The 57,671-nt window shown below is 43.9% G+C and carries 56 protein-coding genes (1 of these 56 cut by a window edge); 19 read left to right on the top strand and 37 right to left on the bottom strand.

All coding sequences use genetic code 11. From position 1 onward, the window contains the following. Positions 1-498: 498 nt before the first annotated feature. Positions 499-1,233: a sulfite exporter TauE/SafE family protein gene (locus AC3EBE_RS04280; protein WP_488593766.1), complete on the bottom strand. Its 735-nt coding sequence runs from the start codon at positions 1,231-1,233 to the stop codon at positions 499-501. A gap of 170 nt (positions 1,234-1,403) precedes the next feature. Here AC3EBE_RS04280 and AC3EBE_RS04285 point away from each other — a divergent pair, with 170 nt between their 5' ends. Then, positions 1,404-2,270: an STAS domain-containing protein gene (locus AC3EBE_RS04285; RefSeq protein WP_488593767.1), complete on the top strand. Its 867-nt coding sequence runs from the start codon at positions 1,404-1,406 to the stop codon at positions 2,268-2,270. A 115-nt stretch (positions 2,271-2,385) separates the two neighbouring features. Here AC3EBE_RS04285 and AC3EBE_RS04290 read toward each other — a convergent pair whose 3' ends face one another. The 5 genes from AC3EBE_RS04290 to AC3EBE_RS04310 all read right to left on the bottom strand — a co-directional run bounded on the left by AC3EBE_RS04290 (position 2,386) and on the right by AC3EBE_RS04310 (position 5,580). Beyond that, the gene (locus tag AC3EBE_RS04290) at positions 2,386-3,015 is read right to left on the bottom strand and encodes a hypothetical protein (protein ID WP_488593768.1); all 630 of its coding nucleotides are present in this window, start codon (positions 3,013-3,015) and stop codon (positions 2,386-2,388) included. Between the two features lie 10 nt (positions 3,016-3,025). Further along, complete coding sequence (locus AC3EBE_RS04295) at positions 3,026-3,442, bottom strand: hypothetical protein (protein WP_488593769.1); 417 nt, start codon at positions 3,440-3,442, stop codon at positions 3,026-3,028. A gap of 179 nt (positions 3,443-3,621) precedes the next feature. Continuing rightward, positions 3,622-3,777 (bottom strand): hypothetical protein, encoded by a 156-nt coding sequence (locus tag AC3EBE_RS04300; RefSeq protein WP_488593770.1) that lies wholly within the window; start codon positions 3,775-3,777, stop codon positions 3,622-3,624. After that, complete coding sequence (locus AC3EBE_RS04305) at positions 3,764-4,252, bottom strand: YHYH domain-containing protein (RefSeq protein WP_488593771.1); 489 nt, start codon at positions 4,250-4,252, stop codon at positions 3,764-3,766. The genes AC3EBE_RS04300 and AC3EBE_RS04305 overlap by 14 nt, the downstream gene beginning before the upstream one ends. Before the next feature lie 233 nt (positions 4,253-4,485). After that, entirely contained in the window at positions 4,486-5,580 is a 1,095-nt protein-coding gene (locus AC3EBE_RS04310; protein WP_488593772.1) for a DUF4236 domain-containing protein, read from the bottom strand. Positions 5,581-5,781: 201 nt separating this feature from the next. Between AC3EBE_RS04310 and AC3EBE_RS04315 the strand changes: the two genes are divergently transcribed. The 5 genes from AC3EBE_RS04315 to AC3EBE_RS04335 all read left to right on the top strand — a co-directional run bounded on the left by AC3EBE_RS04315 (position 5,782) and on the right by AC3EBE_RS04335 (position 10,043). Next, entirely contained in the window at positions 5,782-6,222 is a 441-nt protein-coding gene (locus AC3EBE_RS04315; RefSeq protein WP_488593773.1) for a YtoQ family protein, read from the top strand. A gap of 325 nt (positions 6,223-6,547) precedes the next feature. Continuing rightward, positions 6,548-7,120 (top strand): RNA polymerase sigma factor, encoded by a 573-nt coding sequence (locus tag AC3EBE_RS04320; RefSeq protein ID WP_488593774.1) that lies wholly within the window; start codon positions 6,548-6,550, stop codon positions 7,118-7,120. Continuing rightward, entirely contained in the window at positions 7,107-7,862 is a 756-nt protein-coding gene (locus AC3EBE_RS04325) for an anti-sigma factor (RefSeq protein WP_488593775.1), read from the top strand. The genes AC3EBE_RS04320 and AC3EBE_RS04325 overlap by 14 nt, the downstream gene beginning before the upstream one ends. Positions 7,863-7,994: 132 nt before the next feature. Beyond that, positions 7,995-9,338 (top strand): copper amine oxidase, encoded by a 1,344-nt coding sequence (locus AC3EBE_RS04330; RefSeq protein WP_488593776.1) that lies wholly within the window; start codon positions 7,995-7,997, stop codon positions 9,336-9,338. A gap of 63 nt (positions 9,339-9,401) precedes the next feature. Then, positions 9,402-10,043, top strand: a complete 642-nt coding sequence (locus AC3EBE_RS04335) for a class F sortase (protein WP_488593777.1) — start codon at positions 9,402-9,404, stop codon at positions 10,041-10,043. Between the two features lie 245 nt (positions 10,044-10,288). Here the strand turns inward: AC3EBE_RS04335 and tatC are convergent, their stop codons facing one another. From tatC to AC3EBE_RS04360, 5 genes are all read right to left on the bottom strand, one after another. Next, positions 10,289-11,008, bottom strand: a complete 720-nt coding sequence (tatC, locus tag AC3EBE_RS04340; protein WP_488593778.1) for a twin-arginine translocase subunit TatC — start codon at positions 11,006-11,008, stop codon at positions 10,289-10,291. A gap of 61 nt (positions 11,009-11,069) precedes the next feature. After that, positions 11,070-11,261, bottom strand: a complete 192-nt coding sequence (locus tag AC3EBE_RS04345) for a twin-arginine translocase TatA/TatE family subunit (protein ID WP_488593779.1) — start codon at positions 11,259-11,261, stop codon at positions 11,070-11,072. A 32-nt stretch (positions 11,262-11,293) separates the two neighbouring features. Then, the gene (locus AC3EBE_RS04350; RefSeq protein ID WP_488593780.1) at positions 11,294-13,042 is read right to left on the bottom strand and encodes an alkaline phosphatase D family protein; all 1,749 of its coding nucleotides are present in this window, start codon (positions 13,040-13,042) and stop codon (positions 11,294-11,296) included. A 336-nt stretch (positions 13,043-13,378) separates the two neighbouring features. Further along, positions 13,379-13,879 carry a hypothetical protein gene (locus AC3EBE_RS04355; protein ID WP_488593781.1) on the bottom strand — a complete coding sequence of 167 codons (501 nt, stop codon included), beginning with the start codon at positions 13,877-13,879 and terminating at the stop codon, positions 13,379-13,381. Between the two features lie 169 nt (positions 13,880-14,048). Then, positions 14,049-14,828, bottom strand: coding sequence for an REP-associated tyrosine transposase (locus AC3EBE_RS04360; RefSeq protein ID WP_488593782.1), 780 nt, complete (start codon positions 14,826-14,828; stop codon positions 14,049-14,051). A gap of 475 nt (positions 14,829-15,303) precedes the next feature. On the opposite strand from AC3EBE_RS04360, the gene AC3EBE_RS04365 reads away from it, so the two are divergent. Genes AC3EBE_RS04365 through AC3EBE_RS04375 form a run of 3 tightly spaced genes read left to right on the top strand, consistent with a single transcriptional unit; the run spans position 15,304 to position 16,713 of the window. Beyond that, positions 15,304-15,735: a MarR family winged helix-turn-helix transcriptional regulator gene (locus AC3EBE_RS04365; protein ID WP_488593783.1), complete on the top strand. Its 432-nt coding sequence runs from the start codon at positions 15,304-15,306 to the stop codon at positions 15,733-15,735. A 23-nt stretch (positions 15,736-15,758) separates the two neighbouring features. Further along, complete coding sequence (locus AC3EBE_RS04370; RefSeq protein ID WP_488593784.1) at positions 15,759-16,394, top strand: nitroreductase family protein; 636 nt, start codon at positions 15,759-15,761, stop codon at positions 16,392-16,394. Positions 16,395-16,416: 22 nt separating this feature from the next. Further along, positions 16,417-16,713, top strand: a complete 297-nt coding sequence (locus tag AC3EBE_RS04375; protein ID WP_488593785.1) for a putative quinol monooxygenase — start codon at positions 16,417-16,419, stop codon at positions 16,711-16,713. A gap of 324 nt (positions 16,714-17,037) precedes the next feature. Here AC3EBE_RS04375 and AC3EBE_RS04380 read toward each other — a convergent pair whose 3' ends face one another. Together AC3EBE_RS04380 and AC3EBE_RS04385 are read right to left on the bottom strand one after the other, a co-directional pair. Next, complete coding sequence (locus tag AC3EBE_RS04380) at positions 17,038-19,089, bottom strand: DUF4179 domain-containing protein (RefSeq protein ID WP_488593786.1); 2,052 nt, start codon at positions 19,087-19,089, stop codon at positions 17,038-17,040. A gap of 315 nt (positions 19,090-19,404) precedes the next feature. After that, the gene (locus AC3EBE_RS04385) at positions 19,405-21,420 is read right to left on the bottom strand and encodes a sigma 54-interacting transcriptional regulator (protein ID WP_488593787.1); all 2,016 of its coding nucleotides are present in this window, start codon (positions 21,418-21,420) and stop codon (positions 19,405-19,407) included. Between the two features lie 274 nt (positions 21,421-21,694). Between AC3EBE_RS04385 and AC3EBE_RS04390 the strand changes: the two genes are divergently transcribed. The 4 genes from AC3EBE_RS04390 to AC3EBE_RS04405 are packed head-to-tail and all read left to right on the top strand — an operon-like array spanning position 21,695 to position 26,904. Beyond that, a complete protein-coding gene (locus tag AC3EBE_RS04390; RefSeq protein ID WP_488593788.1) occupies positions 21,695-23,113 on the top strand; it encodes a YfcC family protein in 1,419 nt (472 codons plus the stop codon). A gap of 37 nt (positions 23,114-23,150) precedes the next feature. Continuing rightward, positions 23,151-24,326 carry a beta-aspartyl-peptidase gene (iadA, locus tag AC3EBE_RS04395; RefSeq protein ID WP_488593789.1) on the top strand — a complete coding sequence of 392 codons (1,176 nt, stop codon included), beginning with the start codon at positions 23,151-23,153 and terminating at the stop codon, positions 24,324-24,326. A 54-nt stretch (positions 24,327-24,380) separates the two neighbouring features. Further along, on the top strand, positions 24,381-25,823 hold the full coding sequence (locus AC3EBE_RS04400) for a cyanophycinase (RefSeq protein WP_488593790.1): 1,443 nt from the start codon (positions 24,381-24,383) through the stop codon (positions 25,821-25,823). After that, positions 25,756-26,904: a cyanophycinase gene (locus AC3EBE_RS04405; protein ID WP_488593791.1), complete on the top strand. Its 1,149-nt coding sequence runs from the start codon at positions 25,756-25,758 to the stop codon at positions 26,902-26,904. Before AC3EBE_RS04400 ends, AC3EBE_RS04405 begins: the two co-directional genes overlap by 68 nt. Before the next feature lie 421 nt (positions 26,905-27,325). On the opposite strand, the gene AC3EBE_RS04410 is transcribed toward AC3EBE_RS04405, so the two are convergent. The 4 genes from AC3EBE_RS04410 to AC3EBE_RS04425 form a co-directional block, all read right to left on the bottom strand. Beyond that, entirely contained in the window at positions 27,326-27,469 is a 144-nt protein-coding gene (locus tag AC3EBE_RS04410) for a hypothetical protein (protein WP_488593792.1), read from the bottom strand. Between the two features lie 211 nt (positions 27,470-27,680). After that, positions 27,681-28,523: a GNAT family N-acetyltransferase gene (locus AC3EBE_RS04415; protein ID WP_488593793.1), complete on the bottom strand. Its 843-nt coding sequence runs from the start codon at positions 28,521-28,523 to the stop codon at positions 27,681-27,683. Between the two features lie 36 nt (positions 28,524-28,559). Further along, a complete protein-coding gene (locus tag AC3EBE_RS04420; protein ID WP_488593794.1) occupies positions 28,560-29,465 on the bottom strand; it encodes a GNAT family N-acetyltransferase in 906 nt (301 codons plus the stop codon). 92 nt (positions 29,466-29,557) lie between these two features. After that, positions 29,558-30,502 (bottom strand): S41 family peptidase, encoded by a 945-nt coding sequence (locus AC3EBE_RS04425; protein WP_488593795.1) that lies wholly within the window; start codon positions 30,500-30,502, stop codon positions 29,558-29,560. A gap of 336 nt (positions 30,503-30,838) precedes the next feature. On the opposite strand from AC3EBE_RS04425, the gene AC3EBE_RS04430 reads away from it, so the two are divergent. Then, positions 30,839-32,059 carry a DUF438 domain-containing protein gene (locus tag AC3EBE_RS04430; RefSeq protein WP_488593796.1) on the top strand — a complete coding sequence of 407 codons (1,221 nt, stop codon included), beginning with the start codon at positions 30,839-30,841 and terminating at the stop codon, positions 32,057-32,059. A gap of 179 nt (positions 32,060-32,238) precedes the next feature. On the opposite strand, the gene AC3EBE_RS04435 is transcribed toward AC3EBE_RS04430, so the two are convergent. Continuing rightward, on the bottom strand, positions 32,239-32,793 hold the full coding sequence (locus AC3EBE_RS04435) for a cysteine hydrolase family protein (RefSeq protein ID WP_488593797.1): 555 nt from the start codon (positions 32,791-32,793) through the stop codon (positions 32,239-32,241). Then, a complete protein-coding gene (locus AC3EBE_RS04440) occupies positions 32,765-33,019 on the bottom strand; it encodes a DUF1272 domain-containing protein (RefSeq protein WP_488593798.1) in 255 nt (84 codons plus the stop codon). The genes AC3EBE_RS04435 and AC3EBE_RS04440 overlap by 29 nt, the downstream gene beginning before the upstream one ends. Positions 33,020-33,181: 162 nt before the next feature. On the opposite strand from AC3EBE_RS04440, the gene AC3EBE_RS04445 reads away from it, so the two are divergent. Continuing rightward, positions 33,182-33,607 (top strand): Lrp/AsnC family transcriptional regulator, encoded by a 426-nt coding sequence (locus AC3EBE_RS04445; RefSeq protein ID WP_488593799.1) that lies wholly within the window; start codon positions 33,182-33,184, stop codon positions 33,605-33,607. A 118-nt stretch (positions 33,608-33,725) separates the two neighbouring features. Here AC3EBE_RS04445 and AC3EBE_RS04450 read toward each other — a convergent pair whose 3' ends face one another. From AC3EBE_RS04450 to AC3EBE_RS04460, 3 genes are all read right to left on the bottom strand, one after another. After that, entirely contained in the window at positions 33,726-34,712 is a 987-nt protein-coding gene (locus AC3EBE_RS04450; RefSeq protein ID WP_488593800.1) for a Gfo/Idh/MocA family protein, read from the bottom strand. A gap of 132 nt (positions 34,713-34,844) precedes the next feature. Then, positions 34,845-35,372, bottom strand: coding sequence for a hypothetical protein (locus AC3EBE_RS04455; protein ID WP_488593801.1), 528 nt, complete (start codon positions 35,370-35,372; stop codon positions 34,845-34,847). Positions 35,373-35,531: 159 nt separating this feature from the next. Then, on the bottom strand, positions 35,532-36,320 hold the full coding sequence (locus AC3EBE_RS04460; protein WP_488593802.1) for an SGNH/GDSL hydrolase family protein: 789 nt from the start codon (positions 36,318-36,320) through the stop codon (positions 35,532-35,534). A 280-nt stretch (positions 36,321-36,600) separates the two neighbouring features. Between AC3EBE_RS04460 and AC3EBE_RS04465 the strand changes: the two genes are divergently transcribed. Continuing rightward, positions 36,601-37,452, top strand: a complete 852-nt coding sequence (locus AC3EBE_RS04465) for a TVP38/TMEM64 family protein (protein ID WP_488593803.1) — start codon at positions 36,601-36,603, stop codon at positions 37,450-37,452. A gap of 53 nt (positions 37,453-37,505) precedes the next feature. Here the strand turns inward: AC3EBE_RS04465 and AC3EBE_RS04470 are convergent, their stop codons facing one another. Beyond that, on the bottom strand, positions 37,506-38,483 hold the full coding sequence (locus AC3EBE_RS04470) for an aldo/keto reductase (protein ID WP_488593804.1): 978 nt from the start codon (positions 38,481-38,483) through the stop codon (positions 37,506-37,508). Between the two features lie 302 nt (positions 38,484-38,785). Then, positions 38,786-38,953: a hypothetical protein gene (locus tag AC3EBE_RS04475; protein WP_488593805.1), complete on the bottom strand. Its 168-nt coding sequence runs from the start codon at positions 38,951-38,953 to the stop codon at positions 38,786-38,788. 218 nt (positions 38,954-39,171) lie between these two features. Here AC3EBE_RS04475 and AC3EBE_RS04480 point away from each other — a divergent pair, with 218 nt between their 5' ends. Next, the gene (locus AC3EBE_RS04480) at positions 39,172-39,579 is read left to right on the top strand and encodes a hypothetical protein (RefSeq protein WP_488593806.1); all 408 of its coding nucleotides are present in this window, start codon (positions 39,172-39,174) and stop codon (positions 39,577-39,579) included. Between the two features lie 108 nt (positions 39,580-39,687). On the opposite strand, the gene AC3EBE_RS04485 is transcribed toward AC3EBE_RS04480, so the two are convergent. From AC3EBE_RS04485 to AC3EBE_RS04525, 9 genes are all read right to left on the bottom strand, one after another. Beyond that, positions 39,688-41,307, bottom strand: a complete 1,620-nt coding sequence (locus AC3EBE_RS04485; protein WP_488593807.1) for a glycoside hydrolase family 13 protein — start codon at positions 41,305-41,307, stop codon at positions 39,688-39,690. A gap of 117 nt (positions 41,308-41,424) precedes the next feature. Then, the gene (gene gtfA / locus AC3EBE_RS04490) at positions 41,425-42,894 is read right to left on the bottom strand and encodes a sucrose phosphorylase (RefSeq protein WP_488593808.1); all 1,470 of its coding nucleotides are present in this window, start codon (positions 42,892-42,894) and stop codon (positions 41,425-41,427) included. Further along, positions 42,878-43,867: a carbohydrate kinase family protein gene (locus tag AC3EBE_RS04495; protein ID WP_488593917.1), complete on the bottom strand. Its 990-nt coding sequence runs from the start codon at positions 43,865-43,867 to the stop codon at positions 42,878-42,880. The genes gtfA and AC3EBE_RS04495 overlap by 17 nt, the downstream gene beginning before the upstream one ends. A gap of 87 nt (positions 43,868-43,954) precedes the next feature. Further along, entirely contained in the window at positions 43,955-44,977 is a 1,023-nt protein-coding gene (locus AC3EBE_RS04500) for a LacI family DNA-binding transcriptional regulator (protein WP_488593809.1), read from the bottom strand. A 66-nt stretch (positions 44,978-45,043) separates the two neighbouring features. Next, positions 45,044-45,721, bottom strand: coding sequence for a beta-phosphoglucomutase (gene pgmB / locus AC3EBE_RS04505; protein ID WP_488593810.1), 678 nt, complete (start codon positions 45,719-45,721; stop codon positions 45,044-45,046). Positions 45,722-45,742: 21 nt separating this feature from the next. Beyond that, on the bottom strand, positions 45,743-46,573 hold the full coding sequence (locus AC3EBE_RS04510; RefSeq protein WP_488593811.1) for a carbohydrate ABC transporter permease: 831 nt from the start codon (positions 46,571-46,573) through the stop codon (positions 45,743-45,745). Then, positions 46,573-47,454, bottom strand: a complete 882-nt coding sequence (locus AC3EBE_RS04515) for a carbohydrate ABC transporter permease (RefSeq protein WP_488593812.1) — start codon at positions 47,452-47,454, stop codon at positions 46,573-46,575. The genes AC3EBE_RS04510 and AC3EBE_RS04515 overlap by 1 nt, the downstream gene beginning before the upstream one ends. 268 nt (positions 47,455-47,722) lie before the next feature. After that, positions 47,723-48,973 carry an ABC transporter substrate-binding protein gene (locus AC3EBE_RS04520; RefSeq protein WP_488593813.1) on the bottom strand — a complete coding sequence of 417 codons (1,251 nt, stop codon included), beginning with the start codon at positions 48,971-48,973 and terminating at the stop codon, positions 47,723-47,725. 4 nt (positions 48,974-48,977) lie between these two features. After that, complete coding sequence (locus AC3EBE_RS04525) at positions 48,978-51,338, bottom strand: glycoside hydrolase family 65 protein (protein WP_488593814.1); 2,361 nt, start codon at positions 51,336-51,338, stop codon at positions 48,978-48,980. Positions 51,339-52,059: 721 nt separating this feature from the next. Between AC3EBE_RS04525 and cypC the strand changes: the two genes are divergently transcribed. Next, positions 52,060-53,325 carry a CYP152 family fatty-acid peroxygenase CypC gene (gene cypC / locus AC3EBE_RS04530; protein WP_488593815.1) on the top strand — a complete coding sequence of 422 codons (1,266 nt, stop codon included), beginning with the start codon at positions 52,060-52,062 and terminating at the stop codon, positions 53,323-53,325. 149 nt (positions 53,326-53,474) lie between these two features. Here the strand turns inward: cypC and AC3EBE_RS04535 are convergent, their stop codons facing one another. From AC3EBE_RS04535 to AC3EBE_RS04545, 3 genes are all read right to left on the bottom strand, one after another. Beyond that, on the bottom strand, positions 53,475-53,972 hold the full coding sequence (locus AC3EBE_RS04535) for a hypothetical protein (protein ID WP_488593816.1): 498 nt from the start codon (positions 53,970-53,972) through the stop codon (positions 53,475-53,477). Between the two features lie 155 nt (positions 53,973-54,127). Next, positions 54,128-54,760, bottom strand: a complete 633-nt coding sequence (locus AC3EBE_RS04540) for a YczE/YyaS/YitT family protein (protein ID WP_488593817.1) — start codon at positions 54,758-54,760, stop codon at positions 54,128-54,130. 78 nt (positions 54,761-54,838) lie between these two features. After that, positions 54,839-56,074 (bottom strand): YecA family protein, encoded by a 1,236-nt coding sequence (locus AC3EBE_RS04545; protein ID WP_488593818.1) that lies wholly within the window; start codon positions 56,072-56,074, stop codon positions 54,839-54,841. A gap of 318 nt (positions 56,075-56,392) precedes the next feature. On the opposite strand from AC3EBE_RS04545, the gene AC3EBE_RS04550 reads away from it, so the two are divergent. After that, a complete protein-coding gene (locus AC3EBE_RS04550) occupies positions 56,393-56,944 on the top strand; it encodes a 2'-5' RNA ligase family protein (RefSeq protein ID WP_488593819.1) in 552 nt (183 codons plus the stop codon). Positions 56,945-57,176: 232 nt separating this feature from the next. Here AC3EBE_RS04550 and AC3EBE_RS04555 read toward each other — a convergent pair whose 3' ends face one another. Then, on the bottom strand, positions 57,177-57,671 hold the 3' portion of the coding sequence (locus AC3EBE_RS04555; protein WP_488593820.1) for a YczE/YyaS/YitT family protein. Its footprint extends 141 nt past the window's final position; only the last 495 of its 636 coding nucleotides appear in the window; its start codon lies off the right edge, out of view; it ends in the stop codon at positions 57,177-57,179.

Here is a 57,671-nt window from a genome sequence, read left to right on the forward strand (position 1 = left end):
AAACCGATTAATTAAAGCAATACTACCCACCGTTATTACGAGTATATTCTCCTTTTTCGGCTTGGTGATGCCTGTAGCCTTTGCGGGTGCTGTGGTTTATTCGATAATTGTAGATACCATTCCCAGTCATAGTAAGAAACCAACAGTCTTAACGTACTTTTTCCATTGTATCCTATATTTTCTTTCTGGCATTTTAGGATGGGAGCTCTATCTCTTCATAATGTATGGTGATTTAGATTTTTCAAACCTTTTAATATGTGGCTTTTTTTCACTCTTGTACTACCATATACTGCTCTTAATCAATCAATATAGAGATTAATAACCTGTTCAATTGCTTTTCTTGCTAAAAAAGGAATTTGATGGAGTTTTGGAAGCGTCACTTTTGAAGCATGGGGACGTACCCTGTGCTTCTCTTTCATCGCTAGAATGGAAGCAGTAGATACGTCCCCCTGCTTCTCTAACAGCTAGAATGGAAGCAGCAGAAACGTCCCCGTGTTTCTACAGAACATTTTCGAAGAAGATTTGTACGATGATGGCGACGGTGGTGATTCGTAAGATTGGTTTTACATAGTTTGGCTTCAGCTTTCCGGCTATCCGAACGCCGATTTGTGCTCCTGTTAGGGAACCCAGCATTAAGGCGATGGTTACTGGCCAAATGACGGCACCGGTGGAGATATAGGTAATGGCGGCTCCCAAACAGCTTGAAAACGTGGCGAGCCGGACATATCCGACCGCTCGTATGTAAGCGATGTTCAGGTAGCCAAATAAGTAAAACATCAATGTCCCCTGCCCTGGCCCAAAAAGTCCATCATAAATCCCGATTGCGTATAAACCTGTGACACCTTTCCCGGAAACCTTCAAAGCTCCATCCCCTGAGAAATTCCCCTTGCCAAGAAAAGACGCAAAAAATGCAAACACAAGCAGGCAGAGCGCAACAATGTACATGTTTTCACCTGAAATATTTGACGCGATGAAGCCGCCGCTCACCCCGCCAATCATACTGACAGGAATAATCCAGAACGATTCTTTTAGAGTTATTTTCTTTTCTTTATATAAATGGTAAAAACTCGAGAGGGAACTGAACGTATTCGAAACCTTATTCGCAGCGATCGCCGAATGAACCGGGACTCCCAGGACAAGCATCGCCGGGAGATTAATCAAGCCCCCGCCTCCTACAAGTGTCCCAATTGCCGTCGCACAAACTCCAATGAAAAAAAGAAAGATATATTCCACTATTTAACACCTCCTAACAATATTATATTCCCGGCCACACCATAAGAATATTTAATGTTTCTAATTAAAAAGGATAAGAAAAAGTTATCAAAGCGCTGAGCTAAAAATTGATTTTAAATCTTCCATTCTTTATATTTAACTTAATAAAGCATTAGGGCCGAGGTGGAAAAATGAATTCATCAAATAATAATAAACTCTATGATTTTATCACTGAAGATCCATCAATCCTCACTAATAAATGGTTAAGTAAGAGAGCAAACAGACCCTCAAGTGTTTACTCCTGTGATAATCATCAAGCTGAAGCCCGGTTAAGGGAGCAAAATGCCCTTTTTATAAAAACAGTAGCCAAAGTCCTCGTTGCAGATGATGAAGCAGTAAATCAAGAGATTAAGAAATGGGCGCAAACCGTTGCATTGGACCGGGTGGAAACAAGGACTCCCATTCATGAAGTGATTCACCAGTTCAAGGTGTTTAGAGGCATCTTTTGGGAACATATTGGCCAGTTTGTCATGGAGAATAAAGGGGAAATCTCCGATTCAGAAATTTTTCAATGGAGTTCTCTGATCCATTCCACATTCGATACAATAATTGAAACGTTCGCTGAACAATATTTTACCTACTACAATGGCAGGCTTTCTGTTCAAAGTGAATTGATCAATGAATTGAGCGCACCGATCATCCCGCTTTCTGATTCCATAGGGGTATTGCCGCTTGTGGGAGAAATTGATACTCAACGTGCGAAATACATAACAGAATCTGTTCTAATGCAAAGCAAAGAATACCGTTTGACCCATCTGTTCATTGATTTATCAGGGGTTTCCATTATAGATACCATGGTAGCCAACCAGCTATTCCAAATCATAGACATCTTGAAACTAATTGGAGTGACTGTGCATATTAGCGGAATCCGCCCAGAAATAGCACAAACAGCCGTGCAATTAGGGATCAACTTTAACAAAGTTCCCACCCAGGCAAACCTAAAACAAGCCTTAAAAGCCAATAACATTCTAATATCAGATATCCACAGGAAAAGCTAAGCACAGGGACGTACCCTGTGCTTCTTCTTTCATCCATCGTTACCCTGCAGACCCTAGTGAAATATAAGAATAAAAACACCTGGATTCACTCGTGGAACCCAGGTGTTTTCCTCTTTTAAACTACTCTTCCAGCTGCTCTCTTCAAAATCTGGTTCCCGACTTTTTTCATTTGTTCCTGGTCGAACATTTCGTCGAACTCAATCTTTCGGTTCCCGTAGTGAATGTGCATTCCTTTTTCAAGAACGCCATCTTTAAACCAGCTTAAATTGTTGACAATCTGATACCTGAATTTATCCATGTAAGCAAGGTCTTTGGATAGAAATAACACTCTCTTGTTGGTAGAAATTAAATATCCTTGGATTTCTTTTTTGCTCGGTTTATCACATTCACAGAAAATAAATGCTGTTGCTTTTTCATCTATTTCGTATACTCTTTCCACCAAGCCGACAAAGAATTCCTTATTGTTCTTTATTGCATTGAATTCATATTGTGAAGTGCCATTCTCCATTACCCTGGAAATCAAGGCCTCCACTTCTTTTCTTTCCTGCTCTTCTTTTACTTTCCGCTGCCGTTCCAGCTCAGTTCGTTTCTTTTCCTTTTCTGCCTTCTTGGCCTCAAGCTTCTGGTCCGCTTCAGTTCTGTATTTAGCAACCTTTTCTCTAACAATCTCGGGATTCTGGCTGCCTGCTAACATTTTCACGAAAACGTCCTCCACTTTTCGGCTCACTGTCCGGTAAATGCCCATAACTGCCTCCTTAACTAATCATTTTCTTTGCGACATAAAATCTTCTACCTAACCAAGCAAGTGCAGCTGCTCCCAATCCGCCAGCTGTTGTTTGTCTGGTCTCGCGCTGTTCTTCTTCGTATTCCTTGAAGCCTTGCTCATAGTAAAACTTGAAGATTGTCTCGCCTTTTTTATAATCTTTCGGAATAGAAAGGTCTGCTCCCTCCTGCCCTAGTGCAAGAGCTTCCTTACTGATCTTTTCTACTTCCTCATTAGACTCAAAGCCTTCTTTATACCAATCTATGAACTTTTCATTATCCAAAGCTGGCTTTTTATATTCCAACATCGTAAAAGCAGCCTCGTAACCCTGCTCCCTATACGTTTCTTTTAATTCCTTCTGCCCTGCTTCATATCCTTCTTGATAGGCAGTGATGTACAATTGCTCCACGTTTTTAGGAGTATCCTGGACATCCTTTTTCCCATCTCCAAGTCCTAGAGCATAGAATTCTTTTTTCTTTGCTTCCTGGCGTTCAGTTACTCCCTTTTTAAAGCCTTCTTCAAATGTAGCCTTTAAAATCGTATGCCCGGCGTATGACTGCGGGATGGCAATCTGATTCTGCTTTTTTCCTAAAGCATATCCAGCATCACTGGCTTTCCCTTTTTCAGCATCAAGCTTCGTCTTTCCTTCTGCATATCCTTTGTTGTAGCCAGTCGCATAACCGCTTTGGAAGGCGTCACTCCCTCGTGCACCCGCGCTATTGCCAGCTGCTCAGATATATCCATCCTTCTGACCCTGGTTATATCCCTGCTGCTCGCCAGCTTTGCTATCCTGCTGGTCCTTGTCGTATTGGATTTGCTCCGGGCTATTGTTGATCTTTGTTTTATCGTATCCACTTGGCGCTTCACATGGGATGCCGTCATCGACTTTCCCATTGCCCCAGCCATCCAGGTTTTCCGGGTCGTATGTAGCTGAATATCCTTTTGAATTCCAATATGTAACGACTTCATCGTATGATGCAAAGTCAGAGCAATCCTTATCATTCCTCGTCGCCGCTGGCGCTGATTGAGTAGATGAAGACCCTCCTGACGACGTTCCTCCACCATTGTGATAATGGTAACCTGAGCATAGCCCTTTTGATTGAGACTTCTGACTGCAATTATGCCCGCCGCTGGAATCCGTCCTGCCCGAGTGCGCAAAAGAAGCAGTTCCAAAAATGAACGTAAATAATAATGTTAAAATGGCAATTCGTTTATACATTCTTCTCCTCCTTTTAATAACATTAGTTCCATTTTCCAGGTGCAAATGTTATTTTCCGGAATAATTTTACGTTAGTTACAACAACCTTACAATACGATTACAACGAAAAAATTTTGGGAAATTACGGTATAACGAGGACGTACCCTTTGCTTCTTTTTTCATCCAGAATGAAACCCACATAAAAGAACCAAGCCCTTAAATATGGACTTGGTTCTTTTCAACACTCTATTCACTTAGCTCAAAATCTCGCTAACCTCTTCAAACCCCTTAGTCTTCTTAAAGTTCATATGATGCTCGAAGTTAGCCAGTGCGTCTGATGGATCAAGACTGGCAAAATTCAGCTTGTCCAGAGTGGCTTTATCGTATTTCACTGAAAGGATTGCCACTTTTCCCTGGTGCCCGGTAGCTGAATTCAATTGATCCTCATAGGCATGGACAAACACATAGTCCACGGGTAAAAGCGCAATCATATCGCGCGCGATTCTCAGCGCGCAGCCGCAGACATAGTCCTGGTATAAATCATAGTAGGCCGTTTTGGACATGTTCTTCTCCGATAGCTTACGAGTCTTCGTTAAGGAGAGCGTTTTTTCAGGGATGGCCTGCTGTGCATTCACATCAAAGGAAACATGAATCAGGTAAGGGTTGTCCGTCCCAAACTCGAATCCGCTCCCGAATTCAAGCAAGTCATCAAGCGGGCCAAACTCATCAATGACCGCGAAGTAGGCATCAATATCCCTCACCAAAACCCTCTTTGCCATCGTATGCATGTACTTCCACTCTTCCATAAAGGCCACATCTTTTTGCTTCGCCTCTTGCAATTCTGCCTCGAGCTTTTGTACCTTTGCTTCCCCTTTTTTAAAAAGGCGATCGACAAAGCCCGGCTCATACGTATCTAGCGCTATTTTTGCCCTCAATTCATTCGGCCCCTCGTGCCCCTCAGGAAAAGGCGGCTCCCGGTGATATACTTCATGCCAATCAACCGGGGCATCACTTTCATGGTGAATCGAACGCATCCTTTCCAGACGATTCTCGTGAAGCTCAACCTGCAGGCGGGCATATTCCAGTTCCTGAAGCTTCTGCTGCTCCTTCTCCCGGCGCACCAGCTCATTTCTTTTTTGATAAGCTGCTGATTTATAAGAACGTGAACCTGACGTAGACGAATAGGAAAGCCCCGTGCCAGGAATCCCGACCGTGGAAGTCCGCCGGCCGCTGCTATGGACCGAATAACGGAGTCCCTTCCCGCCAACACTCATGCCGACCCCACTCTTCCCAACATTCACCCTCACACCAGGCGCAACCTTAAAACTCTTCCGAAAACGCAAACCCATAAAGAACAGCTCCTCCGGTTTCTTAGTCATCTTAGTTGTTTTTAGAATACCATAGGCCAAGTTGGAAGCACAGGGACGTACCCTCTGCTTCTTTTTTATCGATGAACAGAAGCACAAGAAACGTCCCCGTGCTTCTTCCTTTGAATTCCCAGTCAAGTTCTATATGATGGAATTATATTTGATCAACAGGAGGGTTTTACGATGGAATTAACCGTTTATTTAGCAGGACAGATTCACGATAATTGGAGAGAGGAGCTGGCGGAAAAAGCGAGGGAAAGAGGCCTGCCCCTCAACTTTGTCGGACCTCAAACCAACCATGACCGCTCCGACCAGATCGGTGAGGAAATCCTCGGACAGCAGCCAGGCAAACTGTATACGGATGATGCTGCATCCGACGTAAATAACTTCAGGACACAGGTCTTGATGCAAAAATCCGATATCGTCATCGCCCTCTTCGGTGAGAAGTACAAACAATGGAACACTGCAATGGACGCCAGCATGTCAATCGCCATGAACAAGCCAACCATTATAATCAGGCCGGAATCCCTGATTCACCCGCTGAAGGAACTGTCCAACAAGGCGAATGTAACAGTAGAGACAGTGGATCAGGCTTTGGATGTTGTAAATTACATTTTTGAATAAATCATCAGCAGAAGCAATGGGTACGTCCCTTTGCTTCTTTTTCTTTTCATAAAATGGAAGAACGGAAGCATTGGGTACGTCCCCATGCTTCAACAAGATGGAAGCGGGAGATACGTCCCCATGCTTCCGGAAGCAGTGGATACGTCCCCGTGCTTCGGAGAAGTGTCCCCGTGCTTCTATTCCCCCCTCCTCCACCTCCCCAACGCGAAAATTTTAAACTATAATGATCTTAAAGCATTCGCAGAGCGTTAGCTTATTAGCTTCCCTATCTCATTATGTTATAAATAGGTTAGGTTGAATAATATGCTTAGAAAAGGAGAAGCGGATGAGCGAACTTGATATCGAGCTTTATGCGCGTTTGCAGGAAAAAGATAAGCGCGCACTTGAACTCTTATATGAGCGTTATGAAAAATTGCTATTTTCGTTCTCATACAGGCTCACTGGCAGGCGTGATCTGTCAGAGGAAATTGTACAGGACGTTTTTCTCAAGCTTTGGACAAAACCGGGGATGTATGATCAAACAAAAGGAAAGTTCTCTTCCTGGATCCTGACGGTGACCCGTTATACCGCTATAGATTGTCTGAGGAAAAAAGATGAGAATCACGTGGAGCTTGACGACCGTGATAATCTAAAAACATCGGGCCCTTCTGTTGAAGAAGCAACCGAATGGAAGGAAAAACGAGAAGAAATAAGAGCTGCGATCAGCGAGCTGGCTGAGGAACAGCAGCAAATCGTTGAGCTTTTTTACTTCAAAGGACTGTCTCAGCAAAAAATTGCAGACACATTCCAGATCCCGCTTGGGACTGTAAAAGGACGAATACGACTCGCACTTAAGCACCTTCAAAAAACAATAGGCCGGAACAAGGAAGGGAGGGAGCATAGCTATGACAGAATCTAAGCCATGTGAAAATTTACTCGATTATTTTAATCATACTTTAACTGATGAAGAAAATGCCCAGTTCGAAGCACATCTTGCCACTTGTCCGGAATGCCGGGAAGAGCTGGAGGAATTAAATCTGTTGACTGCTGACCTTCCTTTTTCAGCCGAAATGATTGAACCAAATGAAGGAATGAAGGACAGGATTCTTGCTGAAGTATTTGAAGAGGATGAACCCGCCCCGCCAATGCTGGAAAAAACCGAAGAAGAACCTGCACAGAGTAAAGTGGTAAACCGCCCGAACTCGAGATGGCTGCAGCCTCTCCTTGCAGCATCACTCCTTCTATCCTTAGCGGGAAACGCCTACCTTTACCTCAATAAAGAGGAGCAGGACATAAGCCAGGCTCCGCGTGAGGGAACGGATCAAATCGTGAAGCAAGTCCAATTGGCCGTCTCAGAAGGATATGAAGGAACTGCCGAAGCGGCCATGATCAAGAAGGAAAAAGGAATGGCACTTGTTGTTCAGGCCAGCAACCTTAAGCCGCTGACTGGCAATGAAGCCTACCAGGTTTGGCTAATTGACGAGGCTGGTGAAAAACACAGAGCAGGGACATTCCGGACCAACTCCGAAGGCAAAGGGGCTGTCTCTTATTCAATTAAGGACAATGGTGACCATAACTGGACGACGATCGCGGTCACGCTTGAACCAACTCCGGATAGCAAACAGCCAAAAGGGAATATCGTGTTGGCTTCACAACTATAGCAATATTCAGAGTCTGAGCTTCCAAGTTCAGGCTCTTTTTTATTTTTTTCAAAAAAATTAATCCAATAGTGATCCATTTCAAAATTTCTCCCGTTAGCATAGTGAAAACCAAAACGAAGGAGAGATTTTATCATGAATTTAAAAAAAGCAGCGATTGCCGTACCACTCAGTTTATCCCTTCTATTACCTGTTGCAGCGAATTCAGCATCAGCCCATGACCACGGAACACCTACAGCATCTGATTCTGCAGTAGATTTAAGAGCCTCTCTCGATCAGCTCCTTAGCGAACATGTTTATTTAGCAGTTGAAACAATGAGAAAAGGGGTCGATGGCTCGAAGGATTTTGAACAATCCGCCGCCGCCCTTCAAGGAAATACGGAAGATTTAAGTGCAGCGATAGCCTCAGTTTATGGCGAGGAAGCAGGAATGAAATTCAAGGATATGTGGTCCGCACACATTGGATTCTTTGTGGATTATGTAAAAGGGACCGCAAGCAAGGACGAAGCAGCAAAGAAAGCAGCACTTGATGAATTAGCCCAATATAAGCAAGACTTCTCCAACTTCCTCTCCACTGCAACAGAGAAGCGCCTGGAAGCAGATGCGCTTGCTGAAGGCTTGCAAATGCATGTCGATCAGCTGGTCGGAGCGTTCAATGCCTATGTTGAAGGCGATTATGAAAAAGCATACACATACGAGCGTGAAGCGATCCACCATATGTACATGGTGAGCAAGGGGCTTTCAAACGCGATCGTGATGCAATTCCCTGATAAATTTGAAAACCATAAAGCCGTAACTCCAGCAGCAGATTTGCGTTCTGACCTGAATTACCTGCTGTCAGAGCATGCCGGCCTCGCTGTAACTGCCATGCAAAATGGGATTGATGGCTCAAAGGATTTTGAAGCGTCCGCCGCTGCCCTTTCCGCCAATACCGAAGACTTGAGCGCAGCAATTGCTTCTGTGTACGGTGACGAAGCAGGCGAGCAGTTCAAACAGATGTGGGCAACCCATATTGGGCACTTTGTCGATTATGTAAAAGCAACTGGTGCAAACGATGAAGAAGGCAAAAAAGCAGCTTTGACTGCCCTTTCCCAGTACAAAGAGTCCTTCGCGAAGTTCCTTGAAACAGCAACAGATGGCAGGCTGCCAGCCGATGCTTTGGCAGAAGGACTGCAAATGCATGTGGACCAGCTAATCACAGCATTCGATACCTATACAGCTGGGGACTATGGTAGCACCTACCCTGCCGTTCGGGAAGCTTATGGACATATGTTTGAAACGTCAAAAGGTCTGTCAGGGGCCATCGTCGATCAATTCCCTGACAAGTTCGCAGCCGAAATGCCAACCGAAATGCCAAAAACCGGCCTGGGCGGCACTGCGAATCAAGGCTTGCCACTTGAAGGGGTTATCGTTTCCATCCTGCTCGCATTAATTGCGACAGGCTTCGTAACAATGCGCCGTCTGGCTGAGAAAAAATAAGACATAGATTGAGAGAAGGCTCATTCCCTTCTCTCTTCTATTCTTTTATATGAGGTGATTGAGTTGAAAAAAATTTATACTCTGCTTCTGACGGTCCTTCTTTTTATGACGCTGTCAGCTTGCTCCACACAGTCAGGTGCGGAAACGACTAAGCAAAAAGAGCCTCCTGTTGCGAGTGAGAACAAGCAACAAGACCTCCCTCCATCCGCTACCACTACAGATTCAAAGATTGAGATTATCAAAGATCAGCGCGCAGGCCTGGTTCCTGCCACCATTGAAATTCCGGCCATCAAGGTCAAGACCGAGATTGAGCATGTAGGTACCCTGAAGGATGGCCGGATGGATGTTCCGAAGGATCCTGACAATGTCGGCTGGTACAAACCAGGAACCCTGCCAGGAGCTCCAGGCAACGCCGTCATAGCCGGCCATGTAGACGACCTCACCAGCCCAGCCGTTTTTTATGATCTTGATAAATTAAAAAAAGGAGACCAAATCATCGTAAAGGACCAGGACGGCGGAACCCTAAAATTTGAAGTGTACGACAAAAAAACATTCCCGCGACTCGACGCACCAATCGAAGACATCTTCGGCTTCTCCTACGCCAGCACCCTAAACCTGATCACCTGCAGCGGAGAATTTGACCCTGAAACAACAGAACGAGCAGAGCGAACGGTGATTTATTCAAGATTAATAGAAGAAGGTTGAAGCACGGGGACGGAAGCACGGAGACGTACCCAGTGCTTCTTTTTCCATCATAAGAGGTGCCTAGCATTGGGAGATTTCTATTTTTTCTATTTACTGTAGAGATTGGAAGCAGAAGATACATCCCCGTGCTTCCTATTTACTGTAGAGATTGGAAGCAGAAGATACGTCCCCATACTTCACAAATGGAAGCAGAAGAAGCGTCCCCGTGCTTCACAAATGGAAGCGGGAGAAGCGTCCCCGTGCTTCTACGCTGTCTGACTGCTGAACTTTTTTCGGTAAACTGTTCTGGAGAGGAACACGCTAAACTCATATAAAAGCAACAACGGGATGATAACCAGGATATCGGATAGAAAATCGGGCGGCGTGATCAGTACGGCTGTTAGCACCAAAACGAAGTATGCGTATTTCCTGATCCGCTGCAATCGGTATGGGTTCAAAACTCCAAGGCTGGTGAGGAACATGATGACTACAGGGAGTTCGAACAGGAATCCGAAGGGCAGGGTCATGTGTATAAGAAAACTGAAATATTTCTCTGTCGTAAAAAAGGTCATCATCATATCTTCTGATAAGGTCAGCAAAAACTTGAACACAATGGGAAAAATCACAAAATAGCCAAATGATAATCCAAGAATAAACAGGACAAATAATGCTGGGATATAGGCAAGTGTCACTTTGCGTTCGTCCGCTTTTAAGGCTGGTTTTACAAAGCACCAAATTTGATGGGCACCGATGGGTATGACGCCTGCTATGGCAATCACCCCCGCCAGCATAAAATAGACCCATAAAATATCACTCGGCCCCAGTATTGCCAGCTTAACTGGTAGGTCCCTGACCAGCCAGGCATAAATTTCTTCTACATAAATAAAAGACAGGATAAATAGCATCAAAAAAGTGACCATGATGATAACCAGTCTCGTCCTCAGCTCGGATAAATGGCCGACAAGGTCCATATCATGACTTTTCATTCAAACCTCTCCTTTATAAAGAAGATGCAAGCTATTGATGGCTTGCATCCTCAGAATTCATCTACATCGTTTTTTCCTTTTTCTTATCTGTTTCCAATTCCGCTTCCTCTACCAGTTCCCTCGTCGACTTTTTGAACTCTTTGATTGTGGAGCCGAAAGCCCGCCCGATTTCTGGAAGCTTCGATGGCCCAAAAATGATCAGGGCAATGACCAGAACTAGAATCAACCCGGGAATCCCGATGTTTTGGAGCATAAAGTGAACCTCCTTTTCCTCACCTAAATGAATTAGTTAGTGATTTTTTGCTTCTTTTTTTCAAGCTGCTTCTGGTGAGCCCGTCCGTGTGCCTTGTGGCGGTCGTCCTCTGTTTCACTCGAAATATGAATACCATTTGGTACGATGGTCGAGGAAACTTCTTTAATTCCCTGCTCATCCTTCTCAAGCACGAAAGAAGCTCTTGTTGAAATATCCGCACCCGGAGCAGTTACAAATGGAATCACACGATAATCTGCCTGCCATTTATCAGCAGTCACATGGCAGCGCACATAGCCGCGGTAGTTGTTAAAAAACTTGATATTAGGATTCCTTTCAAGCGTAGCTGCCGTATCAGCACGTATGTCAGAACCATCGCCTCCAGATGTGATCGAGGTGCCAACAAATTCCGCTCCCAGGATCTTCGAATTCAGGTCATTGAAATCCTCCATCAGATTCGACGCCCAGCTTGCATGCACATCACCTGTCAGGACGACAAGATTGTTGATACTGCTGCCCGCTGCAAAATCGATAATCCGGTCCCGGGCCGCCGGGTAGCCATCCCAGGAATCCATGCTGTATTTAGGTGCCGTGCTTGTCCCAAATTTTCGCTGCGCAAAGAAAATCTGCTGTGCCAGGACATTCCATTGTGATTTAGATTTGCCGAGCTTATCCAGAAGCCATTTTTCCTGTTCGTCGCCAAGTACCGTACGATTCGGATCCAATGATTCTTCCGAATGAGCCTTTGTTCCATCGCCATTCGCCTGGTCATCCCGGTATTGACGTGTATCCAATACATAAAAATTGGCCAGGTTGCCATAGGAAAAGTCACGGTAAAGCTTCATTCCATCACCATGAGGCATGGAAGAGATGCGCAGCGGCATATGTTCATAATATGCTTGATAGGCGGCCGCCCGGCGCTTGATAAACTCTTCAACAGACTGACCCTTTTCGGGGATGTTGTTGGCATAATTGTTTTCGACCTCATGATCATCCCAGGTCACGACCCATGGAAAAGCAGCATGAGCCGCTTTCAAATGCTCATCGGAACGATACTGTGCATGTCTGTTGCGATAATCGTCAAGCGTCACGATTTCCGGGCCGCTATGTGCCCGCACATTTCCAGTCGGTGATATGTATTCATTTGGACCATATTCATAAATGTAATCTCCAAGGTGGAAGACCAGATCAAGGTTTTCCCTGGCCATATGCTGGTAAGCTGTATAATAGCCGTGTTCATACTGCTGGCAAGATGCAAAAGCAAAACTCATTGCCGCCACACTTGCTCCAGGTGCTGGAAGCGTTTTTGTTTTACCAACAGGACTGAACTCATCCCCGCTTTTAAAACGGTAAAAATAAACCGTATTCGGCTGCAGTCCTGTTACTTCGGCATGGACAGAATGCGCCAATCCTGGTGTAGCGAGTTCTGTACCGCGCTTGATGATCCTGCGGAAATTCTCATCGGCTGCTATTTCCCATTTCACCGGTACCGTCTGCTGAGGCATTCCCCCTCCATTTATCGGGTCAGGTGCAAGTCTTGTCCAAAGCACGACTCCATCATGCAAAGGCTCTCCGGAAGCCACACCAAGCTTAAACGGATAGTCACTGAACATTGGCGCCGCATTCACTTCGAATCCTCCCGCCAATGATTGCGCGATCACAAATCCCAGTGAAAGCCCCGCAATCTTTCCAGCTCCTTGCAAAAAGCTGCGTCGATCCATGTTCTTTTTCAAGCTCTCCTCACTCCAGCTGCTGACCAATTCATCAAACGGTCTCTCAGTCATCGTAAAACCTTCCCCTCTTCGAAAAGAATTTATCAAACAACTAGATTATAAAATCCCTGTTTTAAGCCCGTGTAAATAAATGTAAATCACGGAAATAAAGCCGGTATGCCGTATAGTGAATTTTTAACAGGACAATTTACCAAAACAACTTGCAAGCCCGAAGTGAAAGAGGGAAACAAGACCGATAAGCAGTCCAATCTACCCAAAAACTCTTAAAAATTCCTTTAAGAAAAAATTACAAATTGAAGCATGGGGACGTTTCTTTCGCTTCTAATATTCCTTCAAAAGGGAAGCATGAGATACGTCCCCGTGCTTCACTGAGGCGTTCTCCGCGCTTCACCAATTGGCGTGGTACAGAATGTAGTGGGTATCGAAATTGAAGTTTTGGAGGAGGTCTGCCAGGATCGTTTTGGTTCGTTCGATTTCATAGAAATAATAGAAGCCGTAAGAGATATCACCGAAAAATGGCCCTGGCCTTGTTGGCAGCACATCCCAAGGCGGAGTTTCGCGAGCAAGGACTTCGAGGCACTTATTATAAAGTTCAAAAAGCTGGTTGCTGGTTACCTCATAGTGTGACATATCATCCTCCCCGCCCTGTATAGTCTCTACAAACCAATGATGAAGCCAGTTGGTCTTCCGCCAATAAGCAATGTCCGTAAACAGACTTCGCCACGACATATCGAATTCTTCGAAATGTTTGATATGGGGTTTGATTTTTTTATATACCTCACTGCCCTCTTGTTCATGCTGATTCATTCGTGCATCAGCCATCATCACTTCCTCCAAATCCATCCCCTCAATCTTCGGCAAAGAACGCAAATACATATCAAGTCCCATAATAAAGCCTCCTGATAATTGATAATTTTAGAAGCACAGGGACGTACCCTTTGCTTCTCCTTTAGACCGCTTATCCATTCTCCGGATACCGCTTTTTTGTGCTAAACTTTCTTCTTATACAGGAAAAATTGAATTAAAATTTGTAAGGGGTTTTCAAGATGAGGTGTAATTATGCTTTAAACACCAGACTTGGCGGGATTCCCAAGATTCGGGCAGCCTGGCGCTGGGATAGTCCATCGATGTTCTTAATCTCCCTCAGGATCGGGTCGCGCACGGCCTTGCGGAGACTTTTTACCTGAGCAATTTCTTTAGAACCAAGAATCTCTTTGATTTTCAGCCTTGCTGCATCATCTGGAAGCTTTCTGCGTTTAAACGGAAGATCTTCCAGACACTCATCCTCATTTCTTTGCTCATTGAATTCCTTGAATTTTTCTGCTGCGATAAAACCGTCATCTGAGAACATTCTTAAAGCCTTGGCCTGATCAAGCAAATCCCCGGGAAAGCAGGACTGGCCATAGTATCCGGCACAGCTGCTCCACTTCCACTCATTCGCCTGCTCTACCATCCCTGCCTTCAAAGGATTCTGGTGGATATAGCGAAGCACAATGAGAAAATACTCGTCATTCTCGACTGTTTCGCTGTGATATCGATTTTGAAAGAGGTGGCCGGCAGTTTGATATTTATCGTTGTAATAAGATACATAGCTCACGGCGATCCTCTTCATCGTTACACCCAGCGGTTCCTCTCCCTCTTTAATCAGCAGATGAACATGATTATTCATCAAGCACCAGGCATAAACTTCTAGCCCAAATAGCTCCTTATATTTTTTAAAAATTTCAAGGAACTTCCTGTTGTCTTCTTCATCATGAAAAACCTCCCGCTGATTACCACCGCGATACATGACATGATAAGTACCAGTAGAACTTTTCTTCCTAGCCTTACGAACCACTCACATCACCACTCGTTAAAATTTGATTGGTTTGGAAAATGAATTTTGTTACATTGCAGAATAAAAGAAGTGTTAGTACAAAAAAGAGGTAAAAAGAAGGATTAATAGCGGGTCCGATTCCATCATATAACACTCAGAATGGTTTTACTCTATTATTTAGGAAAGTTCATATAGAAGACATAATTGGAAGCACGGGGGACACTTCTGCTGCTTTGGAAGCACGGGGACGTATCCAGTGCTTCTCTTTTCCAGAATGGAAGCAGTAGGTACGTCCCCATGCTTCATTCCCTAAAATCAGAAGCATAAGATACGTCCCTGTGATTTAAGATATAGGAGAATGATTTTTATCTTCCTTCTTTTAAGGACCCTAAATTCCCCTTCCAGTCTTCCCCATTTGACTTCAAGTTCATTAAGTATTATATTAGTTGACGTATCAATAATTGACCCATCAATTATCTAAAGGCGGCGTTTGCGTATGGAGAATATCAGTATGGACAATAATGAACTCATCATTCAAATGTTGTCCGAGATTAATAAAAGGGCAATGGCGAAGTTTGACCGCTGTACTGGCATCAGCCAATCCCGGCTTGAGATTCTGAGGGAGCTGTATGAATCACAGGAAATCACCCAGAGAGCTCTTCAGAAAAAAATCAATATTGATCATGCGGCAGTGACCAGGCATCTGAAGCAGCTTGAAGAAAACGGGATGGTCCTCCGGAGGAAAAATCCTGAAGATAATCGTTTCACTTTTGTCCAGCTGACTGAAGAGGGAAAAAGGAGAGTCACCGCTTATTGCGCAGAAAAACAGCAGTTCATTTCCAGCTTCCTCAAAGGTTTTTCTGAGGAAGAAGGTTCAGCCCTTCTCCATATGCTTACACGCCTTCAAAAAAATATAGAAGACATCTAAGACAATTAAAAGGAGTGTACAACATGACTACACATAAACTTAACGACTTCAAAGAAATCATTACAGGCCGCCGCTCCATCAGGAACTATGATCCTGAAGTAAAAATCAGCAGAGAAGAAATGACGCAAATCCTCGAGGAAGCGTCTCTAGCTCCATCCTCCGTGAATCTGCAGCCATGGCGTTTTGTCGTGATTGATTCAAAAGAAGGCAAAGAAACGCTTGCCCCTCTAGCAAAATTTAACCAGAGACAAGCCGCATCTTCTGCAGCTGTGATAGCTGTGTTCGTGGACATGAAGAGTGAGGAATATCTGGAAAACATTTACAATACCGCAGTAGAAAAAGGCTTCATGCCCGCTGAAGTAAGAGACCAACAGGTTCCGGCAATAGCGGGACTTGTAAAAACCATGACACCCGAGCAGAAAAAAGAAATGTTCCTGATCGATGCAGGACTCGTATCCATGCAGCTGATGCTGGCAGCTCGCGCGCACGGCTACGATACCAACCCAATCGGCGGATACGAAAAAGACCAGATTGCTGAAGCTTTCGATTTGGACAAGGATCGTTTTTACCCTGTCATGCTCATCTCAATCGGAAAAGCCGCTGACCAGGGCTACCAGTCAGTCCGTTTGCCTGTAGATGTAATTGCACAGTGGAAATAATATAAAAGGGGAGAAATGAATCATGATTATTATTCATGCAGGTTTTCAAGTAAAAACAGAATTAGAACAGGAATTCTTAACGGAAATCAAACCATTAATCGAAGCATCAAAAGCCGAACAAGGCAATGTCTCCTATGACCTTTTAAAAGACACCGAAAAGGCTGGAGCCTACACAATGGTTGAGCTATGGAAAGACATGAATGCCGTCCAAACTCACAACAAGGCAGACCACTTCACAGCCTTCATGGCAAAAGCACCACAATACATGGCCGCGCCAACAGAAGTAAAACTATTCAACGCCGAACCAATCACAAAATAGAAACACTTAGAAGCACAGGGACGTCCCCTGTGCTTCTCTTTTTCACCCAGAATGGAAGCAGCAGATACGTCCCCAATGCTTCTGGGAGCGCGGGGACGTACCCTTTGCTTCTCTCATTCACTACAATGCATAGCACCCGCCCTAACCCAACCAGTCATAACCAAGATTACACCAAGTAACCTCCCTATCAAAATGGGAGCATAAGAAACGTCCCCATGCTTCCAAGAAACGTTCTCATGCTCCCCTCCTCCTCCAAAAAAAGAAGCACTAGGTACGTCCCCATGCTCCTGCAAAAAAATGAAGCACGAGAAGCGTCCCCATGCTTCACTCAACTGATATCTCGATGACATGATCTAAATATCTTGTTGTGCTATATCCAGTGATATCAATTCTTATTGGGATCACCTTGTTGCCTTCTAGCCTAATGGTTTGTTCGGTAACGAAATGGCGGGGCTGGTCGGTATTTTTGTAGTCGAATGGGGTTGTAGCTGGATCAAATTCGACTCCTTTCCGATCAACGAATATTCCTTCTGAATCCATACTCGTTGAGAAATGTTCATTTTCATTTTCGCCCACTATATTCACATGGAACATCTCATATTCTCGGTCCTTAACTTCATGATCGCTTAGGACGACGGTTGTCTCAAACTCTCCGATGTCAACTTTATCGATACTGATGGTACTTCCGATATATTCAAAGGTCTGCGGAAATTCCTTTGTCATGTCCAGCTCGATGCTTTTATCATCTTCAAATGCTAAACCTGCTGACTTAAAATGAACCTTTATTCCCTCTGGTTTTTCTCCATATAGCGGGTCAAATCGTGTTTGGAATGAATTCCAATTCACATCTTGATAGGAAGTTGTGAAATCACTGCCAAACAGGTCAGCTTTCAATTTTTCATTGTTCACTACCAGATCGCCAAAATTAAGAAAGTCTAGCCTTTTCTCTGGATTTCCAATATTAATACCATAATCCAAAATCGTCGTGGTTGGAGCAATGGTTATCCGATTAAAACGGACCGGTACTCCCTCTATTTCTGTTTGATCATTCAATTCATATTCGGTAGAAGGCTGCTTGGTTACTGGGACCTTGAATTCCCAATCACCTTCTTTGAATTCCGTGTTCCTGAAACTTAATCCAATCGGGTCAGAGGCATCCTGGCTCAATTTGATCAGCCTGTTAATTTTAATGTCAACTGTGCCTTTATCTTTGTTGATCGGCAGCAGTCCAATCTTCCCGTAAAATACATTCTTATTTTTTTTATTCATTTCCGCTTTTAGGTCCGGGAACTGAAATCGTGGATATGACACTTGATTCATGATTTCACTTTCGTTTTCGACAATTAGTCCATCGCCATTATTCACGTAATATTGATTGCCATCCCCGGTATCTTCTATTTTATAAAAAACAAGCGTCTGAAAATCATCCGCAACCACGCCTGTGATTTTAATTTTCACCCCGTCGTTTTCCGCTTCCAGGTCCACCCTCTGCCCCAGGTCCTTTTGCAAAAACATACGCAGTTGCTCGTCTTCCTCCGTCAAGCCATAGTACGCGTAGCTTATGGCACCCGTAAAAACACCGATCGCAATAACAACGGCAAACACACTTACAAAAAGAAGGGCCATCTTCATACGCTTTTTGTTCTTCTTCTGACTGTGTTTCTTCTTTTCCATAAGCCTCATTTTTAGGTTTTCCATGAAATGAGGAGGCACGTGCAGGTCATTCATATACTCAGCAAAACTCAATCGGGAGACGGCCACTTCTTGAAAACTGGCCAAATCCTCCTGGCAATCGCGGCAATGGTAAATATGCTTCTCAAACTCGATCTTTTCCAGGCGAGCCATCGATTTCTCCAGGTAATCCAGGTAATTCTTGCGGTACTCCTTACAGCCATTGTAGGTTAAGCCAGTCAACTGTGCTCTGACCGACTCAATTCCGGAGTATAAAAGCTCTTTCATTTTATCCATTGAAACTCGGAGAATTTGCGCCGCTTCCTCCTGAGAAAATCCTTTTACATAGATCAGGAGCATCGCTTCCTTCTGGGCAGCCTCAAGCTCATCAAGCGCTCTATAGATATCCTGATTTACCTTAGGGAGTTGCAGCCCCCCAGCATAAGAAAGCTCCCGGCAGTGATCAATGAAAACGGAAGTAACCCACATATCAAATGACATATCACTCTTAAAACGCGGCAGCTTCTTGTGCACCTTTAAAGCCGACTGGTAAAATAGCTCTTCCATTCGAGACTCATCATGAAGGTAAAACCACCCCAGTGAATAAAAAGATTCCAAATTTCGCTCAAACCAATCCACCACAGACTCAATACCCTTTTCCCGTATAGAAGCAGCAGCCACCGAATCTATTTTCGCCTGCATCATCCCCGTCCCCCCTTTATCCGCACTATCTCTCCAACTCTATTTTACCTTTAATTTACTATTTTGGAAGCACAGGGACGCTTCTTTTGCTTCCATGGAAGCACGGGGACGCTTCTTATGCTTCCATGGATCACAGAAAAGTATGGGGACGTTTTTGCATAAAACCTCTTAGTTTAGTTTTGGCATTGGAAAAACAGAAACGAGACGTGGCATTTGCTCTAGTTTTTGAACTACCTTCAGGGGAACTCTCGAAAAAGTTCAACGCGCTTGCGCTGTTGTTCCGCGAAATGTGGCAAGAATCACCACAACACAGGCTAATCAACACTTCCTGTCTACCCTCTCCAAATACCTCATCCCTGCCTCGGTGATTTTGGTTCCGCCCCGCCCTTTCCGCTTGAGGATCATGCCTTTTTTTTCCAGATCGTCAAGTCGTTTGCGAACTTGCTGGGGAGTAAGGGGGACCATCCATTCTTTTGTTTTTTCTGAAATCCAGTCTCTGCTCGCTGGTTTTCCGCCTTGGTTGCAGTCTTTTACCATCGCCAGGGTGGCGTCGTGTTCTGACTGTTCATGGCTTGCGATGTGATGTACTTGAGGTACATTAGCAGAAAACGAATGAGGCAAGTCTCTTATCGTTAAAACTGAGCCATCGGAAACTGTAATCATATAATCGACCGTATTTTTCAATTCCCTTATATTCCCGTCCCATTCAGCTGATGCCAGCTGGTCCATTAACGCTGGATCGACCTTGAGCCATTTGCCGTTTTTCGTGATGAAGTGGTGGATGAGCAGCGGAATATCCTCTTTCCTTTGCTTCAGTGATGGAATGGAGAGGTTAAGAACATTCAGCCGGTGGAATAAATCATTACGGAAGGTCTGTTCCTCCATTTGCTTTTCGATGCGTTTATTTGTGGCCGAAATGATCCGCACATCAATGGGAATGATTTTGGTTCCGCCAATTCTGCGGATTTCCTTTTCCTGGAGAACTCTCAGCAGTCTGGACTGCATCGAGAGACTTATGTCGCCGATTTCATCGAGAAAAATGGTGCCGTTATCCGCAAGCTCAAACAATCCTTTTTTCCCTCCGCGTTGCGCGCCGGTAAAAGCACCTTCCTCGTAGCCAAAAAGTTCACTCTCTAGCAGGCTTTCGGACAGGGCACTGCAGTTGACCGGCAAAAATGGTCCGTTCTTTCTCATGGAATGCTGATGAATAGCGTGTGCAAATAACTCTTTACCAGTTCCAGACTCCCCCTGTATTAATATCGGATGTTCTGAAAGAGCCAGTTTTTTCGCGATCTGCTTGAGATTTCTCATTCTCTCGTTTTCGCAAATAAGATCATCAAAGCTGTATTTGGCATAGAACCCTTTCTCACGCAGTTTTCGCTGGGCAGTCTTTTCAATTTCATGTGCCTGCCGGACACTTTTAAAAACAGCTACAGTCGTTTGTTCCAAAGCCATTGAATAGCGGAAGACAACAACTTCGACACCGTGAATACTGAACAGGCGGCTTTCTTCAATGCCATTTTGAATAAAAGAAACTACATCTTCCTGGAGGTTCGCTGCTTGTATCGGGGTGTTGATGATGTCTGCTCCATTCACCAGAAACAGCGCTTCAAGTTTTTCATTAAAAACAGTAAGTTCATTTTTGTCGTTCATGGCAAGAATGCCGTCGTCCACCGTGTTTACAACATTCTGCAGATGCTGATAAACCTCTTTTGTCTGTCTTTCTGCAGCCATCAGCTTCTGCTGCAGTGCAATCATGCTGCGGATGTACCTCTCTGAAATGTGCAGAGCCGCATTTTCGGGCAGGCTGCAGTAGTCGGCTATTTTTAAAATTGTCGTCATATCAAAAAGCCGCACACCGATATCAAGGGTAAGCGGAACATAGGAAGGGACAAGCTCGATTTCGCCGGGCGAAACAGCTGCATCAATATTTTCGTGATAGGATTGATCTTTTTTAAACGGGAGAAAACGGACATGCATAATTCCGAGCTGGTAAAGCGACCGGATCAGCTCCATCGTGACATTGTACTCATCGTTTACGACGAGAACATTAGAACCCGCTGGAATGGATAGAAGCTTGTCGAGATACTCATGATGAACGGTACGCTGACCAGTTATAAATTTTTTTGCATTTATATTCCTTATGTGGCCCAGTTCCTCTTTGAGAGCTTCAGAGGAATAAAGAATTATGTCAGCCTCCAGGCCTGAAGGAAGCCCTTCATCAGCAGAATAGCTCCTGATGGTGAGATAATCCCCCAAAAGCTGGCTGAGCTGTTGATGAAGCGTTTTCTTTGTTTTTATACCGCCTGTCAAAAGGATAAGTGATTGTTTCATAGATTCACCTCTTTTTGGTTCTATTGGTTTTATCATATCATATTAAACCGCCAATTAAGACCAAACAAAATATAAATTGTTAGAAATTTTAGATAATTTTTTCCATATGCAAAAAATTGAATACGGCCTTTTGAGGGGAATATTAGTTTGAATGAACCTTACGTAGATCAAGCAGCGAGTTTTTCACACAGGCCTTTCTCTCCTTTTTTCGTCTTGGCACAAATATTGCATTCACCTTAACAAACGCATCAAAAAATAAAGGGGAGAAAAGATTATGGCTCAGGCTGAAACCGCTTATCAACCAAACAGGAAAGAAAAGAAAGAGAGAAAGATCAATGTATTTGCCCTGCTGCTGGGTGTATTGGTTGTCGCAACTCTGTTAACCTATGTACTGCCTGCAGGAGACTACGCAAGGATCGAAGTGGACGGAAGGACTGAAATTGACCCAAACACATTCCAAAATGCTGAAAGAACCCCGGTAAATCCGTTTGAAATGGTAAAAGCCCTTCATACTGGAATGGTCGAAGCGGCAAACATTGTTTTCTTTGTGCTGATCATTGGCGGATTCTTCGGTGTATTAACCGCTACCGGCACGATTAATTTGCTGATTACCACGCTCGCGAAGAAGCTTGCTTCCAGGGAAAAGCTCTTGATTCCGGTCATGATGCTGTTTTTTGCAGTCGGCGGATCGCTTATGGGAATGGCTGAGGAGACGCTTGCTTATATTCCGCTGCTCATTCCGCTTGCACTTGCTTTAGGTTTTGATGTACTTACGGGTACGGCAGTCGTCATTCTCGGGGCAGCAGCCGGTTTTACTACAGCGGTAATGAATCCATTCACTGTCGGCGTGGCTCAGGGAATCGCAGAGCTTCCGATGTTCTCGGGAATGGGATACAGACTGATTTTATTCGTAATTGTCTATGGAGTATCGGTGATTTTCGTTTACCGTCATGCCATGAAAGTGAAGAAGGACCCGTCAAAAGGTTTCTTCGGAAAATACTCAAGAGAAGAAGCGGATGTCCTTCTTCAATCAAAGGAAAAGCTTGAAAAGAAGCATAAGCTGATCTTAGCCGCCTTCCTTCTTAACTACGTTGTGCTTGCTTTTGGAGTGATTAAATACCAATGGTATATTACGGAAATTGCCGCTCTTTTTGTTGTTTTAACGATCCTAATCGGAATTATCGGCAGACTTTCGGCAGACCAGATAGCGAAATCATTTGTCGAAGGGTCTTCCCTATTAATTGGCGGAGCATTGATTATCGGGGTGTCGAGAGCAACACTTGTCGTTTTGAATGAAGGACACATTATTGACCCCATGCTTTATGGTGTTTCCGAAACACTTAAGCATATTCCTGCTTTCTGGAGTGTGGTCGTAATGTACAATTTCCAGGCTTTCATCCATTTCATCCTGGCTTCAGGCAGCGGACACGCGATGCTCACCATGCCAATCATGACGCCGCTTGCAGATTTGCTAGATATTACGCGTCAGACAGCTGTTCTCTCCTTCTCGTTTGCAGATGGAATCGGAAATATTATCTTCCCGACAGCCGGTACGCTGATGGCTGGCCTTGCGATTGCCGGCATTCCATGGACAAAGTGGGCAAAGTGGGTGCTTCCGCTTGTTTTCATTCAATATCTGATTGGCCTCGCAGCCGTTGTGATTGCTCATTTAATCAACTATGGACCCTTTTAGAAACCCGGATCATCCCAGATAAACAGGAGGTTTACCATTGCTTACACTCATAAAAAATTCCGAAGTTTATGCGCCGCACTATTTAGGCAAAAAAGACGTTCTCCTCACGGCAGATAAAATCGGCTGCATCCAAGACAGGATTGACCTGGATCTATCATCATTGCCCGTTCAAGTGATCGATGGCACAGGGAAACTTCTTGTTCCGGGCTTCATCGATTCACACGTCCATCTAATTGGCGGAGGCGGAGAAGGCGGTTTTAAAACCCGCACCCCTGAGCTCAACTTGACAGATGCCACTAAAGCCGGTGTGACAACAGTAGTAGGAGTACTTGGAACAGATGGAACAACTAGAAGAATTGAAAGTCTGCTTGCAAAAGCTCATGCCCTGGAAGAGGAAGGCATCACAGCGTATCTGCACACAGGCTCCTACCAAATCCCTGTAAAAACGCTGACTGGAAAAATTGAAGAGGATCTTATTTTCATAGATAAAATCATCGGGGTTGGAGAGATTGCGATAGCTGATCACCGTTCCTCAGAGCCGACATTTGAAGAGCTTGCCAAAATAGCGGCTGCCGCAAGAAACGGCGGTTTGATCACCGGAAAAGCAGGCGTGCTTGAAATCCATGTCGGTGACAGCGAACGTAAACTCGACCTTCTTTTTGAAATCGCCGAGAAAACGGATATACCTGTCCATCATTTTCATCCTACTCATATTAACCGGAATCAGGAGCTGTTTGAAGAAGGCATCCGCTATGCAGAAATTGGCGGATATGTGGACCTCACCACGAGCACAATCCCCCTCTTCCTTGAAGAGGGAGAAGTGAAATGCAGCCGGGGCTTGAGACTGATGCTGGAAAAAGGGGTACCTGTTACTCAAATCACCTTTTCATCAGACGGTCAGGCAAGCCTTCCCTATTTTGATGAAAACGGGGATTTTGCCGGGCTGCAGGTCGGAAAAGTGTCTTCCCTATATGAGGAGGTAAGATCGGCTGTTCTTGATGAAGGAGTGGATTTGGAGACAGCACTGCAGGTCATTACCTCAAACCCCGCCCGGATTCTAAAGCTGAAGAAAAAAGGCGAAATCCGTGAACAGCTTGATGCAGATCTTGTCCTGCTTGATAAGGAATCTCTTGCGATTGACACGGTCATTGCCAAAGGAAGAGTGATGGTTGAAAAAGGAGTCCCTCTTATTAAGGGCACCTTTGAAACATAAAATGTAAGTCGGCCTGTCTTGAAAAGAACGATCAACTTTAAAGGAGGAATAGGAGTGAAGAAACGTATCAGTATGCTTGCAGCTGTCTGTCTTCTGGCGTCAAGCTTCAGTATTCCGGCTGAAGCCGGCAAGGAGGAGATCAGCGGAAGTCTTGTCATTGCCGGAGGATCTTTAGGAAGCAGCAACAAAGCCGTTTATGATGCTTTTATTGAACGTGCGGGTGGTGCAAAAAACGCTAAAATTGGAATCATACCTGCAGCAAGCGGAAAATTAAAATCATCGAATGAATTTAAAGCAGACCTTGTCAAATACGGTGTAAATCCAGAAAATGTTGAAATTCTCCCCATCTCTAACCATGATTTCAGCGACACAGACTTTAATGAAGAGAAGTGGAAGGCAAATGTAAATAAAAAAGCCGTTGCCGCTCAAATTAAAGATCTATCGGCCATTTGGTTTGTCGGCGGAGATCAGCTCAAGATCACCAGCACTCTTTATCAAGGACATGGAAAACGGACAAAAGCACTTGAGGCCATCTGGGATATCTATAAAGAGGGTGCAGTCATCGGAGGGACAAGCGCCGGCGCTGCCATCATGAGTGATGTCATGATTACAGGCGGCGACAGCCTTGGCGGCCTCAGAGGTGAATTCACAACGAAAGACGAAACTGACCCAGATCAAGAATATGCACCTGTTTACATTGAAAAAGGACTTGGATTTTTTCAATTCGGCATCGTTGACCAGCACTTCGACGAGCGCGCAAGACTGGGACGTCTGGCAGCAGCTGCAGTGAAATATGAAAAACAAAAGGAAGCAAATTATTCATACGGAATTGACGAAGATACAGCGTTAATCGTAGACAATCAGGCAAAAACAGCAGAAATTGCCGGCCGCGGGGGCGTAACGGTTGTTGATACAAGCAAGGCAAAGCCGGCGGGCAAGAATCTGCATCCGGTGAACCATGTAGAGCTCAGCTTTTTGTCACCCGGTGATCAGATTGATTTAACAACAAGAGCTTTTACCTTCAGAAGTGACAAGCTGGATACAAAAGGCTACGAATATTATTCATTTAAACCGCTTGATGCTACAGGTGTTTTAACGTCCTATGGAAGACTCAAACCATATCTTTCCTACTCCCTCGTTGACAATGAATCAACTGATTCAGTGAAAAGCTACTTATATGACAGCGAAGGCAAAGGTTTTGCTTTAACCTTCAGCAAAACGGATGGAACGAATGGCTACTGGGGCTATCAGGACGGGCAAAAGGATGACTATTCAATCGTGAAGGTCAGAATGGATGTCTCACCAGTGAGTGTCGATTTTACGAAGGACGATCAGGCATTCAAAGACTATAAACCTTCTAATTTTGCTGTTCCAACAAGGCAGGATCATGAGGACATCAAAGGGAATCTGGTCATTGCCGGCGGTGCTCTTGGATCAACAAACGCGTCGGTTTACCAATCGTTCATTGACCTGGCAAAAGGAAAAAACGGATGCTGAATTCGGAATTGTCCCGGCAGCGAGCGGATCGTTAAGCTCATCCAATCTGTTTAAAAAGGATCTGATCCGTTATGGAGTCAAAGAAGAAAATATTCATATCCTGCCAATCACCGTTTCAAATTACAAAGATACTCCCCAAAATGATGCAGCACAATGGGAAGCACTGAAAAACACAGATGAAACATATGCACGAATCAAAGAACTCGATGCCATCTGGTTTGTCGGCGGAGATCAGACAAAAATCACGAAAGCTATGTTTAACGCTGACCAGTCTGAATCCAAGGCATTAACTGCCATCTGGGACGTCTATAAAGAGGGTGCAGTCCTTGGAGGAACGAGTGCCGGAGCTGCGATTATGAGCGATATCATGCTTGCTGGAGGAGGCAGCCTTGACACTCTTGCAAAAGGATTCACTGACACCTACGATGGCATGCAGCAGCAGGAGGGCGGTCCAGGCTATCTCGAGCGCGGACTTGGCTTCTTCCAATACGGACTCATCGACCAGCATTTTGACAACAAAGCCCGCCTTGGCAGACTGATTGCAACAGCTTACGAAAAGGGTGACCGCAATCAGCTCTCATATGGAATTGATGAAGATACAGCCATGATTGTCCGCAATGGCGAGAAGAAAATCGAAGTAGTCGGACGGGCAGGAGTGACAGTAGTTGATCTATCCAATGCAAAAACCAATCCAAACGTCCAGAGTGAATACAAGAACATTCACTTATCATCACTAGCAGAAGGCGACTCGATTGATCTGCAAACGAAGGAATTCGCGATCAGTGACCATAAAGTAAGCACAGCCGGCTACGAGTACGGAGACTATCATGCAGCACCTCACTCCGGCGTTCTGACGCCACATGGAACATTAAGCAAGTTCATCTCATACAACCTTGTTGATAATAGCGGAGAAAAAGAAGTCAGGAGCTATGCATTCGACCAAGGAAAAGGTGTCGAGCTGACATTCAGAAAAACAGAAGAAACGGAAGGATTCTGGGGTTACAAAGATGGCGGTAAAGACGACTATTCTTTTGTGAATGCCGTTCTTGATATTACTCCTGTTTCTGTTAGTATAAAATAAATTTGATAAGCCAAGCCCTTTGCGGTTTGGCTTTTTTTGTATGAGTACAATGTCAAATACTTTTCCGGTTCTTTTTGGTAACTCAAACACACTTCCTCTATCTTTTTTTGCCAATAATAATATTTTTAAAAAACAGATACCCTCTTCTTGGTTCAAACTTGCTTCTTGGTCTGCATTAATGCGATCAATCCGGCATTGAGTACAAAATGTCAGCGAGTTAGATTATGCCGAGAGCTCCGGTCTACTAAGCTTGGTCTTACAAGCAACATTCACTGTTTTAGCGATAAATTTAAAGAGGATAGGCAATAATCCTATCCTCCAAAATGGCCTGCTCTACCCACCTTTAAAAACAGCCCGGAAACAAAGATTAACTTAATGGTGCTTTTTTAGTGGTCTCAGACCTTGCCATGCCCCACTTACTTTATTCTTCGGTTTCAGTAGTATCTTCTTCTTGATTTTCTTCAGTGTCGGGATTGTCAGAATCTTCGCTGCTGCAGCCTGTAGCTACGAATGTTACCATCAATGCTGCCATGAAAGTCATAAGCCATTTTTTGAAATCTTTCACTTGAATTCCTCCCTCAATAGATCAAATTTTTTACTACAGTCCCATCATACATTTTTTCATTTTAAAAAATGGTTAATTGACAGAATATTAACAAACATTATCATTTCTTTTATCTTATCTTTATATTTTTTACTTTCGTTATGAAAAAGATCAGGGCACGAGAATTTCCTCGTGCCCTTCCTAGTACCGTCTCTGGCTTCTGATTGATTTATCAACCGGGCTTTTCTCCCAACCCCATTAAAACTGCATCGGCAACCATCTCATACCCAATTTCCTGATAGATTTTATTGGAGGTGGGATTGCTGAGATCGGTATAAAGACTCGTTGATTGGTAGCCTTGATCTAACATCATTTGCGAGAGGGTTGCGACGCAATCAGAAGCAAAGCCTTTCTTTCTATGCTTGACGGGTGTGTAGACAAAATTGACGGTTATGTTCCTTTTCGTCGGTCTTGTTGCATTGGCCATGGAAACAATCTCCCCGCCAACTTCCCATCCCATCACGTTTCCTTTCCGAACCAACTCACTGGCTTTGGCGTCCGCTTCATCCATTGCAATCGGCAGGTTCGCATCCTTGCAAAATTCATACACCCACTCTTTTAAAAAAGAATCATCTTCCCTTAACGCCCGAAGCTTCCCTTGTGAAACGATCTTCCGCTTCACTTTTTCCAGTTTGTATAAGCCCTGATTCATTTCCACGGTTGATGACACCCCTCTTCGACTTGAAAGGTGCCCAGAGAGTTCAACAACCAGCTTCCTGTCCCCAATAAGACCAGGAATACTCTCAAACGACTGATGCATCTGTTCTGCGATCGATTGGACCTCGTCAGGTGAAAAAGAGGCAGCTTTGGATAAAATGATCTTGCTCGGCAGGGTTTGAAGCATGGTCAAGGATATTTCTTCATCCTTAAGCACAACAGCCATCAACAAAGGGGTTTTATCGATCGATTGCAGCAAACCCAACGGTAGGTTGTTGACCACTTCATCCTGTTCCAAAAAGCTCATTACATCTTTTTTAAAGAGCATAAGATCTTCATACTTCACCAGCCTGATCATCCCATCAATCCCCCATCTTTTTAAAAAAATGCCAAGTTACTCATTTCCCCCTAGTTCATACCGATAGCACACGACCCCTTCCACCTGCTCGAACCCTTCCTGCAGGTAGAGAGCCTTAGCCTGTTCATTGTCGGCATTCACGCACAACACGCATTTTTCGTATCCTTTTTCCTTCGAAAACTTGATCGATGCTCTTAAGAGAGCCCTGCCTAATCCCTTCCCCTGAAACTCTGGTAAAATGGCCAGGGGTCCGATATTCATAATCGGTGAACCTTCATATTCATCGTCCGCGCCTCTCACGACTCCAACTGGCTGGTCGTTTTCAAAAAGGATCATCATTCCGCCCTCAAGATAATCAGATTCCGAAGGCATTTTCGCGACCATATCCGGTGTAATCGGTGTCTCACTGCCCTTCAGAGTCGAGAACGCTGCATTCCTGACCTTACACCAGGCATCCTCATCCACTCCCGGCCTGAAACTCCTAATCTCAAATCCTTCTGGAATGGCAGGTTCCTGTACTTCCAAATCCCCTCTGACCAGCAAAAATGTGTACCTTTCCACATCAAACTTCAGCTTCTGCATAACATCCTGCAATATTTGATTGAGCAGGGGTACAAATAGAAAAACATGATCCAATGAATCTGTATGCTTCAAAATCTCCGCAAACAGCTTCTCATAGCTTTGCGCGTCATCCGACTCACAATGAAAAATCCGCAACCTTGCCCTTTTCCCTCTTCGATGATAGTCATCGAGAATTAGAGAGACAGCTCCCTTTATTTCTCCACTTGCGTCAGTCAATAGATAAGTTGGATTCTCCGCATCAACCTTAAAACTCTGCAAATCCTCATCATACAAAAAAGAATCATCCAGTTCCCTACGGTGTTTTTTACAGTATGCTACAAAGTCTCCAATATGCTCATTTGTTAGTGCCTCGACCTTCATTCTTTTCCCTCCTCAGGAACACGGGGACGGTTCTCTTGTTCCAGTTGGAACGCGAGAACAGTCCCCATGTTCCACATCCCCGTGCTTCCACTTTAATCCTTAAACAAAAACCCAAACTCTGGCTGGTCTTTGTATTTTTCTTTAATTGCATCCAATGCTTTCTGCTGGGCAACTGACAGCGCTTCTTCTGCGGTTGTCTCGTAATCCGGCTGGACTCCCTCGCCTTCCCAGTTATGGCCAGTAAAGGGGCTGATGGATCTACCGGATGGAATGAATAGCCGCAATTTCGGCGTGACCTGATGATAGTTGCCTGGCTGGGCACCGCCACCCGTGCTTTCACCGATGACAACCGCCCGGCCGAGATGCTTCATGGCATAAGCAAACAGCTCCCCCGCGGAAAAAGTCTTCATGCTCGTTAAAATGAATACCGGCTTATCGAGATATAGTTTCCCTGGCACATATGGCTGCGTCCACACCTGGGACGTCTTATTATCGCTGCGGTTATAAAAGCTCTCGATTTGGGTTGGCTCTTTTAAAAGATAAGAGGCAATCAGTGCCACCATATAAGGACTCCCACCGATATTCTTCCGCAAATCAATGATCAGAGCATCCGTGTGAGCCACTAAATTCATCGCATGAATCCCCGTCTCAGAAGCCTCCGGCACACTATCCATATCATAAAAAACCCGCAAATCAATGTATCCAATATTCCCAGAAAGGCGCTCCACCTTATGAAAGCCATAATTATTCTTCTCGGCAACCCGCTTGTACTCAGCCATCACTTCCTCAGAATCATCCGCACCCTCCCCCTGCAGCCAGATATGCAAATGCTTATCATAATTAATCGATTGGATATCTTCTTCAAAAAGCTTCTTGAAATCCTCGTAGCTCTCAGCATCAAAATAGCGGCCATCCCTCATCCGCTCCTCCAAAAGGCTGCAAATCTCCTCCGCTACATCAGGAAAAACATAATTCTCCCGCAACAGCCTCAAACTCCTATTCACAAAAAGATGAAATTCACCCGTCAAGCCATTCACAAAAATCAAAACCTCCCTAAAACAAGTACTAATAAATTTAATTCTATTAATTTATCAATAATCCTTCAGAAGCACAGGGGCCGTTTGGGAGCACGGGGACTGGGAGCATGGAGACTTATCTACTGCTTCCATGAAGCACGGGGACGTATCTCCCGCTTCCATTACATAAGAAAGAAGCACTGGGTACGTCCCTGTGCTTCCTTCAGAAATATTCTTCTTAAGAACCAATTAAATGATTTACATCACTACTAATTTTTCTGCACCGTGTTACTTTTATCCTGAGAAGCATTATCAATCCAATTACATCTGTTTTTAAACTCTGGAAGGAGCATAGTTATGAGCGAAATAATCAATAATCGTGAATTGAAAGCTATAGATTCCACAAAACGAAAGGTAATCTTGAAACAGCTTTTCAAAGATTTGCATGATGGGAAAAATCCACAAGAGGTCAAAGCTCATTTTGACGCTCTTATTGGAAAAATAACGATTGAGGAGATATCTCAGCTTCAGCACGAGGAGGGAGACCTTTCTGTGGATGACATGAAGCGGCTGTATGACGCCCACTCCTCCATTTTTAAAGGGGCAATTGAAGAAGATTATTCCGTTAAAAGACCAGAAAACCAGCCTGGACATCCGGTCCATACATTCGAACTGGAAAACCGTGAAATCGAAAAGCTTTTACAAAACAGGCTTCAGGTTCACCTTGAGCAATTTATATTAGAAGACAGTGGTGAAAATATCAATCTTTTACTGGAGGATTGCAATCTGCTCTATGACTTGGATAAGCACTACAGCCGTAAGGAGAACTTAATCTTCCCCTATCTGGAAAAGTACGGTATTTATGGTCCAACGACAAATATGTGGCGGATCGATGATTTCATTCGGGATGGAATCAAGCTGGCAAAGCAGAAGCTTGCCAAGTATGCTGGGGACAAAAATGGAGTGGCCCAAGAAATCCACTTTGTCCTCAGAGAAGTAAGTGAAATGATTTACAGAGAAGAAAACATCCTCTTCCCGATGGCCGTACAAAACTTTACGGAAGATGAATGGGTAAAAATCGCCCGTGAAAGTGACGAGATCGGCTATTGTCTGATAGAAGCTGTACAGGAATGGAAACCTGCCCGTAAGGCGATTGACGCAAACGCCATTTCTGAGGGCTATATCAAAATGGAGACGGGCATCCTTTCCTTGAAGCAGCTCGAGCTGCTCATGAATCACCTGCCTGTCGATCTCACCTTCATTGACCAGGATGATGTCGTCCGCTATTTCTCCCATGGAAAAGAGAGAATCTTCGCGCGGACAAAAGCAGTCATTGGCCGCACCGTCCAAAACTGCCACCCGCCACGCAGCGTCCATGTGGTTGAAGAGTTGCTGGCAGACTTCAAATCCGGCAAAAAAGATACGGAAGATTTCTGGATCAGGTTCGGGGACAAATACGTGTACATCCGATATTTCGCTGTTCGCGATGAAGACGGGGAATACATGGGCACACTCGAATTTACCCAAAACATCGACCCCATCCAGGCCATTGAAGGAGAAAAACGGATCTTGTCCTAACTGAAGCACGGGGACGTATCTACTGCTTCCATCACAAAAAAAAGAAGCACTGGGTACGTCCCTATGCTTCACTCAAATGTGTTCCCCTGAAGCATGTGGACGTATCTTTTGCTCCCATTAGACGAAAAAAGAAGCACAAGGTACGTCCCCGTGCTTCCCAATGGAACCCTCCCCTTTTCCTATTGCCCGAAATGAGCAATCAATTGTTCCGTTGAAAGGATGGTTGCGAATTCCTCATGAAGGGTAGCTAAAGATACATTATGGATTTCCTCTGCTGAATAATGTTTACCATTATGGTCGTAAAGTTCAAAAGCAGCGATGGCGTCTGATACAAGATAAGTTTTGAAGCCTAAGTTCCCACTCATTCTAGTCGTCGTAGACACACAATGTTGTGTAGTGAGTCCAGTGATCACCACAGTGTTGAGTTCAGTCGTCCTTAAGATTTCTTCTAAATCCGTTCCAATAAACGCACTGTTCACCGTTTTTGTTAAGACTAGTTCATTAACCAGCGGCCTAACGATTTCTTTAATCTTGAAGCCTTCCCCGCCAGGATGAAAAACTGATTGTGGGTTCTCATTCAAATGCTGAATAAATATGACCTTCCAACCGTTTTTTCTCCAAAAACCTAATAATTTTGAGATGTTCTCTTCGGCCTCAGGGTTATTTCTTTCCCCCCATTTTTTATCTTCAAATGCTTTTTGGACATCAACAACAATTAACGCTTTGTCTTCCATTAGAACACCTCCTGATATTCGTTTCGATTATAATGGACAGCTGATGACTGCTCCTGTCCTCCTCGGCCTCTGCACTAGTTCTCCTCCGCAGTTTGGCCCAAGTATGTGCCATATCTTCTGTGCAGCCTTGGCAGAAAGTACATTCATGCACACAAATATAGGCAAATTCAGTTTCCTGTATTGTTTTCGTGCACTTTTCACACTCTGTTTTCATTAATAAAGCCATATTCACCGCCTCCTAGATTTTACATATTTTTCTTGTTTCTAAATAATATTTTATTTTACCCATTGCATTTCTTACATGAATTAATTACTGTATTTTACATAAATACCTTAATATTCATTGTATTTCACTCGTTTCACTTAATAATTAAAAGAGGTGTTAAATATGGATGAAATCGACCATGATATCATTTTTCATTTGCAGGAGAATGCTCGTATCTCCTTTACAGAGTTAGGAAAAAAAGTTGGATTATCTACTCCAGCAGTGAATGAAAGAGTAAAGAAGTTAGAAGATAAAGGGGTAATCGAGGGTTACAGAGCGGTGATCAATGCCGAAAAAATTGAAAAACCAATCATGGCGATCATCCTCTATGCCAATACAAAATGTGACCAGTTCATCCAGTTTTGCAAGGATCACCCAGAGGTATCGGAATGTCACCGCCTGGCAGGGCAATACAACTTTGTTGTAAAACTAACGACAAGATCGGTTCAAACCTTAGAATCCTTTATTGACGAATCAATGAAATACGGCCAGCCCTCCACAATGATCAGATTGTCTTCACCTGTAAAGAACAAACCGATAAGCTGCTAGAATGGGAGCACGGGGACGTATCTTCTGCTTCCATGTTTCAAAAAGGAAGCACTGGGTACGCCCCTGCGCTTCCGCTCCCCTGTATCAAAAAAAGAAGCACCAGGTACGTCCCCGTGCTTCACTCAAATGGATATTTGAATCCCCACTGTGCTCGGATTTCGTCCATCATTTTCATGATTTTTAATGATTCGTCCAACGGTATGACGGGGCTTTCTAACAGTCCTTGATTCAGGCATCTGCCTACTTCTTCTATTTCAAACGCATAACCAGCGGATTGTCTGTCGTCATGAAATGTTTCTGCTTCTTCGCCATCCTGATACAAGGTTGCTGACTTTGCGCTGGAGAAGGAGGGAATCCGGATGTATCCTTCTGTTCCATGTATGTAAGCTTCGTTCGTTAACCCCACTCGTAAGGCGCCATTAAGGGTGGCGGTTTTTCCTGAAGGGTAGGATATGATAATAGAAAACTGTTCATCAACGCCCGTTTCACCAATGTGAGCAGTACTCATGATCTTCTCCGGGTTTGTTCCAAAAATCATGGAGGCGAATGATACCGGGTAGATTCCTAGATCAAGCAACGCTCCTCCCCCAAGCGCGGGATTAAGCAATCGCCATTCTGGGTCCCAGGCTGCACGGTAGCCAAAATCCGCTTTTACTAAAAGGACTTCGCCAATTTTTCCACTGTCAATCCATTCCCTGGCTTTAACAATTGCAGGCAAGAAGCGTGTCCACATTGCTTCCATCATGAAAACCTTCTTCTCTCTTGCAACTTGAATGATCTCTTCTAGCTCTTCACTGTTTATGGTAAAAGGCTTCTCGCAAAGCACAGCCTTGCCAGCACGAAGACATGCCAATACATTGTCCTTATGAAAAGGGTGTGGCGTGGCAATATAAATGGCATCGACATCCGGGTCCTGTACCAGGTCTTCGTAGCTGCCATACGCACGCTCAATCCCATGCTCTTCCGCAAACTTTTCAGCACTCTCTTTAGTACGTGAGCCAACAGCAGTCTTTTCCGCATTCCCAGCAAAGTTTAAATCCCTCGCGAACGCACTTGCTATTAAACCGGTCCCTAAGATTCCCCATTTGATTATTTTATCGCCCATCGTCTCATCCAACTCCTTAAGTTACTAATTGACAAGAAAAAGAACAACCCCTGATATTCCAGTGATCTTTCACTAAAATGCATTTTCCACGTTTTGTGGAACGCCAGAACCGTCCCCGTGTTCCTGTCCCTCTCATCCGTTTATTTCCCCGGTCACCTGCCCGGCTACCATCAAAAGTATGAAACCGTAAAAGAGGAAAGCACTTATTCCGTATAATAGTTTGCTATCTTTCTTGAATAAGCGGATCCATTCTAGGATGAAAATGACCAACCTAAAAGCAGAGAACATGGCAAACATGAATAAAAAAGGACCTGCAAATACATAAACTAAACCATCATCCCACTCATTGAACGTAAATTGGTTATTGATGATGAATCCTACGATTTCTCCAGACGCAAACAGCAGCATCAGCTGTAAATACAGAACCCACATGTATAAGCCCCATCCATACGCTTTCATATAAGAAGGTGTCGACATCATATAGAAGTTAGGAAAGATATACTTAATTCCCATAAAGCACGTTAGAATGGGGTGTTTCCAGGCAAAAGAAAAGTTTACCTTCTTCTCGTTAAAATAATACTCATCACCAAAAGCCATTTTTAAATATTCGCTTCCGTGTTTCTTTACAGTTGGCTTTTGCCTTCTCTTTATTTTCCCCACAAACATCCCTCTTTTTGTGTAACGTAACATTTCTATATTATAAGAAGGTTCGAATAGTTGACAAGAATTGACTATTTTAAAAGAGTGAATGAGACTGGCTTGCCCTCTAGAAGTTCATAGAAAAAGAAGCACCAGGTACGTCCCCTTGCTTCGGGGTTTTCATCGGGCACCTGACATGTCCCTGTTCCACAGCTTTTCTCTCTCCCAAACAAATGCGGATAATTCACTAGCCCACAACTCATAGGTAAGCTTTGAGGGATGGACCCCATCGCTAAAAAAAGCCCTATCCTCCACATTAAATTTTGCTTTCCAATCCTTTACCCTCATTTTCGCATCACTGTAATGGACTCCATCAAATTTTGAAGCTGTAGTCAGCAGCTCATTTCCCAATATATCAACCAAATTGCCGATGAAAACTCTCATTAAAAATGGAAATGCCGGAAAGTCTTTAATCGGCGGCATATTGCCAAACACGATTGGCACATCCTCAAATTTAGACCTCAAACCGGAAACCAGCTTTTCAGATTGCTTTTGCCAGGACCATGGATTATTCAGAGTAAAGGCATCATTTGCACCAAGGCCTACCACTACCAGGTCCACCTTCTGATCAGGAATCCCCGGGACGATCCTTTCAGTCACCTTCTTTAGCGTATAGCCGCTTTTGGCATACACTTCCCAATGAACCGTCGCATTCATTTTTGCTGCTAATTCTCTTGAAAAAGCACCAGCGAACCCCTCTTCATGATGATCAACCCCCACACCGGCAATCGAACTCTCTCCAAGGAAAATGATACGAAACTCCCTATCTCCCTCCAGCCTAACACAGCCCGTACATCCTTCCGCTTCTGGCAACACGGGTGTACTGGCCCTGACTCTTTTCCCTTGAAAATATAAAAATGGCAAGAAAGGGACAATGATGACACTTCCGAACAAGTATCTTAATCTCAATTTTCCACAATCCTTTCAGAGATGGATTCGCTTTTAAGTTTAGTAAAAAACATATTCCACAAAACCGTGGTTAATCCTTTACTTTTTTAAAATCGCTTTAGCTACAGCGACGGTCATCCGCTAGTAATTAGCGTGTGACATTAAAGAATGCCAGCCTTCCTTTCAGTTCCCGCTTCATCAGCCCCAGGTCCTACAGCAATTTCAAACCTAAGCGTGACGATTCCACTCTGCGCCTTCCCTATACTGTAAACACAAGCAAAAATCATAAAGGAGAATTGACTTGGTCTCACATAGAGTAGAAGTGCAGGAATGGATTCTGCATCTGTTTATAAGCATAGTGTCTATTTATTTTGTATTGTTTCAACTGCCTACAGTCCTGCCACTTTTTAAAGTGATTTATTTAAGTGCTCTGCTCCTGGTTTTAGCAGCAGATGGATTTTTCATAATGACGAAGCGGAACCATCTTTTAAAAATAAATAGGATGATCCTGTTTTATTTTGGTGCAGTATTACTGCTGGTTTTGGCAATTTTTTATGTAACAAAAGTAATGGTTTTTACCGATGCGTATGGATTTGAAGGTTTGTTAAAAGAACATCTGGAAGCCGCGAAATATATTTTCTTTTTCATCAGTTTCGCCCAGCCGATCCTCCTTCCGATTCCGGAAGCTGTTACCATCCCGGGTGCGAGCGCGGTATTCGGGCCCGCCGTTGCCGCAGCCGTTGCTTTTCCAGGAACACTCCTTGGGATTTCAACCATGTTTTTTGCCGCCAGATACGGTGGAAGGAAATTCATATCCAGGTTCATCAAGGCTGAGCAGCTGGAAAAATACCAGCATTATGTTGCAAAAAATGAAACCCTGATTATGTTCCTGCTGTTTATCATTCCGATTCTCCCAGATGAAATCATCTGTGTAGGAGCAGGCATTGGGCAGGTATCTCCAAAAAAGTTCTTGCTCATTGCCTCGATCTCAAAGTTCCTAACGGCAACGTTGCTTGCATACTCAGTAGTGCTGGCTGAGAGGCTTTCATTATCTGCACCGCAATTGATGTTCGGATTGTCTGCTATTGTTCTAATTCTCTTTGGGGTTACCGTTGTAACGAAGAAGCTTTTAAGTAGGGAACGTGGATTGTAATGGAAGGAAGATAAGAGGATGGGGACGCATGGACACGTCCCCGTATCAAAGCATTAAGGCAGGTTAACACCACGTGAGCTCACATACAATGTATACCATTCGTCACGGGTCAGAGTGACATTGACTGCATCAGCGCTAGCCTTGATCCGGTCAGGATTTACCGTGCCTATGACAGGCTGAATGCCAGCAGGATGCCTCATCAGCCACGCAAGAACGATGGCTTCTGTTGTCGTTTGCTTCTCCTCGGCGAGCTTTTGTACCAATGCTGCCGTGTTCTTGACACTTTCGCTTTCATTTTCAATGTTTTTTCCGGAATAGAGCCCTTTTGCAAGCGAGCCCCATGATTGAATCTGGATATTCTCCATCTGGCAATACTCCAGCGTTCCTTCCGGGAAGACGTTTTGGCGTGCAGCTTCCTGATTGACATGGACACCCGTGTCGAGCCAGCCAATTTTATGCAGGCTCATTTCCAGTTGGTTGACGATGATTTTTTCATCCATATGCTGCTGCAGCAAGCGCATTTGTCCTGCACTCATATTCGAAACACCGAACGAACGCACCTTGCCGGAAGCCTTGAGCTGACGGAATGCTTCTCCAACCTCGCTTGGCTCCATCAACGGATCAGGACGGTGCAACAACAGGATATCCAGGTGCTCGATTCCAAGCCTTGAAAGAATGCCATCCACACTATTAAGAATGTACGATTTTGAAAAATCATACCTTCCTGGCAGTCCAGACTCCTGCTCAGCGAAACGAATGCCGCACTTCGACTGGATGATGATTTCATCACGAAGCCCAGGCCTTTCTTTTAAAACCTGTCCGAAGACCTTCTCCGCCTTACCCCTTGTATAAATATCAGCATGGTCAAACATATTGATTCCTGAAGCCAGCGCCGCTTCCACCGCCTCATGCGCCTGCTTCACATGTGCCGGCTCAATCGGCTGATCATCCCAGCTTCCCCCAAGCCCCATGCAGCCAAAAACAAGCTCCGAAGCATTAAAACCATTTTCATTAATAGGCAGCTTTCTCATTCCAGACTCCTCCTTATGTAAACTCAAAACCTTTGCAAGCCATTCTACCATATTAGAAGCACAGGGACGCTTCTCAAGCCTCGAAGCATGGGGACGTATCTACTGCTTCCATTTTGCAGAAGCACGGGGACGTTTCTTGTGCTCATGTCGCAAGTGGCCGAAGCATGGGGACGTATCTCTTGCTTCCAGATGCATGGGGACGTATCTCTTGCTTCCATATGGCAAGAGGCCAACCAGAATAATAAGAGGGCTTAACCTTTTAAAAAGCTAAGCCCCTAACAACCTATGCTGCACTCCTTCTTTTAAAGCCCGCCACAGCCAGGAGAAGTATTGCTATCTCCCGCTGCGAAATCAGTACCCTTTTCAACCGATTCCAGCCCGTAACCAGTTTCGCTAATCTCGAATGACTCTTCGCTTTGGACATTGTTTCTATTGTCCGTAGTCTTATTTCTTTCTTTATTATCTCTCATGGCTTACCTCCTGAGTTTTTACTGGTGGTATTTTCTTTTTATGTTGCTCAAGAACAGGAAAAGTATGTAATCTTGTGTGCCGGTTGACGCGGGAGCACGGGGACGTTTCTCCTGCTTCCATCCTCGCCTCAAGACAGAAGCACCAGCTACGTCCCCGTGCTTCACTGTTGTGTTACAATGCTTAAAAAGGGGATTATTGATGGAGGAGGCCAGGCAATATGGTGACTGTGTTTACGTATTTTGTTTCCCTTGTATTCATTGTGATATCAGTATTCATAACCCTCACTTTTAAAAATGAACTGGAGCGGATGTTTCGCGAGGAAAAAGAAGTATTCGTCTTCCATATCTTTAACGTGCTAATCACCCTGACCGTCGCTTTCGCATCCCAGGCAGTCATTACGATCTATGTAGCTGGCCATCAGTTTCACTTCATTAAGAGTGCAATCATTCTTTTGGCCATCACCCTTCCTGTTTACTTCCTTGGACACCTCACATTCGAAAAATATAAAATCGTTTACCGTAAATATGCAGCTACAGAGAACCGGAAAGTATTGGTTCTTAACGAGAAGTATATGAAGAAGAAGAAGAAGCGGTTTAAGAGTCTTAGGGATTATAATGCAAAATGAGACAGCAATAAAGCACGGGGACGTTTCTTCTGCTTCCATAATTATTAGCAGCAAAAATGGAAGCACCAGGTACGTCCCCGTGCTCCCGGCAGTCCCCGTGCTCTCTGATTAACGAATCCGATAAATCCTTGCTTCATAGGGCTTCATCGATATAGAAGTGGTAGGTTCTGATTTTTCAACTGGATAGTTCCCTAATACGAGCTCGCTTGGCTTAAGGTTATATTGATTAGGCAGGTCGAACTGGGTATGGCTGTCTGATATATTCAACATCACGAGCCAGCGTTCGTTTTCGAGTTCTCGTGTAAAAGCATAGATCTCTTCATGATCGTCTAATAAAGTTTCATAGGTTCCGTAGATCATTATTTCGTTTTCTTTGCGGAGCTGGATAAGCTTTTTATAGAAATGGAATACGGAGTCTGGATCGGCAAGTGCTTGCTCAACATTGATTTCTTTGTAGTTCGGATTGACTTTGATCCATGGCTGACCTGTGGTGAAGCCGGCGTTTTCCGATGCATTCCACTGAACCGGGGTTCTTGAATTATCACGGGAGAGAAGGCGCAGACTTTCAAGAACTTGTTCAGGATCTCCCCCTTTTTCAACTTCCTCCTTATACTTATTCTTCATTGCAATATCATTGTAATCGTCGATTGAATCGAACCGGACGCCGGTCATTCCAATCTCTTCGCCTTGATAAACATATGGCATGCCTGGCAAAGTATGCAGCAGGACTGCAAAGCATTTAGCACATTCCACCCGGTAAGCCGCATCATTGCCGAACCTTGTTACCAATCTTGTATGGTCATGGTTGTTTAAGAACTGCGAGTTCCAGCCTTTTCCCCACATGCCTTCATACCATCTCTTTTGTATCTCTTTAAATTTCTTCATATCCCATGCAGCCATATAATCACAAACCTCGAAATGGAAGAGGGTATGAAGCTCGTTCCGGTCCTCACCGACATACAAAACACCTTCCTCTGGTGTGACAAATGGTATTTCTCCAACGGTGAATACATCATAATGCTGCAAAACCTGTTCATGCATTTCTTTCAAGTAGTCATGAATTCCTGGATTATTGCCTAAGTAGGAGATATCCTGCGGATTATCCGCATACGGGAAACCATCGATCTTTGCCAGCAAATTGATGACATCCATCCGGAAACCATCGATTCCTTTTTTCAGCCAAAAATGCATCATTTGATAGATTTCTTCCCGGACATTTGGATTTTCCCAGTTCAAATCAGGCTGCTCTGTCGCGAATGAATGGAAATAGTACTCTCCCGTTTGGTCATCAAACTCCCATGCAGACGGAGTGAAATATGACCGCCAGTTATTCTTTTCTTTTTTCCAAATATAATAATCCCGCTTCGGGTTGTCCTTTGAAGAGCGCGACTCCAAAAACCAGGGATGCTGGTCGGACGTATGGTTTATGACAAGGTCGATGATCAGCTTCATACCTCGTTTGTGCACAGCATCAAGCAAACGGTCAAAAGTGGCCATATCTCCTGCTCTTGACATCACGGACTGGTAGTCAGAAATGTCATAGCCATTATCAACATCAGGAGATTCATAGAAAGGGTTGATCCAAATCACATCAATCCCGAGTTCTTTAATATAATCCAATTTATCGATGACGCCCTGGAGATCTCCGTAGCCATCACCATCTGTATCGTAAAAGCTTCGCCAGTATACCTGGTAGACAACAGCTTCCTTCCACCAAACTTTTTTCATCCGTATCTTCCCCTCTTCTTTTAAAAAAAACAGAAGAAGCGCAAAGCAACTCTACGCTCCTCCCCCTATATCCCGACAGCCGTACGAGACACAAGAACCGTACCCATGTCTCTGTCCTTATACTGCATAATTAACTGTTTTTCCATTCTCATCAATATAATTGATGATGGTCTCGTTTGTTTTAAGGTCTATATACAGCTGGCAATGCTTATCTTCTTTCTCCCATGAAAGCCGGATTTCATCATCCTGAGAATCCAGTACTTCGAAGGTTCCGTTGAACGCATCGTATTCATTCCTGAATCTTATCAGGGTAAGAAGCCTTTGGACTGCTTCTTTTTCGAGTGATTGCTCAATTTCATCCAGTGTATAGTTATGGCGGTTGATTTCGCGCCCTTCTCCAGTTTTCTCAACTTGCTCGACGTCATTTTCCCCTGCCAGCAGGCCGACATAATAGATCTGAGGGATACCTGGTGTGAACAATTGGATTGCCCTTGCTGCGAGGTAGGCATCATCGTCTGAATTAAGGACCGAATAGTAGGAGCACCTGATCTGATGGACATCGAACCCATCCTCAGCCTTATGCTCGTCACTCATAATCAAGCTGAGATTTGAGCCGCGCTCGAGAGCAACATCGACCAGCTTCCTCGCTTCTTTCGTATCAATCAAGTCATCCAAATCCGGCTTCACAGGGATTCCATCATGGCAATCCAGCATCGTGAATTGCTTATGCGGGCGATCCTTCAGGTAAGCCTTCAAGTCCCTGCTTGATTTGTTCACCAAAGTATCAAGGACTCTGTATGGCAAAATGAAATCGTAGATCCAGAAGCCATGTTCCGCGAGCTTATACTGGATGGAATAGTGTGAATGAACCTCAGGAAGCAGTTCGATATCTAATGATTGAACAAGCTCCCTGATCCAGTCCAGGAATTCATAAATTTCCGGCTCAACAAAGAAACAGCTTGTCCCTAACTTTTTCACGATATAGCCAACCGCATCAAGACGGACTATTTTCACATTATTATTTTTAAAGTTCTCAAAGAACGCTCGAAGCAGCTGCCTAACCTGCTCCGACTTGATATCAAGGTCGATCTGTTCTGATGGATCAGTCTTCCCGAATGTTGTCCATACTGTTTCTTCCCCGCCGGTTTCTTCTATGGTAAAAGTGGAGTAAGGAAGCGGGCGGCGCAGGAACATTTTGTCGATATCCTCCTGGACTGGCTTGCCGTCTTCCCAGATTTTATCAAGCGTAATGAACAGATCAGCATACCTAGAACGGCGACCTTTTTTCATAAAGTCCTGGAAATACTCAGACTTCTGGGAAATATGGTTTACCATCAGATCAACGAGTATATCAAAATTCTCGCCAATCCTTTTGATATCCTCCCATGTGCCAAACTTCGGTTCTATGTCCAGATAGGTAAGCGGTGCAAACCCTCTGTCTCCTGAAGAAGGAAATGGCGGCAAGATGTGCACTCCGCCTGTGAATACATCGGAGAAATGTGTTGTTAACACTTCATTCAATGTTTTGAGGTCACCCCCCAGGGAATCGGGATATGTAATTAACTGAACTTTATTTTTCACTCCCATCGATAAGACCCTCCTCAACTTTGTATAATCGTTTCAGCTCTTCCACTGCTGGCAAATCTACAACAGCTCCTGTGTGCCTGAGCTTGTAGGCGCTGACGGCAGAACCGATTTTCAGTGCATCACGAACAGTTTCTCCTTTGACCAACCCGGTATAAAACCCTGACCAAAAGGCATCCCCTGCACCCGTAGTATCAACCACTTCTTCTGCGAGGGATGGAATCGAAACCGTTTCACTGCCATTCGAAACAATAGCTCCATCTTTTCCGAGTGTCATGATCACTAATTTAGCCCCAAGATTCAGGAACTTGCTGATCTGCTTTTCCGGGGTATCCTTGCCAAACAATCGTTCAGCGTCATCTTCTGACGGTTTCACAATATCCGACATGCTGATAATCGACTTGATATAGGACAACCCGTCCTCATCCTTTGGCCAGATCATTGGGTGATAATTAGGGTCAAAACCTACTAAAATCCCATTTTCCTTTGCTTTTTCAATTAACCGTTCAATCGTAGTCCTCGCAGGAATCCTGGAAATAGGCCAGCATGAAAAATGGAATATCTTCGTATTCACCAAAGCTTCCTCTAGTTTCGGTGAATACTCTAAATGATAATCAGCATCCCGATAAAATATCGGTTCAGGTGTACCTTTACTCTTCGTGACGACCACCATGCTGGTTGATTGATCCGCCGATGTTTGGATAAGTGATGGATCAATACCTTCATCCTGCAGGTGATGAGTCAGGAACCTTCCTAATCGGTCCTCCCCGACTGAAGAGGCAACACGCGAATTGATCCCGAGCTTTTTTACATTCATCGCGATATTGGCTGGAGATCCTCCAAAGAATTTCCGGTAAACATTGGATTGGCCGTTTTCCTCGTATTCTTCGGATATCATATCGATCAGGATCTCACCAACTGTCAAAACATCATTCACTTTATCCATAAAATCAACACTTCTATCGAAATGAAACAACATGCTTCCTCCTTTACAACCTCTCAGATAAAGAAAAAAGATGGAGACCAAAACCGGTCTGCATCGTAATCCTGGGTATGTTTACACTCATTTTGTACAATTCGACACACTCTCACGCTCGATGAACAGATGATCAACCGTGACATTCCTGTCGGTTTTCTCATCATTCATGATCTTTTGGAGCAGCAGTGCCGTCTGCTTTCCCATTTCAAAAAAATCCTGCTGGATGGTTGTAAGCGGAGGCTGCGTAAACTCACTGATTAATATTCCATCGAATCCCGTTACGGAAACATCTTCAGGGATTCTAAGGCCTTTCTCCTTAACCGCTTTCATGACACCCAATGCCATAAGGTCACTGAAGCATAAAAACGCAGTAGGAGCTTTTTGCTGTAAAAGTTCTTTTGTCGTTTGGTACGCCTTTTCCTCGGAAAAATCGCCATGGATGATATTTTCTTCACCTAGTTCGAATCCCTGTTCGCGTAATGCTTCCTTAACGCCAGACAGCCGTTCTGCGTTCACCCACGCTTCTGCCTTGCCAGCGACGATGACAATGTCTTTATGGTTCCGCTCCAGCAGGTAACGAGCTATCTCTTTGCTGGCTTCGAAATTGTCGATAGACACGGACCCCACTAATGCGCTTTCTTTCTCTAATTTCACATCCAAGACAACACAAGGTATATTAGAATCGATCAGTTCAAGAAAGAAGGGATCATCAATTCGGATACCTGACAAAACTGCCCCGCCTATATTCCGTTCCTTGCAAAAGGCTGCATAGCTTTTCTGCTTCTGCTTTTGCGAATCGATCATGTAGATCGCCAGTTCATGCTGGGATTGTTCCACCGCTGCATAAACACCTTTAAAAAGCTGGAAGGAGTTCGTGTTGTCTTTGATGCCACTCTCAAAAAAACCTGAAGTGATCAGGCCGATGGTATTCTGTTTCTTGGATGACAAATTTTTCGCAACCAGATTAGGAGAATAGTCCAACTCCTTCGCAACTTCTAGAATCAGCTTTTTTGTTTTTTCACTAATATCAGGGTAATCATTAAAAGCCTTTGAGACCATGCTGACCGATACCCCTGCTTTTTTAGCCACATCTTTAATAGTAGCCATCTACAAACCATCTCCTGCTGTTCCCTTTTCCTTGATTATCAAAGACGCCTAACTCTCTGTCAATCATCACTGTGATCTTGAGTTGAACATACTGCTCAATCGTTCCAGTGTTAATTCTGCTGTGCTGCCAAGGACTAGATCGGCTCCTGCTGCTTTCATGATTTCCAAGGTACCTACCCCAACAGAGAACATCCCGGCATCGCGAATGGACTGCAATCCTGCAACCGAGTCCTCAATCCCAGCACAATCAAGCGGATTGACTGATAGCTTCTCTGCTGCTGCAAGGAAAATATCAGGTGCGGGTTTGCCCTGTGCGACTTCACCGGGATCGACCACCACTTGGAAATAGTCTGTTATCTGCAAGGCATCAAGAATGGATGGGGCGTTCTTGCTTGCAGAAGCCAGCCCAATCTTGATTTGATTGTTCTTCAGTTCATCAAGAAAACTTCTGATCCCCGGAAAGATATTCTCCGGTGTCATTTGAGCCAAGAGGCGGACATAGTGCTCATTTTTACGATGTGCAAGCTCCAGTTTCTCTTTTTCAGTAAAGGTATGTGCGATTCCGCCCAGTTCAAGGATCCGCTCAAGGCTTTCCATCCGGCTAATACCCTTTAATTCCTCATTGAATTCTCTGTCGAAGCTGATCCCGATACTGCTCGCCAATTCCCTCCATGCGAGGAAATGCCATTCCGCGGTATCAGTGATCACGCCATCCAAGTCGAAAATAACTGCTTTTAAATTCAATTTCCGTTCTCCTTTAACGATTTATTTCACGCCTGCTGTCTGATTATTCGTCTGAATGAAGTATTTATTCAGAATGATATAGATAATGAAAATCGGGATGATCGAAATCAGCGATCCTGCCATGATGACATCCCATGCAGTAGCATTCCTGAATTGTTTTGCCAGCGCGTTCAATCCCTGTGTGAGCATGTAACGGTCTGGGCTTGAAATGAACAGGAGCGGTTTCATGAATTCATTCCATACTCCCATGAAAACAAATACTGCCTGCGTAGCAACCGCTGCCTTGGCATTTGGGAGGACAATCCGAAAGAACGTTCCGATCCGGGACAGCCCATCCATCGTTGCCGCTTCCTCCACATCCCTCGGGAAGTTGACAAAGAACTGGCGCATCATGAAAATATAGGCAATATTGAACATCGTCGTAAGGATAATAGACCAATGGCTGTCCACCAAGCCCAGTTTCGAAACCACAATATACAATGGGATCATGGTTACCTGTGACGGAATCATAATCAAAGCCAACAGAGCGCTGAACAGAGCTTTTCGGCCTCGGAAATCAATTCGTGCGAGTGCGTATCCAGCCATCGTGTTGACCACGAGATTGATCAGAGTGGTTACGAGAGCTACGATCAGTGAATTCATTACCCATGTTGGAAGCTGTGAATCAAATACTTTTTCATAGCCGGCAGTGCTCCATTCCTGTGGAAAAAAAGTACCGCCGCTTGCAATTTCCGCTGTTGTCTTAAAGGAAGTCAAAATACTCCAAAGAAACGGGGCAAGGGTCAAAAGTGAATACCCTATAAGCAAAGCATACACAATCGCCTTCATTTTACTGCTTTTCCTATTTCTCATCACCCATTCACCTCATCAGCTTTGAGTAGTTTGTTTACAATGTAAGTTACGGTGAAGATAATCGCTCCCAGGACAAATGCCAGTGCCGTGGCGCGTCCCATATCATTGCTGTTGAATGCCAGCTGATAAATATAGAGGGAGAATGTCAGCGTTGAGTTTTGCGGTCCGCCTGTACCATTCGATAAAATAAATGCCTGGTCAAATATCTGGAAGCAGCCAACCAATCCCATCGTCACAACATAAAAAGTGATTGGCATTAACTGTGGGACAGTGACATGGCGGAATTGTTTAAATGCCGAAGCACCATCAAGCGAAGCTGCCTCGTATAAGCTTTCAGGGATATCCTGCAAGCCTGATAGAAATACGATCATGAAGTGTGGGACTGTTGAAAAAATATTCATGATCATAATGACCGTCAATGCCAGACTAGGATTGGTCAAGAATTCCAGCCTTATGCCAAACAGGTCCTCGATTGTATTGACGACAAGCCCGTTATTGTTAAACAGCCACATAAAAATCAAAGTCATAGCAGAAGATGACGTCAAGGTCGGAATGAACATGACCGTCAGGAAGCCGCGGCTGAATTTAACTTTATTATTCAATAATGCTGCAAGAGCCAATGCAATGATCGTCTGTATTGGGACTACGACCAATACATATCGGAATGTATTATAGAATGAAGCCCAGAACTTTGGGTCTTCGAATATTTTTCGAAAGTTATCCAAACCAATGAAATTCCTTGTCCCCGCAAGCATATCAACCTTGAAAAACATCAGGAAAAAAGCATAAACGACTGGGACGATCGTAAAGAAAAGGATGGCTAGAAGGGCAGGCATCATAAAGGAATACCCTTGAAGATTGTGAAGGCGTTTGCTGTTCATTTCGTTCACCTCTTTAAGTAGGCTCTATTCTTTTTAAATTTTTGTTTTCGTTCCATTCTTCGCTGTCTGACCAGGAACTTCATAAGCTCCTATCCTTTCAATAGGGATCCGCCTTAAACAGCAACAATCCATGTGAAGCAGCAAAAACTAATGACACTCGAACTAACTGTAAAACTTGTAAATTAGATTCCTTAATAAAGAAAGGGGGCACTAAAGCCCCCTGCTTAGTACAATCTTTTAAGCTTTCCTGCTGAAAATCGTATCCTTTTTATTCCTGGCGGGCAATTTCATCATTTGCTTCTTTTTCCGCATCCTTCATCGCCTGCTCAACTGACTTATCACCGTTCAGTGCAGCCATGAACTGGTTATCGAATGCCTGTGAAATAACTGGCAGGTTCACACCTGAAGACCAAACAGTTCCATACTCTGCACCTTCAACATGCGCTTTCAGAACTGAATCTTCATTAACCTTCATTTCTTCCGCTGTAGAGATTCGTGGAGGAAGAGTTCCAGAACCTTCGCTCCATTGTTTCAGGCCATCACCAGTCATATAGTTAATGAATTCAGCTGCTGTTTCTTTGTTCTCTGAATCTTTGGCAATTGCATAGCCAACAGTAAAGGTCATTGTTTGCTCTTTTCCATTAACCGTAGGGGCTGGAAGAACCTGATATTTGACGTCACTGTAATCTGTTTTCAAGGCGCTCAATACCCAGTTTCCTTCAATCATGAAGACCGCTTTATTCGTACCAAATGCTGCGCCTGCCCAGTCAACACCAAGATCCGTCTTTGGATTTGCCAGATAGCCTTTGTCCTGTCCTTCTACAAGAGATTCAAGATAGGAAATTGCTTCAGGGCTGGAAGTGAAATCTGCTTTTCCATCCTCTGTTACCGGATTTAAGCCGCTTGCAATCATAGCACTAAGGTGACGTGCCATTGTGTTATCAAATACCATTGCAGCCTGGCCTTTATCCAATTTTGCCTGTACTTTCTCAGAGAATCCGAGAAGTCCTTCCCAGTCAGAAGGGATATCTTCAACCTTGAATCCTGCCTTTGTTAATAGGTCCGTATTCACATATAGTGATAAAGTTGAATAGTCTTTCGGCAGAGCGTATAGCTTTCCATCTTCCCCTTTGAACGAATCAATCAGAGGCTCATAGAAATCTTCCTGGTTCTTTGCTTCTTTTGAAATGTCTGCGAGGACACCACTCTTGATGAACTTAGGTGCTGCGAAAGCTTCCATATAGAATACATCCGGAGCATTTTTCGCTGCAAAACGTGCAGTCAGGGCATCCTGGAAATTATCCTGGATTACTTCCACCTTCACATCTTTGCCTGAAGCCTTCTCAAAGCTGTCAATTGTTGCTTCAAGTGCTTTTGTCTCAGCTGGTGAAGAACCCCATACTGCCAAGGTTATTTCGTCTCCGCCTTTCGCATTGTCAGTCTTCTCCGACGAAGAACTGCATGCTGAAAGTCCAACCATCAAGGATGTTGCCAGTGCAAATACCGCTAACTTTTTCATAGCTTTAAACCTCCACATTTTGGTTTATATAATTTATCTTTGTTTCACCTGTTACTTCATACTTCTGTCCAAATACTTCAATAACTAAAGAGACTTCTTTTTCCGTTTTTATGGTCAATGTAGAATGATCCATGTACAGCTGCAGCTGGCTGCCCTGCCAGTTGATTGTAAAGCTTAAGTCATTCCAGTGCTTTGGCAATCTTGGATTGATTCTCAACTTTCCATCAACCATTCTTACTCCGCCGAATCCTAGGACGACAGATTGCCAGATGCCGCCAAGCGATGCTGCGTGGACACCATGGTCAGATGAATTCATGGCAGGACCCAAGTCAATTTCCGCTGCTCTCCTGAACAATGAGTAAGCCATTTCTTCTCTGCCCAGGTCGTTTGCAAGGATGGCATGTGTTGATAGGCTAAGCGATGAATCATGCAGCGTTTTTGGCTCATAATAATCAAAGTTTGCCTGCTTCACTTCATGGCTGAATCTATTTTCAAGCATCAGGAACAGGATCATGATGTCTGCCTGCTTGGAAACCTGAATTTCATTTACCTGATCGAGATTATAGTCATGAAATAGTGTGCCTACTTTTGACTGGTTCTTATATTTTTCAAGATTGATGACCTTCTTGTTCAGGTAAGTATCATCCTGAGGAATCACCATATCTTCTTTTCGCGGCTGAGGCAGATAAATATTCCCGATTTTTTCTTCCCATGATTTATATGAATCTGTCAGGCTAAGCTTATCTTCCAGACCACCGAGAATTGCCGGATTCGTTTCTTTCAACTCATCATAGTATTTCATTGCCAGGCTTATATTGAAGTGAGCCATATGGTTTGTAAATGCGTTGTTGTCAACATGCTCTTTATACTCATCTGGCCCAACAACATTATTGATATGGTACTCCTGCTTCTGCTCATTCCACTCCAGTCGGCTTGCCCAGAATCGAGCTGTATCAAAAATGATTTCGTAGCCGTAGTGATCCATGAACTCCTGGTCATTCGTGATTTTATAATATTGCCAAACAGCAAATGCAATATCTGAGGTAATATGCTGTTCAATAAATCCTGACCAGATTTTGGTCTGCTTGCCTGTCACAATATCGACAGCTCCCCAGACTGGCGTTACTTCGCCATCTGTCGGCCAGGCCGCTTCCCATGGATACATAGCTCCCTCATATCCATTCTCTGCCGCCTTTTTCCCAGCCCCTACAAGGCCGAGGTAGCGGTATTTCAGAAGGGATCTTGCCACTTCTGGATTAGAATAGATGAAGAATGGAAGGATGAACACTTCAGTATCCCAGAATGAGTGGCCTTTATAGCCCTCACCGCTTAAAGCTTTTGCCCCTATTCCCATTCGCTCATCATGTGCTGGTGTCATCACCGTCAAATGATAGATGGCAAACCTCAAAGCCAGTGCATCAAATGGATCTTCGCTGTTTACCGTAAAGTTGTACTTGCTCCAAACTTTTGCATCCCAAGCAGCAACATGCTCCTTATATACATTTTCATATCTTTTTGAAGAAGCTTTGCGAAGATTTTCCATCGACTTTTCACGCAATAATTCAAGTTGATATTCTTGTGCAGCATATTCTTTATCACGGCTGGTATGAATGGTTGTCAGTTTCTCCATAGCCAGAGTGTCACCGGGCTGCAGCTCCAGGCTGTATTGAAGCCAAACTTTCCGGCGATCCATACCCATTATCGGCTCAACATCGGTTTTACTGCCATTTACAGTAACATCATGGACCGTGTTCAGCACAATATCTACTTTTGATTCAGTCGTAGTTTGCACCAGCTGGACGAATTTCTTATCAAAAATTCTCCTGTCACCTTCATGGAAGTGCTGGACTCCGGAGTTTGTCATCTGTGAATCGATGCCTGAATCAAATGAAATCGAAACCGGGTGCGTAAGCGACTCTACCTCCATCTTCATGCCGACTAAGTGAAGATTATCCAGTGAGACGAATCTTCTAAAGTGGAAACGAAGCGCTTTCCCTTTTGGCGATGTCCATTCAAAACTTCTTGATAGTTCAGCAGTTTTTAAGTTTAGCTGTTTAACATAATCTTTCACAGTGCCGAATTCCAAACTGAAACGCTCACCGTCAACCCTGATATTCATCCTGGTGATGTCTGCGATGTTAGGCAGCTCAGTCACTTCATTCAAATCGAACTTGTTAAAGGTCCCCGCAATGAACAAATTCCTCGTTTCCTGCAGATACGGTTCCTCAGCAGCTGACCGAAGCCCCATATACCCATTGCCAAGATACATAATAGCCTCTGTCTTGCCAAGAGTGTCAGCCGAGAAAGCTACATCCGAAACAACCCAGTTTTCAAACTCACCTTTACCTAAAGAATAATCCATCATAAAACAAAACCTCCTGTCGAAAACGTTTTAGATTTGGTCTAAAAAAATAAAACGCTTCCTCTATCCGTCAAATCTCGTTGTAAAATTGATAACGCTTGCAGAAAACGTTTTCGTAAAACACTAAAAAAATATTTTCCCAGAAGCACGGGTGTGCATCTAGCTGAAGCAAGGGGACGTACCCACTGCTTCCTTTTTCTGCTGTTGATAATATGGTATAGACTTGGAACGCTTTTATTACTATAAAAACATTTTCCGAAAACGTTTTAGGTCTTAACACTTCTAAGTATATTCCGTCAAAATTGTAAAGTCAATTTTAAATTTGTGAACTTTTTTTGTAAATTTGAGCTCAGCTGTGGACTCTCATTTTTGAGACTGGTGCTTCAAACTAACTGCTCCGGTCCACTTTTATCTATAGCACTGAAATAAGGAACACGGGGAAGCCACTTGCACCAAGCCAGTTGCTGACACTTCATTACTTTCTCGAAGTCACGTAAGCATAATCAGCATACGAGGCATTTGTTCCAGCATCTGCCGTAGCGTAGTTGCCTGCTAGAAAAAGACCGCAAGCATAAATTTCTAATTTGTCTTTAGCGATAACGGTACATTCTATACCCAAATGCTGGATGAAATTCATGACCAAGAACCAGCCAAAGGACACCGTTTGGCTGCTTCAAGATGTGGTATATAGAAAAGATGATCCTAGCATAAAGGGGGAAGAGAAATGAAAGAGCATAAAGAAATGCCAAAGGAGACAGGATTGCTTGAAAACTTCCGCCTCCTCAGGGAAGGCTATCAATACATAATGAACCGGAGTGATAAGTATGACTCTCCAGTTTTTGAAACAAACCTTTTGGGGGAAACCGGCATTTGCCTGATTGGAAAAGAAGCGGCGGAGATTTTTTATGACAATGACAGTTTCAAACGGGAAAATGCAGCCCCTAAACTCGTCCAAAAAACTTTATTTGGTGTAGGTGGCATCCAAGGTCTGGACGGCGAGCCTCATTTGAACAGAAAAGCGATGTTTATGTCCCTGATGTCAAAGGAGTCCCTTCATGACATACAGGCCATCTTTGCCGAAAAGTTAGATCGTTATAGCAAAAGGTGGGAAGCCGAGGAGGAAATCATCCTTTACAATGAAGCGAAACAAATGCTGACGGAAACAGCCTTCGAGTGGACAGGAGTCCCGCTTCAAAATGATGAATTGAAGAAGTGGACAGACGAACTGGGCGTCATGTTTGAAGGTGCGGCGAGTATGGGCTGGAAGCACTGGCAGGCACGGCAGTCCCGCTCAAAAGCAGAAGAATGGCTCGAAGAATTAGTAGACAAGGTCCGTGCAAAAGAAATTCATCCTGATGAGCAGCGGGCTCTTTATCAGTTTTCTTTTCATAAAGATCCTAATGGTGAATTGCTGGATTCAGCTGTTGTGGCTGTTGAACTGTTAAATTTGCTCCGGCCAATTGTCGCGATCTCTGTCTATATAGATTTCACTGCTCTGGCTGTGTATGAACATCCAGAGGAAGCCGCGAAAGTGAAAAATGGCGGAAAGGACGAGCAACAGCGCTTCATTCAGGAAGTGCGTCGTTTCTATCCGTTCTTTCCTTTTGTGGCTGCGCGAGTGAAGCAGGATTTCGAATGGAAGGGCTATAAGTTTAAAAAAGACACCCTCACCCTCCTGGATTTATACGGCACCAACCATCATCCGGAAGAATGGGATCAGCCCGAAGTATTTGCTCCCGACCGTTTTCTCTCATGGTCCGGCAGCCCGTTTGATTTCATCCCTCAAGGCGGAGGAGAATATGAGATCGGCCATCGCTGTGCGGGAGAGTGGCTGACCCTGGACATTCTCAGGGTAGCGGTGGATTACCTCGTCAATCATTTAAGTTATACAGTCCCGAAGCAGGACTTAAGCTACAGCATGAACGATATTCCAAGTCTGCCCGAAAGCCGATTGAAGCTGGCAAACGTTAAAAGAAAATCGGCTGAATGAAGGCAGACGGCGAAGCACGGGGACGTATCTTCTGCTTCCATGGAGCACGGGGACGTATCTTCTGCTTCCATGGAGCACGGGGGCGTTTCTTGTGCTTCCATCATCATTTGCAGCAAAGAAGGAAGCACTGGGTACGTCCCCGTGCTTCTTCATTTGATGTTTTTTACGGCTTCATAATCAGCTGGAAGTTCTTTGATTTTCTTTTCGTCGAAGGCTGCTTTCAGTTTTTGTTTATTTTTCATAAAATGATATTCAATCTTAATCTGCTTAGGAGTAGCTGGAGAGCCTATTCCATCTTTCAGGAAGATATAAAAATAAGCAACGCCGCCTGCGCCAGGCTTTCCGCAGAGCATATATGATTCTATATCTTCCCATCCAATTTCAATATTTCTTCTATCTCGATCAATAATTACACCTGTTTCTGTCACAGTTATTAGCAATGTTGGATTAATTAATTGTTTAAACGAAAAAACAACCCCATATAAGAAAAACAGCTCACCTAATAATAGAACAATCAGCCTCGCCCAAAGCCGCCCAGTCATTTCAACCCCTACACTTGAATAAATATCCTCCCCAATCACAACCACTAAAGGAGTAAACAAAACCAGTATGACAAACAAATAAATTCTGGAAACATAAAACTTCAACTGTTCCACCCCATCAATTCCCTTTGTATAGATTACGAAGGAATATACAAGAAAGTTTCAAAGAAGCACGGGGACGTTTCTTCTGCTTCCATCATCATTAGCAGCAAAAAAGGAAGCACTGGGTACGTCCCCGTGCTTCCTTCCTTCCCCTGTTATTACATAGAAATTGCCTTTTTATTTGTGCTAGTCAACTTTTCTATTAATCTTGTACATGCCTTGTAGGCAGCCTGGAAAATAGGACTCTGGATAAACGTATAAATGAAGGTGAAAATAAAGACCGGCCCGCCCAGTACAAGGGCAACCACCAGCACAATACTCTCAACAATCATTCGCACTCTGCTGATTGAATACCCGAACTTAACTGAAATCGCAAGCATGAATCCGTCTCTTGGCCCTGATCCGATTCGAGCGGCGTTATACATTCCCCCACCAATACCCATGATCAGAATACCGAGCAGCAAGACGAAAACATCAACCAAGAGCGTGGAAGCCTGGGGCAAAACATCCAGCCAGAGAAAAAAGTCAACCATCGGGCCTACCATCAGTGCATTAATAAAGGTACCAATATTAACATAACTGCGATCAATCAAAAGCGTTACAAGAACTAACATGAGACCAAAAATTAAGCTCCACGATCCGATTGACAAACCAAACCGATCATAAAGTGCAAGATTCAATACATCCCACGGGTGGACTCCTAAGTACTTAACCTTAATGGCCACAGCTATACCGTAGCTAAAAAGCAAAAGCCCGACTAAAAAAAAGGGAACTTTTATTTTAAGATTCATTCTCTCACTTCACCTCTTTCAACTTACTTCAAGGAAGCATTAGATACGTCCCTATGCTTCTGCGTCCCTTAGTCTCTGTTATCTCCCACAGCACTTCTTATACTTTTCCCCGCTGCCGCATGGGCAGGGATCGTTTCGTCCTGCCTTCTTCTTTGTAGCTATATCGATGACATTGGAAGCATTTTGCGGCTGATTGAGTGGAAAGACAGACTTTGCTTTTGTATGCTTTTCCCTTTCTTTACGTAATTCTATCGGAAAATAACCTTTCAAGGCCCACATGCGAGTATGGTTGTAAACCTCCATAATGAATGCAGTCAGCTGCTCAAAATATTCTAAGGAAGGAATCTCCAATCTGCTTTGCAGATACTCTAGCAACTTTGCTGGCTGGGAATCTGTGTTGATCAACTCAATCAATTGTTCTGCGATCTCGTCTTTATCCTCAGCTGTCAGGTCATATGACTCTGATAAAAACTGCAGGAACTTCACCATTTCAGGGGACTTATCAACGAACCCCGGTTCTCCAGCTTTTAAAAGCTGTTCCTTTGTAAACGGATAGTATGGAATATCAGGTCTCGCCTTGTGTTCCTTGATTATGCTCTCCGTATTAAGAATACTGTCGGCGGCGATATATCCACCATAGGAATAAGGCAATATCCTTAATCGTCGATAATAATCACTGGCACCCGCAATGACATCGTAATATTTCCTGATATCCACTTCGCCCTTCGTAAAAGCTTCAATTTTATCCAATACTTTTGAAGACTCCATCGCACCATAATAATAAATCATCCCGTGAACAAGCTGAATCCACTCTGTATTTTGGCGGATGCTTTCCTGCAGCTTGACTTGATCGATTTCAGCGAATGAATCAATAATTTCCACCGGCACCATTAATTGCTTATGCCCACCCTTTAGGACAGGATATACAATTCCAAGATCCCTGAGCGATGTAATCTTGAAGCTCGGAAATTGATCATCAACAGGCAGTATTCCCCCATTTTTTATGATCCTTTTTATTAATCCGTACCTTTCCTTGTCAAAAATCGATAAAACCTTCTCGAATCTGGTTGGAATTACACGAGACAGTTCCACTGCCAGTTCTGCTTTTTTCATGGTACTTACTCCACTCAGTCCAAGATGCTTACGGATATTGTCTAATTCATTTTTTGTCAGCATTGGCAAAGCATCGATCAGCCGGTATGGTTCATCAACTTGTATCCAGAGTTTTTCATCCCTTTTCCTCTCTAACTCTTGGTGATGCGCCTTTGCGTGTTCCATTGCTTTTATGAGTTCATTCATCGTTTTTTGATCCATAACTACTCCTTTACCAAAAATCTTCTCTTCCCAGACCTGTCCATGCCAGGAATAATCTGGATCTTAAAAATACTAGTCTTGTATTAACTACTATACCTATTCAATTAACTGTTTTATAGAATCAACGCAACAGCGGGCCCGTTCTGCCGCCTCTTCAGAAGCACAGGGACGCACACTGTGCTCCATCTCTAGTGTTAACCAAATAAGAAGCATAAGATACGTCCCCATGCTCCTTGTTTTATGAATAATAGTTTCATTTGTTTGTTTTGAAATTTTTGGTAGAATTATTAAAACTGAAAATAATAGGGGTAGAGAAGAATGGAAGTGGAGTATTTTATAGGAATTGTCCCACCAGAAGAATACTTAGAACGAATCGAGCATTTTCAAAGTAAATGGATTAACCAATCAGGTGTTGAGCCTCATATAACTTTGAAAGCACAAGGCGGATTAACCCCAGATAAAAAGTGGATAGACAATGTAAGAAAAGTCTGTGATAAATTCAGGCCTTTTCAAGTGTCAATTGATAAGCCACAGTACTTTGGAGCTAACATTTTATATTTGAGTGTTAACTCAAATAATTTACAGAAATTGCATCAAAAAATAGTGCAAGAGATCTCTCCTTCAGAAGACTTAATAAAAAAGTATTTTGAACTCGATGCCTATGTACCTCACTTAACTCTGGGAATAGAACAATACGGTGGAAACATTTCTACTGGACTCTATAAAAAGGAACTAAAAGAAATGGAGGAATTAGCAGATAAAGAATTGACACCATATCCAAACTTTGAAGTGAATTTTATTAGAGTTTATGAACTAAACCTTGAAAAGCAAAGATATGAAAAATATTTAGATATCCCTTTAAACAATTGACCACATTACAAGAAGGAGCACAGGGACGTACCCTGTGCTCCTTCTTTAGTAGTTAACCTGATAGAAGAAGAAGCACTAGATACGTCCCCATGCTTCTACAAGAAAGTTCCAATGATACACGTGGACATTTCTTCCGCTTCCATCATCATTACCTGCAAAAAAGGAAGCACTGGGTACGTCCCCATGCTTCCTGGCTACCTTAAAAAAACAGTAGCAATAGACACGTCTGTTATTACATAGAAATCACCTTTTTGCTCATTGAGCTAGAAATCTTTTCAATCCATCTCGTACACACCTTGTAGGACCCCTGAAAAATAGGACTCTGGATAAATGTATAAATGAAGGTGAAAATAAACACCGGCCCGCCTAGTAATAGGGCAACCACCAGCACCATACACTCAACAATAATTCGTACTCTGCTGATTGAATACCCTAGCTTAACTGAAATCGCAAGCATAAATCCGTCTCTTGGCCCTGATCCGATCCGGGCAGCATTATACATTCCTCCTCCAATCCCCATGATCACAATAGCAAGCAGCAATACTAACACATCAAATATGAGCGTCGAAGCCTGGGGCAAAACATCCAGCCAGAGAAAAAAGTCAACCAATGTGCCAACCATCAATGCATTGATAAAGGTGCCAATATTAACATAAGTACGATCAATCAAAAGAGTTATAAGGACTAACATGATACCAAAAATTACGTTCCATGTTCCGATCGTTAA

It is taken from the genome of Mesobacillus sp., from assembly GCF_057785455.1.

Excerpts from the sequence above, each read along its gene's own strand:
- AC3EBE_RS04450 (WP_488593800.1), bottom strand. The coding sequence starts at position 34,712 with ATGGGCGATAAAATAATCAAATGGGGAATCTTAGGGACCGGTTTAATA.
- AC3EBE_RS04510 (WP_488593811.1), bottom strand. The coding sequence starts at position 46,573 with ATGAGAAATAGGAAAAGCAGTAAAATGAAGGCGATTGTGTATGCTTTG.
- tatC (WP_488593778.1), bottom strand. The coding sequence starts at position 11,008 with ATGAAAAGTCATGATATGGACCTTGTCGGCCATTTATCCGAGCTGAGG.
- AC3EBE_RS04440 (WP_488593798.1), bottom strand. The coding sequence starts at position 33,019 with ATGGCTTTATTAATGAAAACAGAGTGTGAAAAGTGCACGAAAACAATA.
- AC3EBE_RS04475 (WP_488593805.1), bottom strand. The coding sequence starts at position 38,953 with ATGAGAGATAATAAAGAAAGAAATAAGACTACGGACAATAGAAACAAT.
- AC3EBE_RS04345 (WP_488593779.1), bottom strand. The coding sequence starts at position 11,261 with ATGCTCCAAAACATCGGGATTCCCGGGTTGATTCTAGTTCTGGTCATT.
- AC3EBE_RS04550 (WP_488593819.1), top strand. The coding sequence starts at position 56,393 with ATGGAAGTGGAGTATTTTATAGGAATTGTCCCACCAGAAGAATACTTA.
- AC3EBE_RS04435 (WP_488593797.1), bottom strand. The coding sequence starts at position 32,793 with ATGGAAGACAAAGCGTTAATTGTTGTTGATGTCCAAAAAGCATTTGAA.
- AC3EBE_RS04470 (WP_488593804.1), bottom strand. The coding sequence starts at position 38,483 with ATGAGAAAGCTGCCTATTAATGAAAATGGTTTTAATGCTTCGGAGCTT.
- AC3EBE_RS04390 (WP_488593788.1), top strand. The coding sequence starts at position 21,695 with ATGGCTCAGGCTGAAACCGCTTATCAACCAAACAGGAAAGAAAAGAAA.
- AC3EBE_RS04385 (WP_488593787.1), bottom strand. The coding sequence starts at position 21,420 with ATGAAACAATCACTTATCCTTTTGACAGGCGGTATAAAAACAAAGAAA.
- AC3EBE_RS04310 (WP_488593772.1), bottom strand. The coding sequence starts at position 5,580 with ATGGGTTTGCGTTTTCGGAAGAGTTTTAAGGTTGCGCCTGGTGTGAGG.
- AC3EBE_RS04430 (WP_488593796.1), top strand. The coding sequence starts at position 30,839 with ATGAGCGAAATAATCAATAATCGTGAATTGAAAGCTATAGATTCCACA.
- AC3EBE_RS04520 (WP_488593813.1), bottom strand. The coding sequence starts at position 48,973 with ATGAAAAAGTTAGCGGTATTTGCACTGGCAACATCCTTGATGGTTGGA.
- AC3EBE_RS04320 (WP_488593774.1), top strand. The coding sequence starts at position 6,548 with ATGAGCGAACTTGATATCGAGCTTTATGCGCGTTTGCAGGAAAAAGAT.
- AC3EBE_RS04365 (WP_488593783.1), top strand. The coding sequence starts at position 15,304 with ATGGAGAATATCAGTATGGACAATAATGAACTCATCATTCAAATGTTG.
- AC3EBE_RS04415 (WP_488593793.1), bottom strand. The coding sequence starts at position 28,523 with ATGATCAGGCTGGTGAAGTATGAAGATCTTATGCTCTTTAAAAAAGAT.
- AC3EBE_RS04515 (WP_488593812.1), bottom strand. The coding sequence starts at position 47,454 with ATGAACAGCAAACGCCTTCACAATCTTCAAGGGTATTCCTTTATGATG.
- AC3EBE_RS04485 (WP_488593807.1), bottom strand. The coding sequence starts at position 41,307 with ATGAAAAAAGTTTGGTGGAAGGAAGCTGTTGTCTACCAGGTATACTGG.
- AC3EBE_RS04370 (WP_488593784.1), top strand. The coding sequence starts at position 15,759 with ATGACTACACATAAACTTAACGACTTCAAAGAAATCATTACAGGCCGC.
- AC3EBE_RS04375 (WP_488593785.1), top strand. The coding sequence starts at position 16,417 with ATGATTATTATTCATGCAGGTTTTCAAGTAAAAACAGAATTAGAACAG.
- AC3EBE_RS04420 (WP_488593794.1), bottom strand. The coding sequence starts at position 29,465 with ATGAAGGTCGAGGCACTAACAAATGAGCATATTGGAGACTTTGTAGCA.
- AC3EBE_RS04290 (WP_488593768.1), bottom strand. The coding sequence starts at position 3,015 with ATGGGCATTTACCGGACAGTGAGCCGAAAAGTGGAGGACGTTTTCGTG.
- AC3EBE_RS04500 (WP_488593809.1), bottom strand. The coding sequence starts at position 44,977 with ATGGCTACTATTAAAGATGTGGCTAAAAAAGCAGGGGTATCGGTCAGC.
- cypC (WP_488593815.1), top strand. The coding sequence starts at position 52,060 with ATGAAAGAGCATAAAGAAATGCCAAAGGAGACAGGATTGCTTGAAAAC.
- AC3EBE_RS04445 (WP_488593799.1), top strand. The coding sequence starts at position 33,182 with ATGGATGAAATCGACCATGATATCATTTTTCATTTGCAGGAGAATGCT.
- AC3EBE_RS04325 (WP_488593775.1), top strand. The coding sequence starts at position 7,107 with ATGACAGAATCTAAGCCATGTGAAAATTTACTCGATTATTTTAATCAT.
- AC3EBE_RS04305 (WP_488593771.1), bottom strand. The coding sequence starts at position 4,252 with ATGTATAAACGAATTGCCATTTTAACATTATTATTTACGTTCATTTTT.
- AC3EBE_RS04355 (WP_488593781.1), bottom strand. The coding sequence starts at position 13,879 with ATGGGACTTGATATGTATTTGCGTTCTTTGCCGAAGATTGAGGGGATG.
- AC3EBE_RS04380 (WP_488593786.1), bottom strand. The coding sequence starts at position 19,089 with ATGATGCAGGCGAAAATAGATTCGGTGGCTGCTGCTTCTATACGGGAA.
- AC3EBE_RS04300 (WP_488593770.1), bottom strand. The coding sequence starts at position 3,777 with ATGGATATATCTGAGCAGCTGGCAATAGCGCGGGTGCACGAGGGAGTG.
- AC3EBE_RS04545 (WP_488593818.1), bottom strand. The coding sequence starts at position 56,074 with ATGGATCAAAAAACGATGAATGAACTCATAAAAGCAATGGAACACGCA.
- AC3EBE_RS04350 (WP_488593780.1), bottom strand. The coding sequence starts at position 13,042 with ATGACTGAGAGACCGTTTGATGAATTGGTCAGCAGCTGGAGTGAGGAG.
- AC3EBE_RS04540 (WP_488593817.1), bottom strand. The coding sequence starts at position 54,760 with ATGAATCTTAAAATAAAAGTTCCCTTTTTTTTAGTCGGGCTTTTGCTT.
- AC3EBE_RS04480 (WP_488593806.1), top strand. The coding sequence starts at position 39,172 with ATGGTGACTGTGTTTACGTATTTTGTTTCCCTTGTATTCATTGTGATA.
- AC3EBE_RS04315 (WP_488593773.1), top strand. The coding sequence starts at position 5,782 with ATGGAATTAACCGTTTATTTAGCAGGACAGATTCACGATAATTGGAGA.
- gtfA (WP_488593808.1), bottom strand. The coding sequence starts at position 42,894 with ATGGGAGTGAAAAATAAAGTTCAGTTAATTACATATCCCGATTCCCTG.
- AC3EBE_RS04330 (WP_488593776.1), top strand. The coding sequence starts at position 7,995 with ATGAATTTAAAAAAAGCAGCGATTGCCGTACCACTCAGTTTATCCCTT.
- AC3EBE_RS04525 (WP_488593814.1), bottom strand. The coding sequence starts at position 51,338 with ATGATGGATTATTCTTTAGGTAAAGGTGAGTTTGAAAACTGGGTTGTT.
- AC3EBE_RS04285 (WP_488593767.1), top strand. The coding sequence starts at position 1,404 with ATGAATTCATCAAATAATAATAAACTCTATGATTTTATCACTGAAGAT.